Consider the following 55,692-nt stretch of genomic DNA (forward strand, 5'->3'; position numbering starts at 1 on the left):
TTGGAATAAATTGACACCGGCGGGTCATTCTGCTACACAATACGTTGATTTTTCAGCTGTTAAGAGCACTCACGATATCACTGCCGACAGGGAGCTGGCGATGATCATTCAATGCGAACAATGCCGGACCAAATTCAAGCTTGATGACGAGAAGGTGTCGGATCGGGGGGTCAAGGTCCGTTGCGCCAAATGTCGCCATGTCTTTACGGTGCGCAAGGATGTTGCACAGGCCGAGGCACCGGAGGCGATGCTGCCGGACATGGCAGCGGCAGATTCCTTTCCTGCTTCCGACGAAACCGTCCGCATGGCTGCAGCTCCGGCTCCGGAACCAGAGGTTGCCGGCTTTTCCGCAGAGCCTGAGGTCGCCTTTGATTTTGGCGCCGCTCCGGTGGAGGCTGCCACCCCGGAGGCAGCCAGTTTCAGTTTTGACCAGCCTGCAGCAGCAGCTGACAGCAGTTTTGACTTTGGTGATGTCGCTTTCACGACCGAACCCCCTGTTGCCCCGGCTGCCGCTGATTTTGGCGAAATGACCATGGTCATGCCGCCGAAGCAGCAGGTTGCTGAACCGACACCGGAGTTTAGCCTGGATTTCGGTAGCGCAGCTGTGGCGGCTCCGCCTGCAGCAGATGAAGCGGCCTTTGATTTTGGTGATGCCCTGGCCTCATCGTCGATCTCAGACAGCACGGCCCAAAAGATTGAGTTTGATTTTGGCGACCAGGCTTCGTCAGCGGTTACCCAGGCCGGTGAGATCGATCTGGCCGGTTTTGACTTTGGGACGGCCCCAGCAGCGGCAGTCGCCACCCCAACCGGTATTGATACAACGGACTTCAGTGATTTTGGCGCTGCAATGGCCCCGCAAGCAGCTGCTGCTGAAACCGGTTTCAGTTTTGATGATGCCGCCCCGCAGTCTGCAGCAGCCTCTGGTGACGGTCTTGACTTCTCCGGGGTTGACTTCGGCATGGGGCAGCCCCAAACAACCGCTCCTGCCGCCGAGGTCGATACGTTCAGCCTGGGTGAGGTGGATTTCAGCGGTGACACTGCGGCTGTTGCGGTGGAGGCCTCGGCAACAGCGCCGGCCGGCACCCTGTTTGCGCCGGTAGATGAGTCGGTTGTCCGGCAGCAGGATGTTGCAAAGCCGGATATCAGCTTTGATCTGCCGGGCGCCACAGAAGAACCGCCGCCTTCAATCACCTCCCGCCGCCGTCAGAGCTCAACCCTCTCGATCCTGATCGCGGTGATCACGGTGGTGGTGCTCGGCGTATTGGGCTACATGGCCTACAGCTTTATCAGTGGTGGCCCCAAGGAGGTTTCCCTCTTCGGGAAGGCTGGAACGCCGGTTGAGGATGGCAAGATTACGGTACAGAACATCAAGGCCTATTTTGTTCCCAAGGCTGCCGCCGGTGAATTGCTGGTCATTACCGGTGAAGCCCTGAATAACTTCAAGAAGCCCCGTGCGGCACTGCAGGTGAAAGGGATGGTCTTTGGCGCTGCCAATCAGGCTGTTGCCACCAAGACCGCCTATGCCGGCAATCAACTGACGAAAGAGCAGCTGGCCGAGATGCCGGCCGAGAAGATTGAGGCGGCCATGAACAACCAGTTCGGCGATTCTCTGACGAATCTGGAGGTTCAGCCCGGCAAGACCATTCCGTTTACGATTGTGATCGTCAATCCGCCCGCAGACGGTAAGGAGTTCGGAGTTGAACCGGTGGGGTCAACGGTGGCCGCAGCCGGCAAGTAGCCGGGTGAATGAGGCTTAAGCAAAGAAAGGGCTGTCCGGATTACCGGACAGCCCTTTTGTGTCTGCTGCAGCTGCTGTAGTTGATTGGTGGCGGACACGAAGCTTTTGCACCGGGTCCGTCAGGCAGGCAATGCAGCTATCCTAGACGATCTCCACCAGCTTGATCTCAAAGGTCAGGTCCTGACCGGCCAGCGGATGGTTGGCATCCAGGGTCACGGTGGTTTCGGTTACCTCGGTGATCAGTACCGGCATGGATGAGTCATCCTGCAAGACCACCTCAAGCTGCTGTCCCTCGATCGGCTCGATCTCACCGCTCAGCTCTGACCGGTCAACCACGGCAACCATCTGCTCGTGCCGGGGACCATAGGCCTCGGCAGCAGGAATGGTTACCTTGATGCTCTCGCCTACGGAAAGTCCCAGTACCGCCTTTTCAAAGCCGGGGATGACGTTGCCGCCACCGATGGTGAATTCAAGCGGTTCGCAGCCGCAGTCGCTGCCGGTGCCGCAGCCGCCGGAGCTGCTGCAGTCGCAGCCGCAGCTGTCCTGTTCTGCCGCCTCGGAACTGTCGAAAATTGAACCGTCCTGCAGGGTGCCGGTGTAGTGTACCCGGACGGTATCGCCCTGTTGTGCCTGTGCCATTGGAACTATCCTTTCATGCCATAAATAACCTGCCCTTGCAGGGGGCAGGAACTGATCTTATTCGGGGGTGACCAGCTGTTCAATCTGCTGCGTGGTGGCCCCTGCAATCAGGAGCCGTTTGTGCCGCGAGCTGTCCCCGGCGATAAGGGTGACAGCCGATTTGGGAACCTTCAGCTGCTTTGCCAGAAATTCGCGGCAACATTCATTGGCAGCCCCGTCCACGGGGGGGGAGGTCAGACGCAGCTTCAGCTCACCTTCGTGAATGCCGCAAAACTGGTTGCGGGAGGCCCGGGGCTGGACAAAGACCCGCAGCAGCAGTGCATCTCCCTGTTGGGACCAGGGCACTGCCGGGCTACTGTTCACCGTTGCCGATCATCCGGAGATGGTTGTCCAGCAGTGCCTTGAACTCCATTTCAAACTGCAGCTTCTGGCGGCGGACATCCTGTATCCGCGCCTGCAGGTCGGCCACCTTGCGTTCAGCCTCATCCACCAGCCGTCTGGCCTGCAGCTGGGCCTCTGAGACGATCAGCTCTGCCTCTTTCTGGGCATTGGCCTTCATCTCATCGGTAATCCGCTGGGCCGCCAGCATGGTCTCACGCAGGTCTTTTTCGCGCTGGGCATGCTCACTCAGCTCACGGGTCTGGCGATTGGCCTGCTCCTTCAGCTCGGTATTTTCCCGCAGCAGTCCTTCCATCTCAACCGCCACGGCCTGCAGAAAGCTGTCCACATCGTCCGGGTCCAGACCGCCCAGCATCTTGCCCTTAAACTGCTGCTGCCGTATATCCAGGGATGTAATGGTCATCGGGTATTACCTCAGTTTCAGGATCATGCTGTAGTTGAGCAGGTACTGGTACAGGGTGTTCAGCACCACAATCTGCACCACATAGATCAGGGCGAAGGCCACCAGCGGCGAAAGGTCCACTGGTCCCATGGCCGGCATCCTGCGGCGGATGCGGGACAGCAGCGGTTCAGTCACCCGGTACAGGAAGCTCACAATCGGGTTGTAGGGGTCAGGGTTGACCCAGGTGATCAGGGCCGCTGCAATCAGGATATATTTGTAGATCGTCAGCAGCCCGTCAGCCAGCTCAACAATCTTGGCCAGTGCATACAGAATATTGCCGAAAAGGATCATGGTGTCAGTAACCTCCCAAACTTCATGGCCTTGCACTATGCCGCAATCGTTTGGGAAAGTCAAAAGCTCTCTTGGTTTGCAAGGATGCCGATACCCTTGTCAGGGGGGGGCAATTCTGTTAATGCTGTCAGACTATTTCATTGCTAAGGATCTATACGCCATGCCTGCATCCTCTTTTCTGGAATGTGCCATTGAGGCAGCCCTGGCTGCCGGACAGTTGCAACGCTCACGTTTTGATGCCGCCTTTTCAATTGACCTGAAAGGGGCCAAGAACCTGGTGACCGAGCTGGATCTGGCCTCGGAGGCGCTGATTGTCGAGATGATTCACCGGCGTTTTCCAGGGCACGGCATCCTGGCCGAGGAGGGTGATTACCCGGCCGGTGATGGCCAGCATGTCTGGATTATTGACCCGTTGGACGGTACCACCAACTATGCCCACGGCTATCCCTGGTTCTGCGTCTCCATCGCCCTGACCGTGGGGGGCGAGCTGGTGGCGGGGGCGATTTACAACCCGATGACCGATGAGCTGTTCAGCGCAACCACCGGCGGGGGGGCCTTCCGCAACGGCCGCAGACTGTCCGTATCAAACCGACAGCCCCTGGCGTCCGCCCTGCTGGGCACAGGTTTCCCCTATGATTGCGCCACTGACCCGGAAAACAACTTTGGCCATTTCATCCGTTTCCAGAAGGTTGCCCGCGGTATCAGGCGGGCCGGTGCTGCCGCCCTTGACCTGGCCTATCTGGCCGCCGGCCGTCTGGACGGCTTCTGGGAGGTCAAGCTGAAGCCGTGGGACGTGGCAGCCGGTACCCTGCTGGTCCGTGAGGCCGGTGGTCTGGTCAGCGCCTTTGACGGTAGTGACTATGAGGTGACGAACCACCGCATCCTGGCCAGCAACGGTCTGATTCATGACGAAATGATAGCCCTGCTGGCGGAGGAGGAACAGCCATGAAACGTCCGGTTATCGCACTGCTGCTTTCAGGCCTGATCCTGCCCGGCCTGGGCCAACTGTATCTGGGGCGGCGCAACAAGGGGATCGCCCTGATCATGGCAGTCAACCTGCTGCTGCTGGCCGCTCTGTTTTTTGTGATGAAGATAGCCAGCCCGGTGATCGGTGCACATCTGGCCGGTACCCCCTTGACCCCGGCCCTGATCTTGCAGCAACTGCAGCCGTATAACTTCTGGGCCAAGCTGCTGCTGGCAGCTGTTTTCGGTTTGTGGGGCTTTGGGGTGGTGGACCTTTTCAGCGCCTTTAAAGAGCGGGATGATGTTGCCCACAATTGACAAACACTGTTTGTCTGTGCGATAGTGATCAGACTTTAACGAAGGGACGTTCGCAGTTTGATGCGACGGACAGTATAATGATGCAATCATGTATTATTGGCAGCGGTGCCGGCCTGCCGGAACGGGTGGTCGGTAATGATTTTTTCTCCTACCTGGTTGATGATGCCGATGAATGGATCTCCTCCCGTACCGGTATTCGTGAACGGCGTTTTGTCAGCCCTGATGAATCAACCTCGGATCTGGCCACGCGAGCCGCCCAGGCTGCCCTGACCGATGCCGGTATCAGTGCCGATGAGATTGACTGCATTGTGGTCGGCACCTCCACGCCGGACATGATCCTGCCCGCCACTGCCTGCATGGTGCAGAAAGAGATCGGCGCCAAAAACGCCTTTGCCTTTGACATCAACTCGGTCTGCGGCAGCTTTGTCTTTGCCCTTGATACGGCAGACAGCTTCATCCGGGCCGGCAAGGCCCGTACGGCCCTGGTGATCGGGGCCGATACCTATTCCAAGATCCTCAATTTTGATGACAAGACCACCGCCCCGCTCTTCGGAGACGGTGCCGCCGCAGTGATCATACGTGGTGAGGCAGACTCGGAAAAAGGGATCCTTACCTCGTTTATCCGCACCGACGGCAATGGCTGGCCGCTGATTCAGGTCCCTTCTTCCGGCTCGCGCAAGCCGGTTACCGCCGAAACCATCGCCGCCAAAGAGAACACCTTCTACATGGCAGGCAAGCCGGTCTATGTCTTCGCCACCAGTGCCATCCCTGAACTGATCCAGACCGTCTGCAGCAAGGCCGGCATCCAGCCTGCCGATCTTGACTGGCTGATTCCCCACCAGGCCAACCTGCGGATTATTGATGCGGTTGCCAAAAAGCATGATATCCCCAAGGAAAAATTTCTGGTCAACCTGCAGAAATACGGCAACACCTCGGCTGCCTCGGTTGGTCTGGCCCTGAATGAGTTCCGGCAGGATGGCACCATCAAGCCGGGCCAGCTGGTGCTGGTGATGGGTTTTGGCGGCGGTCTTTCCTGGGGCGGGCTTTTGATCAGGTTCTAACCCCTCCTGGGACGTATCTGGGTTTGAAACGCAAGGGACCGGTGATCTGCCGGTCCCTTTTTTTGTCGCACGGTAAATCTGGCACAGCTCCTGCTTTGTATACCGGTATGAAGACAGCTCTCAATGATAGGAGCAGGGCTGCAACGGTGCTGATCTGCTCCCCTGATCCGGTCTTTCAGGATCACCTGATGCGACTGCTTGAGGCGATCGGCGGCTACCGTTCTGCCGTGTCTGTCGGCCCTGCAGCAGCGGTGCAATACGCGCTGGAACAGCCGCCGGATCTGCTGATCTGCAGCCATGATCCGCTCCGCTGCGATGGTGTTGCGTTGGCCGAGGCGCTGCAGGGCAAGGTCTGGGTACCGGTGGTACTGGCAGCACAGCTCTGGACGCAGGAGCTGGTAAAAGCGGCAATTGCTGCCGGTGTTGCTGCTTTTCTGACCAGTTTCCCTGCAGAGGCGGAGCTGAGGCATGCGCTGCTTGAGGCCCGTATCAGATTGGAGCATGAGGATCTGCTGCGGAATAAATTGCGGGATTCTGAACAACGGCTGGCAGACCGCAAGGTGATTGAAAAGGCAAAGGGACTCTTGATGGAACGTGAGCGGATCAGCGAGGATGCCGCCTTCAAGTTGATGCGCAGCCAGTCCATGACCCGCAGGATCAGTATGACCAAGCTGGCCGAAGAACTGCTTACATAAAGCGTCCCGCCGGGCTTGCCATAATCAGTCGGTCGGCATGTTCTTCCAGTTCGCGTACCAGTTTGGCATCCATCTTTTTCAGCCAGCGCCTGGGGATCGACTCCATGCCGTAGTAGGCACCGGCCAGCATACCGCAGATAGCGCCGGTGGTGTCTGCGTCAGCACCCTGATTAACGGTGCCCACCAGACAGTCTTCAAAACTCTTCCCCTTGAAAAACCAGTGAAAAACGGTCTGCATCGTATCCACTACATAGCCGGTGGCCAGGCCGCGGTACGGTTCAAAACAGAACGAGGGGAAACGGGTTACAAAGCCGTCAACCTCGCGGCGCAGGCTGTTTTTCGAGACGCCCTGCAGGATCTGGTGCAGCAGGGTGCCCAGGCAGATGCAGGCAGCATCGGACAGGGCCTGGTGGTGGGTCAGCCGGGCCTGCTCCAGGGCGTACTTTTTCATCAGTTCGATGTCGGGCAGCGAAAGCAGGGCGGCCGGAAGCATCCGCATGGCAGCGCCGTTGCCGCCATCCCACTGATTATACGGCACCTCAAGGGTGCCGTGCAGCATAAAGGCCCGGATACCCTTGCGGCAGGTGTCACCACAGTCAACCGGCCGGGATTTGAGCCAGGCGGCAAATTGCTGGGCAATCGCCTCCCGCGACCAACCCTGGTTCTGGGCAACTGCTCTGGCAATACAGAGCGCCATTTCCGTGTCGTCGGTGACCTGACCCGGTTTCAGGCGCAGCCAGCCACCACCGATAATCTCTTTGAAAACGCCGTATTTGGCAGCAATCTCCGGGGTGGTCATGAACTCGACAGTTGCCCCCAGCGCATCGCCAATCGCCATGCCGATAAAGGCGGCCCGGGCACGTTCTTTCAGTTCGGATGGGTCAATGTTCAGGATCATGAAAAATCTATAAGCAAGGAGTGTTCCCGATGCGTGAGATGCAGGTTGATATCTGGTCGTATCAAGGGCAGGCCATCATTGCTATTACTACCAACGGCTCAATAACCCGTGACGGCAGGGCCATCATGGGCAAAGGGGTCGCCAGGCAGGCTGCGGAACGCTTTCCTGAACTCCGTCATCAATTGGGCCGGTTGCTGCAGATACGCGGCAACCATGTCCATGAGATCATGCTCGGCCTGGTCAGCTTTCCGGTCGAAGAAACCCCGTACTCGCTGCCTGAACTGCGTTTGATCAGGCGTTCTGCAGAGGAATTGCGCCTGTTGGCCGACCAGTGCGGCTGGACACAGGTGCTTGTTCCACGGCCCGGCTGCGGCGGCGGCGGAATGCGCTGGCAGGAGGTGAAACCGCTGCTGGAAGAGTTTTTTGATGATCGTTTCATCGTTGTCTCTGCCCCAGAACATGAAAAATGATTAAAAAAACGGCATGACTGGGATGCTGCTGTTGGTAACATACTCATATTACAGCAAAAACAAAACTGGCACGCTCTATGCCTAACAAAAAACATCTTGGGCAACGGCGCCCGCGGGAGTGATCTCCTGCGGCGCCGTTTCTTTTTGAAAGGAGCGTACACCATGGCAACATCCTGTGAGCAGATGAAGAAGATTCAGGGGCATCCCTGTTTTGAAGGTAACCACCACAAGACCGGTCGGATGCATCTGGCTGTGGCACCGGCCTGTAATATCAAATGCGGCTACTGTACCCGCAAGCATGACTGCGCCAATGAATCCCGGCCCGGCGTGGCCAGCCGTCTGATGACCCCGTCCGAGGCGCTGGACAAGGTGCGGGAGGTGATGGCCTCACCGATCCTGGGGCCGACCATGCGGGTGGTGGGGATTGCCGGACCGGGCGATCCGCTGGCCAATCAGCAGACCTTTGAGACCTTCAAGCTGGTTGGGGAGACCTTCCCGGACCTGATCAAGTGCATGAGCACCAACGGACTGCTGCTGCCTGAGTCGCTTGACCGGCTGCATGCCCTGGGGCTGCACAGCCTGACCGTAACCATCAATGCCATGAACCCGGATACCGCCGCTCAGATCTACCGCCACATCTACTATCACGGCAAGCGCTACAGCGGCAGGGATGCCGCCGAGATCCTGCTGGCCAGTCAGTATGAAGGGGTACAGCGGGCCGTTGAGCTGGGCATGGTGGTCAAGGTCAACACCGTGCTGATCCCCGGCATCAACGAGGCCGAAATCCCGCAGATTGCCGAGCGGATTAAGGGGCTGGGTGCCTTTGTGATGAATGTGATGCCGTTGATCCCCCAGGCAGACCTGGCACACATCCCGGCCCCCAGTGCAGAACAGCTGGCTGAAGTACGCAACAACAACGAGCGGATCATCAGCCAGATGCGGCATTGCAAACAGTGCCGGGCCGATGCGATCGGGCTTTTGTAGGACTTTGCCGATGGGCCATCTACTGCGTTCCGTCCGTTGCTCGCTACTGCGGCAGACTGAAAAGGTCTGTCGCACTCAGCGAAACGGCCGCGCCAGGTAGCTGGCTCCACCGGCTGTGTCCTTATCTGATGGTCAGAATGTGAGAAAGGTTTAGCCATGCAGATCAGCAACTTTACCCCCAACGATATCCACCCCTTCCTGTCCATGGCAAAAGATGAGGGGTGGATCAGTACTCGCCGTGAGCTGGCCTTTTTGCTGGAGCGTTCACCGCAAGGCTGTCTGGTCTGCCATGACGGCGAAAAGCCGGTGGGGTTTGTCACTGCGGTCCAGCACGGTAAATCCGGCTGGATCGGGAATCTGCTGGTTGCAGCAGGTGAGCGTGGGCGCGGTATCGGTACGGCATTGTTCAAGCAGGCCGTGCAGGTCCTGCAGCGTGCAGATGTGCAGACACTCTGGCTGACCGCATCCAGCGTCGGGCGGCCGATCTATGAGCGTCACGGCTTTATGGCCTGTGACCGGATCCGGCGTTGGGAAGGGATGGGTGGTGAACCTGAGGCGCGGGCCGTGGCAAAGAAGATGGATTCGGACTGGGAAGAGATCGACTTTCTGGGATGGGGTGATGACCGGACAGCCCTGTTGGCACATGCTGCCGATGGTGGCTCGGTAAGCGGCAGCGAGGGCGGGTTTATGGTGGTGCAGAGTCTTGGCAACCATCGGCAGATCGGTCCTTACGGTGCCTTGAATCTTTCAACGGCCGAGGCGCTGCTGGACGGCATCCAGCAGCAGGGTGGTGCCACCGTGCTGGACGTACCGGCAGCAAACCGTGCTGCTTCGAAGCTGTTGACCAGCAGGGGGTTTACGGTCTGCAGCGAGGTGGATCTGATGTATGCGGGCCAGCCGCCGGCTTACCACCCTGAATATATCTTCGGGCTGGCCAGCATGGGCAGCATGGGGTGAGGTAATCGGTGAGATGTTCCATGACCCCCAGGATGATGATGGCATCGTATGGTTCCGCAGTTGTATGCTCAAAAAATCCTGGTAGCGCACCTGCAGGGGAGCGGTAAGCGCTGAACCAGCTCTGCAAGAAACTGTTCAAACTGGCGGGTAATTGTAGGTTTTCAGTAAACCACCGGCTCTGCCGGTGAGACTTGAAAAGGCTATGCCGTTCCAGCGACATTTCCTCCTGAGGAAAGCCCCTAGAGGCAATCAACAGGAGGAAATGCCATGCGAGAGTGGCAAAGCTTAGCGCATGTAAAATGGGAGTGCAAATACCATGTGGTGATAGTGCCGAAGTACCGTAAGAAAGTGCTTTATGGTAGGCTTCGAGGAGAAGTTGGCAAAATCATCCGTCAGTTGTGTCGCCAGAAGGAAGTCGAACTTATCGAAGGTCATGCCATGGCAGACCATATCCATCTGGTATTAAGTATTCCGCCGAAGTACAGCGTTGCGATGGTTATCGGTTATCTGAAGGGTAAGTCAGCGATCCATATCCACCGCAAAGCCCAAGGCGTCAAGAAAGGTTTTACCGGTCGGCACTTCTGGTCACGAGGTTACTGTGTCAGCACAGTTGGGCTGGATGAAGAAATGATCCGAGCCTACGTCCGTGATCAGGAACATCTGGACAAACAAGAAGAGTTGGACTTTACCCAAAATACCTAGCCCCTTTTAGGGGCTTTCCTCAAGCCACCCGCTCTGCGGGTGGTCATGACTGTCAGTGAGGTGACCCGCATACCAGCCGTGCCGGCATGTCCGCTGAAGGTTCCCCAGCCACCGCCCACATCCAGGGTCTGATCTCCCGCTCTGGCCATGCATGCTGCAAGGGCATAATCAAGCTTGCGGCGTTGTGCCGCTTCCCGTGTTTCATCATCCCGTTCATACACCGCCTGGGAATAACAGCGGCTGGCATCCATGAGTCGCAGGAAAAAATCCTTGTCATACGTGTAGTGGCCGGCGATCGCCTTCTGGTCCGTCTTGACCTGGCCAATCACAATCCCGCTCAACAGATACTGGAACAGATGCCGGTCATGCAGGTCGCTGGCCAGATAAGGGCCAAATCATGTCGCGGCTGTCTGTTATTTAGGCATAAAGCGGTGGCGGCAGCCGGCGGCAGGAATGGCAGTGTTTGTATCGCACTGATATTGTTTGGATATCTTATTTGGTACGTGAGCTGCAAAGCATCTGGCTGTACTCCATTGAAAGGAGCCTGCCATGATCACAACGAGCAACATTATTATCGATGATACCACCCTGCGGGATGGCGAACAGACCGCCGGTGTGGTCTTTTCCCGCCGGGAAAAACTGGCCATTGCCCGCCTGCTGGACCTGGTCGGTGTGCAGGAGATCGAGTGCGGCATTCCGGCCATGGGAGCAGATGAGCAGGCCAGCATCCGCGCCCTGGTGGAAATGGAACTGGCCGCCCGCCTGATCACCTGGAACCGGGCCCTGATCCCGGAGATCCAGGCCAGTATTGATTGCGGTATTCAGGCCGTTGATATCTCGCTCTCGGTATCGGACCAGATGATCAGCCGCAAGCTGAAAAAAGACCGCAGCGCAGTCAAGGAACAGCTCAAGCTGGCCCTGGGTTTTGCCAAACAGCATGACCTGTATGTCTCGGTGGGCGGTGAAGATGCCAGCCGCGCGGATCTGGGCTTTCTGGTGGAGCTGCTGCAGATCACCCGTGAACTGGGGGGAGACCGCTTCCGCTTCTGCGATACCCTGGGCATCATGGACCCCTTCAGCATGTACGACAAGGTGGCCTGGCTGCGGGCCGCCGTACCGGAGGTGGAGATCGAGGTCCACACCCACAATGATCTGGGCATGGCCACGGCCAATGCCATTGCCGGGATCAGGGCCGGTGCCCGTTTTGTGAATACCACCGTCAACGGCCTGGGTGAGCGGGCCGGTAATGCCGCCCTGGAAGAGGTGGTGATGGGGCTGAAACATGCCTGCGGCATTGAAACCGGCATTGATACCCATCGTTTCCGTGAACTGTCACTGATGGTGGCCAAGGCCTCCCGGCGGGAGCTGCCCTCCTGGAAGGCGGTGGTGGGTGAGCGGGTCTTTGCCCATGAATCCGGGCTGCATGCCGATGGCGTGCTGAAGGACCCTCACAATTATGAAGGGTTTGACCCGGCTGAAGTGGGGCTGGTCCGTCAGATTGTGGTGGGCAAACATTCCGGTGCCAGCGGCCTGATCGATCGCTACCGCAGCCTGGGGATCGTACTGTCCCGGGATGATGCCGGTCTGTTGCTGCCGGTGGTGCGGCTGGAGGCGTTGCGCCGCAAGCGTGACCTGAAAGACCGGGAACTGGTGAATATCTATCTGAACGGGGCAGAGCTGCTCAAGGCAGCCTGAGCCCGATCCCATTTCAAGGCGCAATCTTCGTTGGCTCGTCTTCGGCTCCTCAATGTACTGCGTGTACACCTGCGTCGCCGAATTCCTCGCCGCCTTGATATCATCCTTGAACTGGAATCGGAAAAATGGAGGAATCGTCATGTGTACATCAGGAACGACTGTACCGATTGCCGAGGCAGCCGCTTTGCTGGCTACAACTGAGACACGGGTGCTGATGATGCTGAAGAAAAACGAGCTGCAGGGTAATCAGGTGGATGGTGACTGGTTTGTTGACAAGGCATCGTTGCAGCTCTGCGGCAAACCGCTCCCGTCGGATATCGTCAAGAAGGGCTGTGGCGGCGGGTGTGGCAGCGGTGGTTGCGGCAGTCATTGATTCAAAAAATATTGCCACAGAGAACACAGCGTTCTCAGAGAAAAGCAAACCAACAAAATAATTTTGATTTTAACCCTGCAAAACAGGTTTCAGGTCTTGGTTTTCTCTCAGTGTGCTCTGTGGCTAACAGCTGTGAAGGGGGGGCATATGCTCATCGTCAAGGCATTTGATCTGAAGTTCAAATATCGCAAATATGTCGAAACCCGCGACGAGCCGAAATTCGCCGGTCTGCCTGACCCTGCGCCCTTCAACCGGGATGATCTGTACGAGGTGCTGCCGATGATGGGGGCGGTGATGGATCAGCTTGGTACAGCGGACGGCGAGATCCTGAACAAGCTTGAAGATTTTCTCAACACCATGCCGCGCTTCATCACTAGTCGTGAGGAGACCTTCAACTATCTGGTGGGGTGTGGCAGCCAGCTGATGTAAGGCTATTAGCAGGAGGATACCGTGGCCTGTATTACCTTTTATACAAAAATAGGTTGTTTGACGTCACAGAAGCAGCTGGCGCTGTTGCAGGAGGCGGGGCATCAGGTGGTGCCGCAGGATCTGCTGGCCCATCCCTGGACCGCCGGGGAGCTGCGGTCCTACTTTGGTGATCTGCCGGTGCAGGATTGGTTTAATCCCAATGCCACGCGGATCAAGTCTGGCGAGATTGACCCTGAGGCCTTTGCGGCTGATGAGGCGCTTGCCGTGATGCTGCAGGATCATCTCCTGATCCGGCGGCCTCTGATGGAGTCCGGCGGCAGCAGACGATGCGGATTCGATCCGGCTGTTATCCATGACTGGGTCGGGCTTGCCAAGCAGGGTGATGCCTTTGTGTTCAGGGGCGACCTTTCCAGCTGTTCCAATCCCGGCGCTGTGGCGCCTGCCTGCCCGTGACAACCGCTGCAGGACGTCTGGAATGTAAAAATTAGTAAACCGGCTTGACTGTCGCAGCAACTGCAGTAGGGTTTTGCCGTCAAGATATCTACTCTGACTGGACAACGGCGTCCGGTATGCCTGGAGGGCATCCGTGCGTTTTTCAAAAAAGCTGTACCTGTTGCTGCTGGTCTTCAGCCTCGGTTTTATCCTCTTCGCCCTGTTAGCCAAAACCACCATTGACGTCATCAAGGTCTCGGGACCGGTCTACACCGAGATTGTCCTCGACAAGGACCTTGTTGCCGATATCCTGCCGCCTCCCGAATATATCATTGAGCCGTATCTGGTGGTGTTGCAGGCCCTTGATGCCGGCCAGAGCGACGCTGCCAAGCTCGCCGGAGAACGTCTCAAGGCGTTGAAGGCCGACTACGATGCCAGGCACAGCTACTGGGAGACAACCCTGCCGCCGGGCCCCAAGCGGGATCTGCTGCTGAACGAATCCTACAAACCGGCAATCGAGTTCTTTACCAGGGCAGAACAGGCGTTTCTGCCGGCCCTGGCTGCAGGCGACCATGAAAAGGCCCGGGCACTGGCCTTTGGCGAACTGAAACAGCTCTACGATACGCACCGTGTTGCAATCGACAAGCTGGTCAAGGTGGCCAATGATGATGCGGCTGCCCATGAAAAACGGGCCCTTGCCATCATCTCCAGCCGCAGCTGGCTGATGCTGGGGGTCGGCCTGCTGATCCTGCTCGGAGCAGTAGCGGCCGGTCTGGTCATTGTCCGGCAGGTACTGGCGCGGCTTGGCGGTGAGCCTGATGCGGTGGCAGAGCTGGTTGCCAGGGTCTCCCATGGTGATCTCTCGGTCAGTGTCGAAGCGGCGCCGCCCGGAAGTCTGATGGCCGATATCGGCGTGATGGTTGAGCAGCTGCGTAAGGTGGTCGGAGATATGACCCAGATCGCCTCAGGGGTTGCCTCGGCCTCAATCCAGCTGCAGACCACCTCGCTGGAGATCTCCCGGGCAGCCGAGGGGGCTTCGCAGCAGGTGAACGGCATTGCCACCGCCAGTGAAGAGATGTCGGCCACCAGTCAGGATATTGCCAGAAACTGTGAGGCCGCTGCCGGTGCCTCGCGCAGCAGCGCAGAAACAGCCAGCGACGGCGAGAAGATCGTCCACTCAGCCATCGGCGGTATGGGCGGTCTGGCAACCAGGGTGCAGGAGGTGGCGCACAGCGTCAGTGCCCTGGGTACCCGTTCGGACCAGATTGGCGCCATTGTCGGCACGATTGAGGATATTGCCGATCAGACCAATCTGCTGGCCCTGAATGCGGCCATTGAGGCGGCCCGGGCCGGCGAACAGGGCCGGGGCTTTGCCGTGGTTGCCGATGAGGTGCGGGCACTGGCCGAACGCACCACCCGGGCAACCCGCGAGATCGGTGAGATGATCAAGGCGATCCAGCAGGAGACCCATCAGGCGGTGACCGCCATGGCTGAAAGTGTCACGGATGTGGACGCCTCTGCCGGTGCTGCCGGTTCCTCCGAAAAGGCGTTGCAGGAGATCCTGATGCAGATTGATGCGGTGACGTCCCAGATCAGCATGATCGCCACCGCTGCTGAACAACAGACCACCACCACCAGCGAGGTGTCCAACAGCCTGTTCCAGGTGTCAGATGTGGTGCAGCAGGCAGCGCGGGGGGCCGCTGAAACGGCAACAGCCGCCTCCATGCTGGCCCGTGAGGCCCAGGAACTGCAGCAGCTTGTCAAACAGTTCACGCTGTAAGCGCTGCCGTTGAGTCCAGGATACCAACCGTATTTCAGGCGCTTATTGAATATGAGAGGTTTATGGTCTACTATGACCTGAATGTCCGGCTGCGCAGCGGTGTTGCCCTGCATTCAATCATCAGCAGAGGAGTGTACCTCAATGTCCATCAAATCTCGTATTCTGGCAGTACTCGGCATGTTCAGCCTTCTGACGGCCGGCTGTACGCACACGCTTCCTCCGCATCAGGAGGTGAATCAGGCCTTGCAGAAAACGCTGAACTCCAGCGGCTATAATTACACCTCCAAAAGCAGGCTTACGAATTTGGCAGTGCCGGTCAAGGATCTGAAGACGACTGCCTCCAAACAGCAGTACCTGGAAAAGAACCTGGATATGGCGCGGGGGCTTTCGATCATTGCTGATGGCGCCATTGACATGAAGAACAAAAAATCAGAGGTGCTGTACAATCTGCACTATGATCAGGACAACGTCGAGGTATCAATCAAGGTACCGCTGCTGTTTGATTACACCACCCAGACCCTGTATGTCGGTACGACCCTCTTTAACACCATCTTTCCGATGGCTCCGGGCAACCAGGGTAAGCTGATCAGGATTGATCTGAATGATCTGCTGAAGCTTGCCGGTGAGAAATCTGACAAACTTAAAAACCTGCTTGGCAAGAAATACTTTGATTCGGTTAACGAGGGGTTGAAGCAGGGGGTTTTGAAGGGCTTTGCCGATCTGAAGGATGAGCGTTTCAGCGACCAGCCGCTTACGGGCGACGATGCGGCGGCGGGTCTGGTCAGGCATATTACGGTCAGGCTGGATCATGAGGAGTCGGTTGCGCTGCTGCTTACCATTGCAGACACCCTTGTCCAGCGCCTGTATCAGGATGGTGTGCTGGGCAAGGAAGAGTACGGTACCCTGATGATCCTGACCGACAAGCAGAAAATCGACAGCTATCTGGCTGCCTTCCGTATGGCTGCCACCCTTGATATCGGACTGGGGTCAACAGGGCAGATCAGCCGCATTGAAAGCCGTTTCACTGTGGTGGGCAAGGACAACCGCTACCAGGTCGGCGTGGAGAATATCAGCCGCTTCAGCCGTTATAATGACCCGCTTTTTACGATCAGGCCTGAGCTGACCGGTGCGGTTGACCATAAAGAGATTCTTGACTCGATCCTGGCGGCCCGGGCAGCCCAAAAGGCTGAAGCAGAGGCGAACAAGGCCAAAGAGGCTGAGCCTGAAGCAGCGAAAGAAGAAAAGAAGATTGGCGAATAGGCTTCCCGGACGGAAGGCTGCCGGCCCCAGGGGGGTCAGCAGCTTTCCGCCTCAATCCGGTCCAGCAGTGCCAGGGCCGGCTGATCATCGTAGGTCTCAAACAGTTCTCTGATGTTGTTGATGTAGGCGTGGATCAGGTAGAGCTCATCCTGTTTGAAGCCGCTTGTCTTGTCAGGTTGTTTGATCTTCTCCAGTTTACCTTTGAACAGTTCCCAGAAACGGTTGGTCTTTGCCGGATCATCAATATGGTGACGCAGCAACTCAATCAAGCGGCGCGAGTTGGCATCCCCCTCGATTCCGATAAAACTGACATAGCGGTCCGGTCTGGCTGGCTGGTGCATGACATCTCTCCATTGCGCTGATTTTGATGAACAGTGATCATCGGTATGCAAAGGCCGGGCCGGTATGCCCGGTTCTGTCGTTGTCCAGCCATGATCGGTGCCCTTGGAAATCCAGCCGCATACACCTGAGTCAGGCGGCATAGCGCTGTTTCCGGTGCAATAGGATGGATTTGGTCTTGTCATGCGGGATTAAAACGTGTAGTTCAGGGTGGTATTAATTTTAATGTTGCAAGGTGATGATGAATTATTCTCAGCTGCTTTCCCGCATGGGAATTAAGACCCAGCTCTCGCTGGTAATGGTTGTTACCGGGCTGGTACTGATCGTGACCATTGTCTCCGGGACCCTGGCTGTTCTGTCGCGGGAATATACCCGTACCCTTGGCCGCCAGCAGGAAGCGCTGCTGAACGGTCTGGCCCAGGGGATCGATACTGAACTGAACTCTGCCGGAAAGGCGCTGCAGGCGGTTGCCCGGGTGGTGCCTGAAGAGGTCATGCAGGACAGCCGGCAGGCCCAGCGCTTTCTGGAGAATCGCACCGGCATTCAGAGCATGTTTGACAACGGTCTGGTGCTGCTTACCGTTAACGGGCGCCTGATCGCTGAAACCCCCTACCTTGCCGACCGCACCCTCCGTGATTTTTCCGACCACCCCTCTTTCCGCCAGGCGCTTACGGCAAACAGGCCGATTATTTCAAGGCCGTTTGTCTCAACCAAGCCACCGTACCATGCGGTGATCCAGCTTGCCGCACCGGTGCGGGACCGGAAAGGGCGCTGCATCGGCATGCTCTCCGGCGGGATCTGCCTGCAAAAACCGAACTTTTTGGGATCCCTGGCCCTGCAGAGGATCGGCAAAGGGGGCTATCTCTACCTCTATGCCAAGGACAGAACCATCCTGGTGCATCCAAACAGCTCCAGGATTATGAAGCAGGATGTCCCGCCCGGCAGCAACAGGCTGTTTGACAAGGCGATCGAGGGTTTTGAGGGGACCGGTGTCACCACCACCTCCAGTGGGGTGAAAAGTGTCTCCTCGTTCCGGCATCTGCAGCAGGCCCCCTGGATACTGGCGGTCAACTTCCCCGCCGATGAGGCCTATGCCCCGCTGAGAAAAGGCAGTGCCGTCCTGCTGCTGACGGTGATCCTGGTGGCCGCGGCCTGTATCTATACCTCCTGGCTGCTGCTGAATAAGATGACCGAGCCGCTTTCCGCCTTTACGCAGCACCTGGAGGGGCTGGCGGAAAAAGAAGGCGAGGCGCGGCAGTTCAGTGCTGAAGGCGGCCGTGAAATAACGACACTGGTTGCAACTTTTAACAGCATGATCCGCTCACTTGATAAGCAGCAGGCGGCCATCCGCAGTCATGCTGAAGAACTTGGGCAGCTCTCCCAGCAGCAGCGGGCCACGGCACGGCTGCTGAGGATGGTCTGCGACAATGTGCCGGATATGATCTGGGCAAAGGACAGGAACGGTTTCTATCTGTTTGCCAATCAGGCCATCTGCACGAATCTGCTGGTTGCGCGGGATACGGAGGAGCCGGTCGGCAAAAATGATCTGTTCTTTGCCCTGCGTGAGCGGGAATCCCATCCTGAACGGGCTGACTGGCATACCTTTGGTGAACTCTGCTTTAACTCAGACGAACTGGTGCTGCAGGATATGCAGCCCCGGCGTTTTGACGAATACGGCAATGTCAAAGGGGCGTTTCTCTTTCTTGATGTCTACAAGGCCCCCTTCTTTGATGACTCCGGCACCCTGCTCGGTACAGTCGGCTGCGGGCGGGTTGTGACCCGGGAACGCCAGCTTGAGGCGGAAACGCGCAAACTGAGCCGGCTGCACCAGTTCCGTTCCAGTATCAACCAGCTGATCGGCCGCCGTCCCGGTCCGGAGGTGCTGTTTCAGGAAGTCTGCTCCATCGCCGTGGCTGATGGCGGGTTCAAGCTGGCCTGGATCGGCATTCCGGATGCCCGGGGAGATGTCACGCCCAAGGCAGCTGCCGGTTTTCCTCTGGAGCAGCTGACCGGCTTCGGAGCAGGCGACCGCACGGTCTCAGTCCAGTCGGCCTGCCTGAAGTGCTTTGGAAAAAACAAGCCGGTTGTGATTGATATGGCGGATACCGGACGTGTTGAGCGGCTCTGCCCCACCTGCCGCCAGATCTATGGTCTGATTCCGTTTGCTGCCATGGCCTCGTTCCCTGTCTCCGTTGATGGCCAGGTCTGTGCCGTGTTTACCCTCTATTCCGCAGAGACAGGCTTTTTCGATCAGGCCGAAGAACAGCTGCTGGAGGGGGTTGCCGGTGATATCGGCCATGCCCTGGCCGTGGCGGAACTGGACCGTGCCCAGGCAGAAAGCCGTGAACAGTTGCGGCTTGCAGCAAGCGTCTTTGAAAACAGCCGTGAAGGGGTGTTGATGACGGACCGTGAGGAACGGATCCTGATGGTCAACCAGGCCTTCATCGACCTGACCGGTTACAGTCGGGAGGAGGTGCTGGGACAGACCCCCCGTGTACTTCAATCGAAACGGCACGGCAGGGAGTTTTACAGCGCCATGTGGAGTTCGCTGCAGCTCGCCGGACAATGGCGTGGCGAGGTCTGGAACCGGCGCAAGAATGGCGAGATCTACCCGGAGCTGCTTTCCATCAGTGCCGTAAAGGATACCGGCGGTGAGGTAACGCACTACGTTGCCGTCTTCACCGATATCTCAAAGATCAAGGAGTCTGAGGAGCAGCTTGAATACCTGGCCTGGCATGACCCCCTGACCGGTCTGGGCAACCGCCTGATGCTCTCCAGCCAGCTGGGGCATGCGATCAACCGCTCGCAGCGGGACAGCAAACAGCTGGCCCTGCTGCTGCTGGACCTGGATCGCTTCAAGGATATCAATGACAGCCTCGGCCACCTGGTTGGCGATGAGCTGCTGCAGAAAACAGCGCAACGCTTGACGGAGAAACTGGGACAGACCGATGCGCTCAGCAGGCCTGGTGGCGACGAATTTGCGCTGTTGCTGGAGGATATCAGCGATCCCAAGGATGTGGCCTGGGTTGCTGAGGATATCCTTGAACTGCTGGATACGCCGTTCCAGCTGAGCAACGGGATGGAGCTGCGTATCAATGCCAGCATCGGCATCGCCCTCTACCCCGACCATGGCCGTTCGGAGTACGAGCTGCTGCAACAGGCCGATGCCGCCCTCTATCGCGCCAAGGCGGAAGGCAAGGCCTGCTTCAGGTATTTCAGCGAGGATCTGACCAGAGAGGCACTGGAGCGGATTACCCTTGAGGCGCGGCTCCGGCAGGCCCTTGACTTGCAGGAGTTCCGGGTCCACTACCAGCCCCAGGTGGAGCTGAAGAGCGGCAGGATCGTCGGAGCAGAGGCCCTGGTGCGCTGGCAGAATCCCGAGCTCGGGCTGCTTGCACCACGTCATTTCATCCCGATTGCCGAGGCGACCGGATTGATCTCAGCCATCGGGGGCTGGGTGCTGCGTGAGACCTGTCGTCAGGGCAGGCAGTGGCTCGATCAGGGGCTTGCGCCGCTCAGCCTGGCGGTAAACCTCTCGCCGCTGCAGTTCCGCCAGGGAGATATTGTTGATACGGTCTCGGCTGTGCTTGCCGAGACCGGATTCCCGGCAGAACTTCTTGAGCTTGAAGTGACGGAAACAGCCCTGATGGAACAGGGAGGGGAGGCGATTGCCGTACTGCAGGCGATCAGCAGTCTGGGGGTCCGGCTTGCCCTGGATGACTTCGGCACCGGTTATTCATCCCTGGCCTACCTGAAACACTTTCCCTTGAACCTGATCAAGATTGACAAATGCTTTGTTGATGATGTGCCCCATGGCGAAAAGGATCTGAAGATTGTGGCCACCATCATCAGCATGGGGCATGGCCTGGATGTGCGTGTGCTGGCAGAGGGGGTGGAACGGGAAGATCAGCTGCAGTTCCTGCAGGGCCTGCAGTGCGACCTGTACCAGGGCTACCTGAAAAGCATGCCGCTGCCGCCGGAGGAGTTTGTCAAACTGCTCGCCTCCTGACCATTACGGCTCGTCAATGCTGTCCAGCCGCAGGGCAAAGGTCAGATCCAGACCGGCCAGGGGGTGGTTGCCGTCCAGGGTCACCTCCTGCGGGTTCTGGTCCAGAATCAGCAGAATCCGTTCCCTGCCGCCGCTGAATTCAATCCGCAGCTTTTCACCGATCCTCAACTCCCGTTCAGCCGGAAACATCTCCCGTTTTACCTTGATGATGTTGGCGTCGAGACGTGGCCCGTAGGCCTCTGCCGCAGGGATCAGGATGTTCCTCGTCTCGCCCGCAGCCATGCCGATAATGGCCTGTTCCAGCGCAGAAAAGACCTGATCATTACCGATGGTAAAGGTTAACGGGCCGTTCGCCTCGGTGCTGTCGAAGATCCGTCCGGTATCCAGGGTGCCGATATAACTGACCGTCACCGTACTGCCGTGTTGGGCCTGTTTCATAGAGGTGTCTCCTTGTCTGGTTTTGGGCAGCCGCAGGCTCCGCAACTGCAGATCCTTCGGCCGCAGCTGCTGCAGGCGGGGTTTTTCGGGTCCCGCCCGTCAATCGTCCTGCCGCAGGAGGGGCAGTTGTAGCGGTAAAAGGCAAAGCCGCAGTTGCAGCAGTACCGCATGCCGTCGGCATCCGGTTTGTCTGCGATATGTATTGATTCGCAGATCAGGCAGACCGAGGCCATCTCCGGGCAGTTTCTGATGCCGTCCCGCTGGGAGCGGTACTTCTTGAACAGCCGCTTACCCTCTGCGCGGTCAATGGGTAGTGTCATGGTCCCTCCTCGGGTCAGATGCAGACCTCCATGCAACTTTGCTGCCGTGTCGCGCTTAAGGTTTGGCATGCCTGATGAATACAACACCAATAGCTGCACAAAATATGCGGTAAATAGAGTAGAAGGGTGAAGACAATGCATACAAAAGAGGCAACGGTGCCGCTATCTACATCAGGAACAGCCCTCAAGTATCTTGGGATGCGACGTTATCAGCTGACGCTGGAGGGACGCTTTGATCCGGGCTGGATCTGTGGACTAAGTCATGGCCTGGCACAGCGCAAGGTCAATATCACCAGGCTTGAGGCGGCACGCGGTATCGGCAGGAACTGGCAGTCCTGCCTTGATCTGGACTTCGGTGCTGCCGTACTGGCACCTGATGCAATTGATTATCTGGCGCTCAGCAAGTCGAACGCGACCGTCCAGGCGTTGGCAGAACCGATTGCGCTGGATGATTACCAGCTTGAACGTTCAACCAGATGTGAGGGCAGTCTTTACCTGGAGGCAAACGGCCCTGACCGGCTCGGGGTCCTGTCAGCACTCTTGAACACCTTCAGCCTGTTTTCGCTCTTTCCGGCAGAGATGCTGGCGGAAACCAAAAACAAGCGGATCTTTGACCGCTTCTGGCTAAAGGGGATGGGCGGCAGCGCGCCATCACGGGAGGCCGTAGCGGCCCTGCGGGAACGGATGCAGGAATTTACGCTGTGACGGGGGAGCGATTCTGAGGCGGCAGTCTGATCAACACGGCATCTGTGCTGATCAGACTGCCTGACTGCAGCAGGTACGGGCCGATCAGGCCTTTTTGACAAACTCCGACTTCAACTGCATGGCACCGAACCCGTCAATCCTGCAATCGATGTCATGATCACCATCCACAATCCTGATGTTCTTTACCTTGGTCCCCACCTTGACCGGCGCTGAGGCCCCCTTGACCTTCAGATCCTTGATCACGGTCACGCTATCGCCATCCTTCAGCTCTGTGCCAAAGGCATCCCGCACCACCCGCGCCGTAACCGCCTCCTCTGACGCAGCAACCGGCCATTCATGGGCGCATTCCGGGCAGACATAGTTATCGCCATCTTCATAGGTGTAGGTAGAACTGCAGGACGGACATTTCGGTAATTCGCTCATTGCTGGTTTCCTTTTCTATTTTTTGCTGCGGATACAGATTACATTAAAAGCAGGCTATCCCTGCGGCATGATCCGCACACAGTGGGCGCTGGCCTCGGCCCGGCTGCGGGCCTCGTCCGTGCTGGCACCCTGGGTCAGGGCAACCCCCATGCGACGGCCCGGGCGGGTATCCGGCTTGCCGAACAGGCGCAGCTTGGCGGTGGGAACGCTCAAGGCCTCTGCAACACCTGTAAAGCGCACCGTCTCCTGGCTGTCGGTTGCCAGGATGACATGGCTGGCAGAAGGGGCCAGGTTCAGGATCTCCGGCACCGGCAGCCCCAGGATGGCCCGCACATGCAGCTCAAACTGGCTCAGGTTCTGAGAGATCATGGTCACCATGCCGGTGTCGTGGGGGCGGGGCGAGACCTCGCTGAACAGCACTGTATCCCCCTTGATAAACAGCTCCACCCCGAAGATCCCGTAGCCGCCCAGGGCGGTGGTGACCATTTCCGCCTGACGCCGTGCCTCAGCCAGGGCTGCCGGTGACATGGCCATCGGCTGCCATGATTCGTGGTAATCCCCCTTGATCTGTACATGGCCGATCGGCGGGCAGAAGGAGGTGCCGCCGGCATGGCGCACCGTCAGCTGGGTGATCTCGTAGTCAAAGTCGATAAACCCTTCAATGATGACCGTGTCCGAGGCGCCGCGGGCGCCGTCCATGGCGTACTGCCAGGCCGTGTCCACCTCGGCTGCGGTTTTTACTACGCTCTGCCCCTTGCCGGAGGAACTCATGATCGGCTTGACCACGCAGGGGAGCCCGATGCTGTCGGCAGCAGCCCGCAGCTCTGCCGCACTGGAGGCAAAGGCATAGGGGGCGGTGGGAAGCCCCAGCTCCTCAGCTGCCAGACGCCGGATCCCCTCGCGGTTCATGGTCAGGTTGGCAGCCCGGGCCGTGGGGATCACCCGCTGCCCTGCCTGTTCCAGCTCCAGCAGAAAGACCGTATCAATTGCCTCGATCTCCGGCACGATCAGGTCGGGCTGCTCTGCCTCCACCACCCGGCGCAGCGCCTCCCGGTCCAGCATGCTGATCACATGGCTGCGGTGGGCCACCTGCATGGCCGGGGCATCGGCATAGCGGTCAACCGCGATCACCTCCACCCCCAGGCGTTGCGCCTCCAGGGCGACTTCCTTGCCCAGTTCTCCTGATCCCAACAACAGCAGTTTGGTGGCACCAGCCTTCAGCGGGGTTCCAATACTCATACGGTAACATCCTCCATGGTAGTGTTATGCAGCCAATTTCCCAAGATAGTCATCCAGTGTAACCGCCGTAACTTCCCGGTTCAACGGGCGGGTGGTATCGCTTAGCGTCAGCAGCCGCCGCTCAATATCGCGACGGGTGTCGATCATGGGTGGAAGGATAGCATGGGACGTGCAAACGTTTCGATGCAAATTTAAAGTGGGGTTTTAAATATGCATTAAAGTCGGCTCTGCTTACACCAGTACCACCACGATCAACGGCGTCGGCATTCTGGACAGCAGCTTTACAACCGGCAGCACAAAGGCGGTAGTCAGCAATAGCAGTGATGACAGCAGGCCGCTCCGGTGGAGCGCAGCACAGACCGTGGTCGTTGAGGGCTGTATATTTTCATTTGTTGACTGGACCCTTCTCCAGCAGGAGTCTTGGAGGCGAGTTGTCGTAGCAGTAAATATGGATTCTTTCAGAGCTCTTGGATCGAATTGCTGGCTGTTATTTCAGTGTGTTACAAAAAAACTGTAAAATTTCTTTACACCCTGGAAAAACGAAAAACCCGCCTGAAGGGGCGGGTTTGGGTGCTACGCTAGTGGTTTGGCATGTATGTGTCGGATTCGCATGGGCGATCCTTTGCTTTGTAATGAATAAAAGCCTGTATAAGCCGATAGATGGCGTATGTCCAGAAAAAATCAGCTGGCTACGGCACTACGGCACTGCAAGCCGTATCTGCCGCACCATGTGGAAACGCAGTCAATGCTCAAAGTGGAGTGTTACCCGTTGGTGCTGGTCAGCGGTATCTACCGTAACACGGTCGGCGTACTGGCGGATCAGCAGGGCTGGCAGGCGCATCAGCGCCGCGTCCTCATCAAGGGGCTGTTCTGGCGAAGGGGGCTGAGTCAGCGCCTGAAACGGCAAGCCGGTATAGAGTATTGCCACATCCAGGTTGTATTCGTCAAAGCGGGCCTGGATCTTAATCTCGTCTGATGTCAGTTCCATCAGAATTACGGTCTCCAGCAGTTCATTGACGGCAGCCTCCACCCGTTGCACCACCTGACGCCTGGCACCCCACGCCCCGCCGCGGTTCTCAAAAAAATTCCGTACGTCAGCAATATGGTTCAGCTGGGGTTTGATGCAGACAGCCGCGTTCTGAGCCGTGCCGACACGGAAGAGCAGGTTCAGCATGATGGCGCAGATTGAGGCAACCGCAAAGGGTGATCCGGCAATGCTGGAAAGCCAGTCGGGAAGGCGGCTGATCAGCTCGGAAAACTGCATCACGGAAAGCCCCGCGATGATGGAGCCCCCAACCATGAAGATGCGGCGGTTGTCCATCATGCGGGAGGTGATCAGCCCCATGCCGGAAGTAATCAGAAACACGGCGGCATACACCAGCACCGCCCCGATTACCGGTGTCGGCATCCTGGACAACAGCTTGGCAACCGGCGGCACAAAGGCGGTTGCCAGCAACAGCAGTGATGCCATCAGGCCGATCCTGCGGGCAGTCGCGCCTGTTGCCGATGAAAGCGCGATATGGGCAGAAGAAACCCCGGTGCCAAGGGTCCCCAGCACACCGGCAATAGCGACACCGATGCCGTCTGCCAGAATACCGCCACTCAGGCTCTGCATGTCCGGCCTCACCCATTCTGTCTGATTGATCTTCTGGCAGGTAACAATACCGGCAACCGAATCAAGCGACGACACCAGCGCGGTCATCAGAAACGGGATCAACAGCGCCCACTCAAATTTCCATGCAGGCACGCTTATGGTCGGTAACGATACAAACCCGCTATCCATAATGCTGCGCAGGCTTGCAGGGGCAATAACACCAAGATAGAGCGCCGTGCCATAGCCGCCAACCAGCCCGATCAGCACCGAATACAGCCGGATATGTCCTGTTGGCCAGACACTCAGCGCAATAATCAGCACCAGGGTCACTGTAGCAACAATCGCGCTAGGCGGGTCAATCTGGCCGTCAGCAGTCAGCCCTAGCAGCCGCGGCAGTGCGGACTCAACCATGGAGATGCCAAGCATCAGGATCCCCACCCCGCAGACCTCAGCAGGAAAGAGGTGGCGCAGCGAGGGGAGAACACGTGAAAAAATGACGCTGAAGGCCCCGGCAATCACGGTCATACCGCAGGAAAGCCCAATGCCGCCCATGCTGGCGGCCTGCATGGAAACCGGCAGATACACCGGGTTGTTGATGTGCACCCCCAGAAACCCGCTGCCAATGCCGTTGCGGCGCAGACACTGCAGAAACGTACCTGCAGCCATGGCCAGGATAGATGCTGTCACAATCCCTTCGGCATTGGTGTGTGTTCCTGACGATTCAGTCAGCAGCATCAAAGGGTAGACAATAAAGACAAGCGCCAGACTGGCATGCTGAAACGCCAGCAACAGCGTGGTTCGTAACGGCGGGATCTCGTTGACCCCATAGATTATTCCGGCTGGTTTCTGTTCCACAAAAATCCTTCCCCGTCATCTTCATGCTTACGGGTTCTTGCCCTGTGTGCTGAGTGGCAGGCACCGGCTGGTTGGCGCTTTACCTTAGTATCAGATCGCAATCTTTTAAGGGGCTGTCACAGCCGCGATAACAGTTCAGAAAGGCGTGTTACTTCAGGGAAATAATGATGTATGAGATATCCGGTAAGAGTTGCTAATGCAAGTGTTACCATAAATGGAATACTGGTCGTCTTGAAAACGCTCCCCATCCAGTCGGCGCTATCGATTCGCTTCGTTCCACGTACAAGGCTAGCTGCTAGAATAAATTCAAAGGCTGCCTCTGACAGGATGAAGGGGGCCTCGTAGACCAAATAAACACCTGCACCGACAACCGCGGCCATAATCGCAGCCAAGGCCGCGAATACCACCACGGCCACAACTCCTCCCTCATCGCCAAGTCCTTCGGCAACGCCACCGACCACATCACCCACTGCGTCGTCTATGCCGCCGCTCGTATCTATAGTTCCTGAAAGTATATCTGAACTGCTGTCTGCAAACTCATTGCTTGCTGCGTCAAAGCTCTCGGTTGCTCCTCCGCCGTCAAACCCGCCTCCGCCTCCACGAAACACTTCGCCGGCGCTGGTATAGCCATCGTATGGACATGAAATCGGCATGTCAGGCAGGATGTCACATGAATCTGGCGAATTGTTATTTGCCTTTTGTGTCACGGGGGAGGTGGCAATATATTTTAGCCAGAGCTTAACTGATATGAAGAAAATGAGATATGCGAAGATGACCGCAAGAGGGTAGCGCAACATTACGTTTTCAAGATGTAAGGCCAGCAATATTTTAGTGGCCAACACCCCAGAACAAACTGTTGCCATTAGGATTAACGACATATGAAATCGCAAGGAATGTCGCTTCTTGAATCGCTCCGTAAAATTGATTTTATGTTGAAATAGATTTGTCATTTTCTCTCTGCGACCAACGGTGCTGAGGATGACCGGGCCGGTTCTTGTGACGGTCGAGAAGTTTACGGGCCAGGTCTTGAAATATCATTTTTTACACAAGAACTAGCTTTTCGAGACCTGACCCCATAGGTGTTCCTTATTTGCCTTCTTTGCCAACGCTGACTGCTGTTGCATCGATGGTTGCGATGGCATGTAAGGCTTCTGCTTGATTGCTTCCATGATTTTTGTGAAGCGAAAAAATTGAATGGCGTAAAGCGATCCGAAGAGAACGAGCAAAAACGGAATAACGAAGCCAAGCTCCGATTTTGCTGGGGAGTTGGTAATAAATGAAGCAGGGAAAATGAAAGCGAAAAGCAAGGCAAACCAGTTAGCATAACCAGTCACACTAATTTCACGACGTTTATAATCAACGCGAATCAAACCATGCATCACAGGCGTATAGTGGAAAAATCTGAAGCTGATCATTTTTTCTCTGAAAGCTATTAAGCCTTCGCCTACAGGGAAAAATATTATTGGTGTGGTTATACCTTGGCTGAACTGATTCGTAAGATCATCGGGAGATAAACTAGGTGCTTCAATAATTGAGACGGTTTTTTTGAAAAGGGGTATCCCTTTCAAAAAATAGAATGGTACCCATCGACTGTTCAACACGGTCTCAGCAATAGCCACAACCACCAAGATTATTATCGATACTTCCATTTAAACTTTTCCTCACATAGCGGGGTGCCCCCATGACCCGCCCGCCCAGGTTTTCTGGCGGTCGGCGTCCATGGGGCTGTTGGACATTCACTTTTCATAAATTATGGTTTTGATACAGGCTCAACTCGTGTAAGGCGAGTTATCTCTCCAGGCCACAGACTCATGTGACCACGTGGCCCTCGGAGAAAAACTCCATCTACTCGGAGCCAAGCATTGTTTTTATCCTTGATAGCCGACTTTTCTGCAAAAGTTGAAGGTTCAGACCGCCAGATACTTCGTTTGAGGTCGTTCGATTTGGAAGCCTTTTCATCCACTGACAAGCTGCTTCCTTCAAATTCTCCATGGTAATAACCAATAACCGAAACTCGTTTTCCGTGATACTTGTCTAGATTTTCTAGAATTTCTGTTAGCTGGACTTGCCGAGCCGGTTGTAAATCTCCTTCTGTAACTGTAGTTGCTTTTGCCCTATCTAATGGTTGGTCAACTTTTGTTTTCTTGGTGAATTTGAGCATAATGTCATGAATGGCTTTTCTGGTAGGTGACTTAGGTGGAGTGTTGAAAAAATACCGACATTCTCGATCGTTTATCCTTACATTCAAATCTGTAAAATACTCCTTAGATTCCGATTTTGGATCACTCTTAAGGTGGAATATGTTTGCTTCAAGCAGCTTAAGGATCAGATCTTTCTTCTCTTTTTCAGTAGCTTTGCGTTTATATGAATTTTGAAAATATATTGCTGTAACTACTGGTGTTGTGGATCCATAAACATCTTCACGATAGTAATAATTGATATCATCTCCGGGAAGAAGTGATATTTGCGTAATAGATTCTCGATGGTCAGAAGCTGTACGTCGAGTCTCGATGACGTCGTAGCTTATGTATGTTTCTTTAGCGCTTGCTGATGTTGTTACGATCACTGCCAGGAGAATTAAAAGTAAAGTTTGCATCATATTCTCTCTCGTCCAACGGGTGCCCGGTTGACGCGCACCGGGGCGTTTTCAGCCCTGGTCGGTGTCTAACCGGCTGTTAGGCTAGCCTCTTTATGACTTTTTGCTGTCATTGTTCCGGTTTGCCTCTCGATACCTGAAATATGCTACCCCGGCAGTTAGTAAAGGAATTAAGATATACCCTGACCACATGCCTTTCATTCTCTTTTCATAGTATTCGGCGGCTTCTTTTTTTGTGATTTCACGTGCTTCTGAGCCTCTTCCTCTCATTACGGATTCATCTCGAATGCACTCATAATGCATGTACCCAAAAAAAGATAATCCTACGATATTGATGACAAGCCAAATTGTAATCGCTGTCGATTTTTTCATTTTTGTTCGCCTAACTCGTTCTTGAGCGGTTAACGTGCGCGCGTGAACCGCTCATCCCCCCAAATGGAATGTTTATCCTGCGATCATTCTTAGCCCATCTCTTGCATTTGGTTTGAATTTTAGCTTGTTATTTCGGCACGTTACAAAAAACTGTAAAATTTCTTTACACCCTGAAAAAACGAAAAACCCGCCTGAAGGGGCGGGTTTGGGGGCTACGCTAGTGGTTTGGCATGTAGTTGTCGGATTCGCATGGGCGATCCTTTGTTTTGTGATGGATGAAGGTCTGTATAAGCCGATAGATGGCGTATGTCCAGAAAAAATCAGCTGGCTGTGAAGCCGGGACAGACCGCAGTGCTCCCACGCAGAGGCTGCGCTAAAACATTCCCACCCCTGTTTAGATTAGCAAAGCTGCAGCATCAGATTTTCTGTTTGCCTTTGCTGCGTGTACTATCAGCCATAAGTTCGCTGAGCGACACGCTCCCGTCACGATTATTGTCCATCTTTTGCAGGGTGATCGTTGCGTCAGCAATCTCATCTGCATCAAGCTCACCGTTACGGTCCTGATCAAATACCTGGATGAGCGGATGGCTTTTTTGAGGACTGAGCGCGGCTCCGGCATACAGGGTAAAGAGCGATATGACAAGCCCGGCAGTTATGGCCATCAAGGATGCACGCTGTCGCACATATGAGGCAAAGGTTCTCCAGTTTACAGCCAGATGCAGAATACCGGCTGCCATAAATGCATAGCCGATCCATTCATGCAGGGCCTTGATGCCGCTAATCTTGACGTGAAATGCCAGTAAAACACCGGATATCCCTACAACCAGAAATGTTGTTAAAACGAGTGGACTGAGCATTGTGCGATGTTCTGTGCTGCTTATCATGGTAACTATTCTCCTTTGGGTTGGTGTTAAATCTGCCTGAGTGCATCAAGCCAGAGCCAGATGAATATGTTGTGAACGAATTGTGAAAAAATATGCACATAGCTCTTGCCGGTTTGCGCCGGTTCATTCCGGCTGAAACCGGCAGTTTTGGTTCTGACTGGACCTCCTGCAACCAGGTGTATCCTGCCTGATTAGTTCACGGGCGTCCTGCTCATATTTGCCAAAAATTGCAGCAGGTATTTTGCTGCCGTCTACATGCTGAAACTAAAACAGCTTGAAACTATTAGGTGTTTATTGCTATATGACTTTGGCATGCGTTATGTAGTTTGGTATATAGCGAGTCTGAAGAAGAGGGGGATCTTTATGCAGATTGACGCCAAAAAATTCGACCTGATTGCCCGTAACGTCTTTGCCCCGGCCTATTCGCTGCTGGCGGAACAGATCATGGAGCGCACCGGTATCATGAGTGGCCTCTGCCTGGACCTGGGCAGCGGCGGTGGCTATCTGGGGCTGGCCCTGGCCTGGAACAGCAAGCTGCGGGTCTGTCTGCTGGATGAGTCGGAAGAGATGCAGGCGATTGCCGAGCAGAATATTTATGACAAGCGGCTGGACAACCGGGTGGTGGCGCTGTGCGGGGATGTCCATTACCTGCCGCTCAAGAACAACAGTGTCGATCTGGTGGTCAGCCGCGGTTCGGTCTATTTCTGGGATGACCTGGCCCAGGTGTTGCGGGAGATCTGGCGGGTGCTGGCGCCGGGCGGTCAGGTCTGCATCGGCGGCGGTTTCGGTTCAAAGGCGCTGAAGGATGAGATCGTCGCCAAGATGCGCCAGACAGAGCCGGACTGGCAACCCAGGTGCGGAAAGTTTGATGACGCACGCTTCCATGATGCCGTCAAGCTGGCCGGTATACCCGACGCAGAGCTGCTGAAAGACGAAAGCGGTACCTGGCTGATTTTTAAGAAGCCGTTTGAGTATCTGTTGGAGCGGATGGCAGACAATTACGTCACTGCCTGTGACTACAAATGAGGAAGATCGTATGACGATTCAGGATGGCATACGCAGCTTGCTGTGCAGTGTGACGGCCTTGGCCCTGCTCGCCCTGCCGTTGATTAGTGAGGCCCGCACCATTACCGATATGATCGGCAGGAAGGTGCAGGTGCCGGATCGGATCACCAGGGTCTATGCCAGCTCGCCTCCTGCCACCTATCTGTTGTACGCCCTGGACCCGGCGCTGATTGTCGGCCTGAATTCACCGCTGAACGAGACCGAAGAGCGTTTTCTAAAACTTGCGGACAGCAGATTTCGCACGGTTGTCCGCAGGAGTGCTGCATTTATGATCACAACAAAGCAATGCGTGTTGCCAGAACAGGGCATGCAGCTGGTTAGTGTTTGAAATTACAGGCTGTTATGTCTGGTTTGCTTTTGGCTTGTGTTATGCACCATTACCGTGTGTGCAGGAACATTCAGAAACAGCCAGGCAGATGAACTGTCCGAGTCTGGCATGCCGGTCTAAGCACTCATATTCAGGCTGTAAGAGTCTTTCAGTGAAGAGGGAGTACCCCCATGATTGGTGACGGATTGCATCTGCTGGCCCTGCTGCCCTGTCCGGTCAAGGTGCCGATTGAACAGGCCTTTGACGAGCATCTGTCCAGCCTGCCTCCCGGACGTGCAAACGCACTGCGCTGCCAGCTGGAGGGGAATGCCAACATTGAGTCGGATTATTACAACACGGTGGAGCAGCTGACAGAGCTGGACCAGTTTCCGGACATCATCATCTCCCCCGGTTTTAACAGTCTCTTTGAACGTCCCTTTGTGGAGCGGTTCATCGAGACCAACCGGTTTGTCAGTGTCAACGACTATGCCGGTGACCGGCATCTTTCAGTACTGGGGGTCTGTGATCCCACCGGGCATTACACCATGCTGGCCATGAACCTGCTGGTGCCGGTGGTGGATCACCGCCGCCTGGGGGATCGTCCGGTGCCCCGCTGCTGGGCCGATCTGCTCAAGCCGGAGTACGAGAACAGCCTGGCCATCCGTGGCCATAAGGACGGCACCTTTTGTGAGACCCTGCTGCTGACCATCTACAAGGATACCGGCGTGGAAGGGCTGCGCAAGATGGGCAGGAATGTCCGCTATGGCTGGCATCCCTCCCAGATGGTCAAGGCTGCCCTGGGCAGCAGCGCTGATGCACCGGCCATCAGCGTCATGCCGCTTTTCTTTGCCCAGACCCTGGTTGGCAAGGAACAGTACCGTATCATCTGGCCCGACGACGGTGCCCTGATCAGTCCGGTGACCATGCTGGTCAAGACGGAGAAACGGGCTGAACTGGATGACCTGCTGACCTTCTGGGCCGGTCCGCAGGTGGCGTCCATCTTCAGCGGGGCCTTTTTCCCGGCGGTCCACCCGGGGGTGGATAATCAGCTGCCCGAGGCCGCAACCTTCAAGTGGATTGGCTGGGATTACATCATCAACAATGATATCAAAAAGCTGATCAGCGGCGTGAATGCTGCCTTCCGGCAGGGCCGCGGGGGGAATATCAGATGCGCCTGATAACCGTGGCAGGGCCCCCCTCTTCGGGCAAGACCGCCATCATCTGCAAGACCGCCGAGGCGCTGCAGGCCGATGGTGTCTCCGTTGGCGTGATCAAGTTTGACTGCCTCTCGTCAGGGGATCAGGCGCTGTACGAACGGCGCGGCATCCCGGCCCGCACCGGGCTGTCCGGCAACCTCTGCCCGGATCATTTCTATGTCAGCAACATTGAGGAGTGTCTGGACTGGGGCCTGCAGAGCGGCTTTGATCTGCTGATCAGCGAGAGCGCCGGCCTGTGCAACCGTTGCGCCCCCCATATCAAGGATGTCTGTGCGGTCTGCGTGGTCGATAACCTAAGCGGTGTGGAAACCCCGCGCAAGATCGGTCCGATGCTGAAGATGGCTGATATCGTGGTGATCACCAAGGGCGATATCGTCTCCCAGGCAGAACGGGAGGTCTTTGTCCACCGCATCCGTCAGGTCAACAGCAGTGCCGTGATCATCCATGTCAACGGCCTGACCGGCCAGGGAGGCCATGAGCTGGGGCGGCTGTTGCGGGATGCCGCTGCGGTTGATTCGTTGCAGGGCAAACTGCTGCGCTTTTCCATGCCGGCGGCACTCTGCTCCTACTGCCTGGGGCAGCGCCGGATCGGTGCTGATTTTCAGATGGGTAACGTCAAGAAAATGGAGTTGGGGTAGCCGCTGAAACAGTTGATGTAACCCCCCTCAGTCCCCCCTTGTCAGGGGGGATGTTCAATAATCCTCCGCATACTCCCTCCCTGATAAGGGAGGGTTGGGGTGGGTTTAAAGAGGAGATACAGAGTTGCTGTAACCATACAGCAACAGAGGTTCATTATGATCAATCAATACAGTGATATGACGCTCGATCAGTTGTTTTGCGAACATCCCCATGCGCGGGAGTTTTTTTCTGCTCTCGGTCTGTCGGCACTGCCTGCAGGCCAGACACTTGCCTCGACCGTGGCGGCCCTGGATGAAGAACTTTTGCTGGATGTGGGGATTGAGCGTCAGGAGCTGTTGGGACAGTTCTGCGACTACATGGCGGGGGTTGAGCGGCTGCGCAGTCAGCAGCAGGCGTTGGTCGCCTCGGTCACGGTACTGGGGGGGCACGACAAGAGCGGCAACCCGGAAAACTTCAGGCTTGAACTGCGGCCCGGCGAGGTGACCTGCATTGTCGGTCCCACCGGATCGGGCAAGAGCCGTTTCCTGGCTGATATTGAGTGGCTGGCCCAGGGGGACAGCCCCACCGGACGGACTGTCCTGATTAACGGCGCGGCCCCTGATCTGGCCCGCCGCTATGCCGTGGAGCAGAAACTGGTGGCCCAGCTCTCGCAGAACATGAACTTTGTGATGGACCTCTCGGCGGAAGAGTTTATCCAGCTGCATGCCGAAAGCCGGATGGTGGCTGATCCGGCTGCCATAACCGCTACCATCCTCGAGCTGGCCAACTCCCTGGCCGGTGAGCAGTTTACCCCGGCCACGCCGGTTACGGCCCTGTCCGGCGGCCAGTCCCGTGCCCTGATGATCGCCGATGTGGCCTGTCTCAGCAGCTCGCCGATCGTCCTGATTGACGAGATTGAAAACGCCGGGATCGATCGCAAGCGGGCGCTGTCATTGCTGGCGGATCAGGATAAGATTGTGCTGATGGCCACCCATGACCCGATCCTGGCGCTGATGGGACAGCAGCGGCTGATCTTTAAAAATGGCGGTGTATCCAGTATCCGCAGCACCAGCCCGGCAGAGCGGGCCAATCTGACCCTGTTTGAGGCGATGGATGCCCGTCTGACCGCTGTGCGCCATGCCTTGCGCAACGGGGAGGAGATCGCCGGAAACTTCTGAACCGTGGATCTGCGCAGCATGGTGGCAGGCAATATTCATAACGGGATCGTCGGCGCGTCTGCAGATTCTCAATGCAGATGACACGGCAGGTTGTTTGGCCCAGCCGTTGCATATACAAGATGCGGATCTGCCCGGGTTTTTAGGATTGATAGGGGCGGGACGTGCATGGACCTGCTGTACAGTCATCTCAAGCGTTATTTAGGCCTGTACATAACGTCATTTTGAGTATAGTTTTCTCACTATGAACAGCCGCCAGGCAGGACATCTCATTTATGGAGCGTCAGCATGAACAGTGCGGGGACCGTAGAACTGAACGGGAATCTCTGGTTTACCAGGGAAACGAGTAAATTTCTGGGGAGCGACCGGATCGCCCTGTTGGAAAAGATCGACGAACTCGGTTCCATCACCAGGGCTGCCAAGGCGGTTGGTATCAGTTATAAGACCGCCTGGGAGATTGTAAACCAGATCAACAATCTTGCGGCGGTGCCGTTGGTTGACCGTGCCACCGGAGGGAAAGGGGGGGGCGGCGCCAGCCTGACTGTCACAGGTCGCGAGGTGCTGGAACAGTTTCGTGTCGTGCAGGAGGAACACGGCAAATTTTTGAAAAACCTGGATATGCGTCTTGGGGACACCAACAATCTGTACCAATTCTTACGGAGGATTTCTATGAAAGTAAGCGCACGTAACGTATTCAGCGGTACCGTCACATCCATTGCCAAAGGGGCCGTGAACGCCGAGGTTACCCTTGGTCTGAAAGGTGCCACTGCCATTACCGCCGTGGTAACCAACGGGGCAATCACTAACCTTGGCCTGCAGGAGGGCATGTCTGCCTATGCGATTGTCAAGGCCAGCTCCGTGGTAATCGGCACAGATCTGGCAGAGGCAAAGCTTAGCACCCGGAACCAGCTGACCGGTACGATTGCCAAGCTGGTTGAGGGACCGGTCAGTTGTGAGGTTGATCTGGAGCTGCCCGGCGGCACTACCATCAGCGCCGTGATTACCGATGGCAGCGCCAAACGGCTGGGCTTGAAGGTTGGTGGCACGGCAACGGCGCTGTTTAAGGCTTCCAGCGTTATCCTGGGGGTCAGTTGATGTAGGCAAGGGCAACTCTCCACAATCTCCCCTGACAAGAGGAGCGGGGAGGGGTTGCAAGGCTGGGGCGGGCTACGTACACAAGGGGCATCAATGTTGCTGTCCCTTTTTTTGGCACTGTCGTTATATTTTGAGCACCATAACGGTGAGCGGGGTCTTGGCATGATTAACTGTCTGGCGGATAGTGAGATAGAGCGGTTTCTGGAAGAGGATCTCCCCTATGGCGATCTGACCACCCACCTGCTGGGGATCGGGCAGCAGACGGGTGAGATCCGCTTCAGTACCCGCCACCACACCACGCTCTGCTGTACTGAAGAGGCGGGCCGGGTGCTGGAAAAGTCCGGCTGCCGGGTGGTGCAGCAGAGTGCCAGTGGGACCAGGCTGGCGCCGGACGAGACCTTTTTACGGGCCACCGGCCCTGCCCAGGCCCTGCACGCCGGTTGGAAGGTGGCCTTGAACCTGCTGGAATACGGTTCCGGTATTGCCACCCGTACTGCCGGGATTGTGGCAGCAGCCCGGGGGGTGAACCCCAACATTGCGGTGTTGACCACCCGCAAGAACTTTCCCGGCACCAAAAAGGTCGCCATCAAGGCGATCTGCGCCGGTGGAGCCCTGCCGCACCGCCTGGGGCTGTCGGAGACGGTGCTGGTGTTCAAGCAGCATACGGTGTTTCTGGGAGGGCTTGAGCCGTTCCTGCAGCAGATTGCGGCACTCAAGCGCCAGGCCCTGGAGACAAAGATCATTGTGGAGGCAGATACGCCGGAGGAGGCAAAACGGATCGCCCTGACCGGGGTGGATGTGATTCAGGTGGATAAGCTGGCACCGGCGCGGCTTAAGGAACTGGTGAGCGAGATCAGGCAGGTCAATCCCGGCGTCAAGCTTTCCGCTGCCGGGGGGATCAATGAGCAGAACGCGGCAGAATACGCTGCCAGCGGTGTTGATATCCTGGTGCTGTCATCGGTCTATTTCGGCAAGCCTGCCGATATCGGGGCGGTGATCATGGCTGCCGAGGCCTGTAATGAGAGCAGATAACAAGCGGAACAGTGGTGCTGCCTTTGTTGTCGTTGCTGTTACTGCTGTCGTCAGTCAAAATTTGGCGGCACAGTTGAGGTGAAACAAATCATCCGTTCCTACGGTTGTGATATCTAACGCGTGAAAGGAGTCTGAACCATGAAACTGTCCAAATGTCTATTTTTGATCTGTGCCTGTATCCTGGCCATTGTCCCTGCTGCCTCTGCCGAAGAGGTGAGTGTTGCTGTTGCTGCCAACTTTACCGCACCTATGAAACAGATCGCAGCGGATTTTGAAAAGGCCAGCGGTAACAAGGTGGTGCTTGCCTTTGGTGCATCCGGTAAATTTTACGCACAAATCAAGAACGGCGCGCCATTTCAGCTGTTCCTGTCTGCCGATGATGAGAAGCCGGCCAAACTGGAAAAAGAAGGTTTGACGGTTCCCGGCAGCCGTTTTACCTATGCGATCGGCACCCTGGTGCTCTGGTCTGCCAAGCCAGGCCTGGTTGATGCCAATGGCGATATCCTGGCCAAGGGCACTTTCAACAAAATCGCCATTGCCAATCCGCAGCTGGCCCCCTATGGCGCTGCAGCCATGGAGGTGCTGGCCAAGCGGGGACTGACAGCGGCAATCAAACCCAAGATGGTACAGGGGGAGAATATCTCCCAGACCTTCCAGTTTGTTGGTACCGGTAATGCTGATCTGGGTTTTGTGGCCTTGTCACAGGTCATGAAGGACGGTAAAGTATCCGGCGGCTCCTCCTGGATTGTTCCGGGCAAACTGCATGAGCCGATCCGTCAGGATGCGGTACTGCTCATCAAGGGAAAAGGCAGCCCTGCTGCTGAAGCGCTTGTACGCTACTTGAAGACAGATAAGGCAAAGGCAATCATCCGTTCCTATGGCTATGGCATCTAAAAGGTATCACCATGTTTCTTGCACCTGATGACCTAGAAACCATCTGGCTTACCATACGGCTGGCCACCACGGTAACCGGCATCCTGCTCCTGCTGGGCACGCCGCTTGCCTGGTGGCTGGCCCGTAGCCGCTCCTGGCTGAAAGGGCCGCTGGGGGCGGTAGTGGCGCTGCCGCTGGTGTTGCCGCCATCGGTGCTCGGCTTTTACCTGCTGCTGGCCATGGGGCCCAACGGCCCGGTGGGCTGGCTGACCACCAGCCTGGGTGTCGGCCCCCTGCCGTTTACCTTCTGGGGCCTGGTGCTGGCCTCGGTCTTCTATTCACTGCCGTTCATGGTGCAGCCGTTGCAGAACTCGTTTGAGTCTGTCGGGGACCGCCCGCTGGAGGTGGCGGCCACCCTGGGGGCTTCACGGCTGGATGCCTTTTTTACGGTCGCCCTGCCGCTGGCAAAGCCCGGCTTCTTAACCGCTTCAATCATGACCTTTGCCCACACCGTCGGGGAGTTCGGGGTGGTGTTGATGATCGGCGGCAACATCCCCGGTGCGACCCGGGTCGCCTCGGTGCAGATCTACGACCATGTTGAGGCCCTGGAATATGGGCAGGCGCACCGGCTGGCAGCCGTGATGCTGATCTTCTCATTTCTGGTGCTGCTGGGGCTGTATGCCTGGCGTCCCACGCCGAAAAAAGGGTAAGGCGCCATGGAACTGCAACTGAGCGTACGTAAACAACAGGGCGATTTTGTGCTGGAGCTTGACCTGAAGGTCAGCGGTGAGCGGATCGGCATCTTTGGCCCCTCCGGCAGCGGCAAGTCAACCCTGGTCAGTTGTCTGGCAGGACTGGCCAAGCCGGATGCCGGTCAGATCCTGCTGGATGGCCAGCCGCTCTTCAACAGTCGCAGCAGGGTTAACCTTGCTGCCCATCAGCGCAGGATCGCCCTGGTGTTTCAGCAGCACGGCCTGTTTCCCCATCTGGATGTGCGCAAGAACCTGCTCTATGGCTATCAGCGCTGCCCGTCTGCTGAGCGCCGGATTGAGCTTGCCGAGGTGGTTGAGGTGCTGGAGCTGGCGGATCTGATGGATCAGATGCCTCAGACGCTGTCCGGCGGTCAGAGCCAGCGGGTGGCCCTGGGACGGGCGATCCTCGCGTCCCCACGACTGCTGTTGATGGATGAGCCGCTCTCTGCCCTGGATGATGACCTGCGTTACCGGATTATTCCGTATCTGAATCTGGTGTCGGGACGGTTCGGGATTCCGTTTGTCTTCATCTCCCACTCGCTGGTGGAGATGCGGCTGATGGCCGATCAGGTGGCGGTGCTGGAAAAGGGAGGGCTGGCCGGTGTGGTCTCGCCGGAGCAGTTAGCCCGGCAGCGGATGGGACAAAGTCCTGCAGGCTATACCAATCTGCTGGAACTGGGAGTGCCGCAGGAGCGCCAGGGGTTGCTGGCCTACCCCTGGGCCGGTCTGGAGTTGCTGCTGTCCGGCACCAAACAGCCGGAAGCCGGCATGTTTGAACTGTCGTCCAAGGATATCATCCTTTGCAAACGCCACCCCGACGCCATCAGCGCCCGCAACCTGCTGCCCTGTACGGTCCGCTCACTCTTTGAGGCCGGCAGCAAGATCGGCGTTGAGCTGGATTGCAAGGGGGGGATACTGGTGGCCGAGGTGGTGCCTGATGCGGTGCGGGAACTGGAGGTCACCACCGGCAGTATCATCTGGGCCGCCATTAAGGCGTCGGCCTTCAGAAGGTTGTAAAAAAGTCAGTTGCCGTGCGATGTGTAGCCGTACCTTCTGATAACGTTTTACTTACCTGGGGCGGATACTAGACTACGTCCAGCCGTGATGGCCCGATAGTCACCAGGCGGCAGCCTGCCGTCACCTGTTCTGCTCCGGGCGGGTTCATCCTGACCTTGCCGTCTGTGCAGCTGATTCCCAGGGCCAGATGCCCCTGCTGGCGGCAGCGGGCTGCCAGGCCTTCAAAACTCCCGGTATCCGAGACCGGCACCAGATAGATCTGCTGACCCTGGCCGTTGCTGAGCAGGTCTCCCAATACCTCCTGTACCCCCGGATTCAGCAGCTCCTGACTCAGGAAGTGCGCATCAAAGCGGCTGGTGCAGACAATCCGGTCGCAGCCGGCCTTGCGCAGCAGCTCTTCCGAGGCCGGGTCAATACATTCCACCACGGTGTTGACCTGTTTGCAGCGCCCCTCGATCGCCAGGGCGATGGTCACATTCAGGTTGTCCGAGGCCGGGTCGGTGGGATCGCGGGTCAGGATGACGGCATGCAGGGCCTGATCAATGGCGGCCCGTTGCAAGGTCTCATCACGGGTGGGATTGCCGCGCACGTACCGGACACCCCGCTTCTGCAGCTCAGCCGGCAGCTCATCAAGCTGCTCATCCACCAGGACAACCGGCATGCTGTTTCCCACCGCCCTGTCCAGCGCCAGCTCCTGCAGAATCCGCTCCACCTTGGCCAGCCCTGCAAAATTGAATATCACCAGATGATCAGACAGTTTGAAGGTTGACATCCCCTTGATCTCCTTTGTTTTGGATGTGACCAGTGCCGCAGCCACCATGGAAAGGGCATAGCCCAACAGGCCGATACCAAAGACCATGATCGGCCAGCCCACCAGGAAGCGGCCACCAAAGCTCTTGGGAAAGAAATCACCATACCCGACCGTGGCAATGGTGACGATGGTGTACCAGAGCCCGTCCCCCCAGCCCAGATCAGGGTTGCCCGGCAACTCGAAATAGAGAAATCCGGTGGTGCCGTAGAGCAGCACCGCCAGCATCAGGACCAGTACCCGCAGGTACTCAGGCGGATTGCGCAGCATGGTTTTCATGAAATAGTGCAGAACCTGATACATATCTTACCCCCGTGTCAGGGTTTAAAAACGTAACGAGGAAGGCCGGATGCAAGGTGCAGGGAACGCCGCAGAGGGCCTTCACGGCAGGTGTTTCATTGGTTCTGGTTGCGCCACTCCCGGATCATGGCCAGCGCCCGCTCGCTCGCTGTTGCGTTTGACCAGAGCCCGCGCCGTCCGGCCCGGGCCTGTTCCTGCTCCTGCAGATAGCTCTGCATGGCCGGAAAGGGGTAGACCGTGTAGACCAGCGCCAGCCCCTGCCGCACCAGCCGGATGGCGATATCCTCGTCATCGACATACAGGGTGGCCAGATAGCGGCCATACTTGTCTTTGGGGGTGCTGCCCAGCAGAACCCGGACCGGGCGATCAAGCATGCTGCGCTGGATGGTCTCCATGGCGGCCTGGGCAAAGGGGGTGACCACATCTTTTTCCACCTTGGCGTCAAAGGATTTGATCCCCACGATCCTGATGGTGACCGGCGGCTGCCCTTCCCGCGCTGCAACCAGGCTGTCGCCGTCGATCACCTTGACCAGCCGGACCAGGTCGCCGCTTTCTATCTTGCCACCGGCACTCTGGACGCTGCGGCGCTGTTTTTCGGCATTGATGCCGTAAAAGGCGGAAGCGCCGACCAGGAAGATGATCACGGCCCAAAAGGCAAGAGTCGGTCGATCCATGCGCATTTGCCTCCCCATAAAGATGTGCTATAACAGAGTTCTGATCAGGTCTGCACCATCCTTTATACCAATAAAAGTCTGCTTGTACAGAGGAGCCGGGTTGTTCCATGCGTTTTTCCCTGAATGAACATGTCAAGGCGGTCCATCCTCCGCCGATCAGCGAGGTGAAGGAGTGGGCCGCCCAGCGCCCTGCCGATGCGGCAGCGCTGATCGATCTCTGTCAGGCGGTACCCGACTACGCCCCGCCGCTGGAACTGATCAGCCATATCCAGCAGGTGGCGCTGGATCCGCTGACCAGTCGCTACAGCCCGGATGAAGGGCTGGCGGAGGTGCGGGAGTCTGTCTGTCATCGCTACCGGCGCCGCTATGCCGCCAAGATCAACCCTGATCAGGTCTGTCTGACCGTCGGGGCCAGTGCCGCCTTCTGGCTGGCCATACTGACCCTCTGCCATGCCGGTGATGAGGTGATTGTTCAGCTGCCGTGCTATTTTGATCACCCGATGGCCCTTGGCAGCCTGGGGATCAGGCCGGTCTATGCCCCCTACAAGGAAAGCGAGAAGGGGCTGCCCAATCCGGATACCATTGCCAGGCTGATCACTCCCCGTACCAGGGCGATCCTGCTGGTCTCCCCCAGCAATCCCACCGGCACCGTCATCCCGCCCGATCTGCTGCGCCGGCTGTATTTTCTGGCCCAGCAGCACCGGATCGCCCTGATTCTTGATGAGACCTACAGTGATTTTATTGAAGGGATGCCCCATGACCTGTTTACCATGGAAGAGTGGGGCAGCACCCTGCTGCAGATCATGTCCTTTGGCAAGAGCTACGCCCTGACCGGCTACCGGGCCGGCATGCTGGCTGCGGCACCGGAGGTGATCAGGCAGGCCTTGAAGATTCAGGATACCATGACGGTCTGCCAGCCCCGCATTACCCAGCTGGCGCTGCAGTACGGCCTGGATTACCTGGATCAGTGGGTGGAGGTGAACCGGCGGATGATGACCTTCCGTCATAATCTGTTTACCGAGGAGTTCTCCCTGCCCGGTAACCGCTTCCGGCTGGCAGCCAGCGGCAGTTTCTTCGCCTGGGTCAGACATCCCTTTCCCGGCAGGAGCGGCCGCGAGGTGGCCAAACGGCTGGCGGTCGAGGCCGGTATCCTGACCCTGCCGGGCGAGGTCTTCGGCCCCGGTCTGGAAGAGTACCTGCGTCTGGCATTCGGCAACATCAAGGAAAAGGCGATCCCGGAGGCGATCCACCGCTTCCGGCGTTTTGCCTGATTATCCGCTTGCCCCGTAGCGGGACAGCACCTATACTGCGTAAACTATGCATATTCATCAGACAACCTTCATCAAAAGCGCCGTTAAACCGGCAGACTATCCACCGGTTGACCTGCCTGAGATCGCCTTTGCCGGGCGCTCGAATGTGGGTAAATCTTCCCTGATCAACGTCATTGTTGAGCGCAAGGCACTGGTTCGCACCAGCTCCACCCCCGGCCGGACCCAGCTGATCAATTTTTTCCAGGTGACCGGCGTTCCGTTCTCGCTCAACCTGGTTGACCTGCCCGGCTACGGCTATGCCAAGGTGCCACTGGATGTGAAACGCCAGTGGGGGCCGATGATGGAGCGTTATCTTTCGGGCCGGGAGTCGTTGCGCGGGGTGGTGCTGATCCTGGATATCCGCCGGATTCCCTCTGAGGAAGACCTGCAGATGCTGAACTGGCTGCGCTCCTACAAGCGCCGTCCGATCATCGTACTGACCAAGTGTGACAAGGTAACCAAAAACGAGCGGGCCAAACAGACCGCTGCCATTGCCGCCAAGCTGGAGATGGACAAGTCACTGCTGATTCATTTTTCCGCCCTCTCAAAGGATGGACGCGATGCGGTCTGGCAGGCGATCCAGGATGCTGTGGAGGAGGAGACTCCATGACCAGAACCATGCCTGACCTGCAGCAGAGCCGTGACCACCGCAAGATCCCGATCCGCAAGGTGGGGGTCAAGAATATCTCCTACCCGATTGTGGTGCAGGACAAGCATCGCTCCCTGCAGCATACCGTGGCCACGGTGGATATGTATGTGGACCTGCCGCACCAGTTCAAGGGCACCCATATGAGCCGCTTTGTGGAGATCCTGAACCGGCACCGGGAACAGATTGCTCTGGACCGGCTGGAGGAGATCCTGCAGGAGATGCGTCAGAAGCTGGGGGCCGAGACGGCCCACCTGCGGGTGGAGTTCCCCTACTTTATCGACAAGGCGGCGCCGGTCTCCAAGGCCCGTTCCCTGATGGAGTACACCTGCGAGTTTGACGCCTGCCTCAGTGGCGACCAGCTGGATTTTGTGCTGGGGGTCAAGGTGCCGGTCACCTCGCTCTGCCCCTGCAGCAAGGAGCTGTCCCGCTTTGGCGCCCATAACCAGCGCAGCATCATGACGGTCAAGGTCCGTTACCAGGACTTTATCTGGATTGAAGACCTGGTGGAGTTGATCGAACAGTGCGGCAGCAGTCCGCTCTATGCCCTGCTGAAACGGGCTGATGAAAAGCATGTCACTGAACAGGCCTACCAGAACCCCCGTTTTGTGGAGGATATGGTGCGGGAGGCCTACCTGCGGCTGGCCGCCTCGGAGAACATCACCTGGTTCTCGGTTGAGGCGGAGAACTTTGAATCGATCCACAACCACTCGGCCTATGCCGCGGTGGAGCTGGACCGGCGGGATGCAACGCAGCCATGAGACCGATCCTGATCCTTTCTGCCGTGCCCTGTGAGATTGAGCTGCTGGTCGCTGCACTGGACGAGCCGTACTGTGACCCCAACGCCGTCTTTTCCGCAACTGAAGGGAACCTCGGCGCCACCCGGCTGGTCTGTTGCGCCGGCGGGATCGGCAAGGCCAATGCCGCATCGGCAGCCACCTCGCTGATTGAGCGCTATCATCCGGAGCTGATCATTAATATCGGCTGTGGCGGTGCCTACCCCGGCAGCGGGCTTTCGGTGGGTGATCTGGCCGTGGCAAGCGATGAGATCTTTGGTGATGAAGGGGTGTTGGCTCCGGCCGGCTGGATGGATATGAAACAGGTGGGGCTGCCGCTCTTTTCCGAGGCGGAGCGCGCCTGGTATAACAGCATCCCGCTGGCCCGGCATGAGGCACAAAAGGCGATGCAGCTGGCAGACAGCCATGGTCTGCAGCTGGTGCGGGGGCGCTTTGTAACGGTGTCAAGTTGTAGCGGTACCAAGGCCCGCGGCCTGGAGCTGGCCCGGCGCCACCAGGCGGTCTGTGAAAATATGGAGGGGGCAGCCATTGCCTTGACGGCACTGCGCTACGGCGGGATCCCCTGCCTCGAGATCCGCGGGATCAGTAATCTGGTGGAAGACCGCGACATGTCACGCTGGGATATCGGCCGGGCCGTGGAGGCAGCGCAACGTTTTGTGATCAAGGTGATTGAAGAGTACACCAAATAGCAACCGCTACTGGCTGAACTCCGGTGGCAACCCGGCCTTGTTGGCCTGCTCCACCAGTTGATTGAAGCGCAGCCGTGTCGCCTCATACTCCTGATTAAGCTGCTTGGTGCGGGCATTGTGATCTGCGACTTGTTGATTTGACAGCATTCGCTTGCCTTCCCCGGTTTCCTGCCTCAATGTTTCCCGGTCCTGCTCAATCCGTTTCAGTTCAGCACGCAGCTGTTGAAATTCGGTCTGCCATGCAGCAGCGCTGCGATCACCGAATCTGGTGGCCGGTGTTGCTGTTGCACCGCCGTTGGCGTCTGCTGCGGGTGGGCCGGCTTTGGCTGCCGGTGCTGCGTCAGGCCTGGAGGCTGGTACGTTAGCGGTGGGCCGGGTGTCACTGCCCGTCTCCTCACCGGCTGCCTGGCGCAGTGCCTTGGTCCGGTATTTGGGGGGCACGGCGCCGATATCATCGGTAAAGTGGATTGTCCCGGCAGGATCGGTCCAGGAATAGGTGGCTGCCTCTGATGATACCGGCAGCAGCAGTAGGAGTGCCAACAGCGCCAGACGTGTCATTGAAACCTTCCTTTCCAACAGACTCCTAACGTTCGCCAAAAATAGCCGTGCCGACCCGTACCAGGGTGGCACCTTCCTCAATTGCCACTTCAAAATCGCCGGACATCCCCATGGAAAGCTCAGTCATCTCAACGCCAGGGATCTCCGCGCTTCTGATCTGGTCGGCCAGCAGCCTCAGTTCCTTAAAATAGGGCCGGGCCGACTCCGGGTCATCAAAAAAAGGTGGCATGGTCATCAAGCCCCGGATTCTGACGTTGGGCAGCGGGGCGATCGCCTGCACCAGTGCCAGGGCCTCAGCTCTAGTGGTACCTGATTTCGTGCTTTCACCGGAGACATTGACCTGTACCAGAATATCGCAGGGAGCGGCCAGCTTTGTGCGCCACTGCCGGTCAATCTCCTGGGCCAGTGACAGCCGGTCAACGGTATGGATCATGCTGACAATACCGGGGAGATACTTGACCTTGTTGCTCTGCAGGTGGCCGATCATATGCCACTCAACGGGACAGGTCAGTTGAGCGGCCTTGTCGACCAGCTCCTGGACATAGTTTTCGCCAAAAACAGTCTGCCCGCTTGCCGCGGCCTCAGCGACCAGCGCTGCCGGGTGCAGCTTGGAGACCGCCACCAGTCGCACCGCAGTCGGGGCTCTGCCTGAGATCGCGCAGGCCCGCTGTATCCGGGCCTGCACCGCTGCAAGGGTATCGGCGACAGGCATCAGCTAGACCCTGAACCGGCCGACCTGGCTGGCCAGGCTGCCGGACATGTTTGCCAGTTCAGTCGCCTCCTGGCCGGTGGCATGGGCCTGGGCAGTGCTTTTGTCCACTGCCGAGACAATCCGCTGCATGTTGCCGCTGATGTCGTTGGTGGTGGCGGTCTGCTCTTCGGCGGCAGTGGCGATCTGGTTGATCTGGCTGGTCACCTCGGAGATTTGAGCCAGGATCTCCTCCAGGGCCTGCCCTGATTTTGCCGCCTCGACGGTGCCCTGCTCTACCGCCTGCACCCCGGCACCCATGCTGGCGACCGCTGTGGCGGTCTCCTGCTGGATGACCTTGATCATTTCGCCGATCTCCCGGGTGGCCCGGGTGGTCCGCTCTGCCAGGGCCCGTACCTCATCGGCCACCACGGCAAACCCCCGTCCCATCTCACCGGCCCGGGCCGCTTCAATGGCGGCATTCAGGGCCAGCAGGTTGGTCTGGTCGGCAATATCTTCGATGGTGCCGATAATCTGCCCGATCTGATCGGAACGGGCCCCCAGCGTTTCCACGGTATGGGAGCTTTCCTCTACCCGGTCGGCAATGGCCCGGATACTGGCCACAGCCTGGCTGACCACGGCAGAACCGTCCTGCGCCGTCAGGCAGGCCCGGTTGGCGTTTTCATAGGCCTGGGCGCAGCTCTGGGCAATGCTCTGGGACGTGGCTGCCATCTCTTCAACAGCGGTTGCCACCGAGACAGACTGGGATGACATCTCAAGTGAGCTGTCGGCAATATGTTCTGCGGTTGTATGCAGGCGATCGGCGGCAGCGTTGAGCCCTTGGGTTCCCTGTGCCACGTCGCGGATGATGGTGTGCAGGTTTTCCAGGAAGCGGTTAAAGGTACGGGCCAGCACCCCGGTCTCGTCCTCACGCTGGATCGGCAGGCGCCGGGTCAGATCCCCTTCGCCGCTGGCCATCTGTTCCAGGGCCTGCTGCATGCTGTTCAGCGGGCGTACTACGCCGCGGCCGATCGCAACGGCAATGGCGATGCCGCAGGCGGCAATCAGCAGGGTGCCGGTCAGTAAGATCCACATTACCCTGGCTGCCTGTTTGTTGACATCATCCACATAGATACCGCTCCCCATCACCCAGCCCCATGGTTCGAATTTTTTGACATAGGAAAGTTTGGGGTACAGCTCCTCGGTTGTGCCGCCACCCTGCTTGGGTTTGGGCCACTGGTACATCACAAAGCCGTGCCCGGCACGGTCAGCCACCTCAACAACGGCTGAAAACAGGTTCATGTCGCTCAGCTTTTTGGTCGGCCCATCCGCAGCATCCTGCATCAGCGTGGCCTTGTTGAACTTGGTGTCATCCAGGACCTTGCCGTTCAGGGCCGGCACCGTGGGATGCATGATCATCCTGGGGACAGGCTTGCCAAGGTCGTTGATCCAGAGGTACTCCTTGCCTTCGTAGCGCAATCTGGCCACCTGCGCAGCTGCCTCCTGCTGGGCCTGTTCAAGGGGCAGTTTGCCGGATTTGGCCGCGGCATCATACTGTTCCAGGACCCCCATGGCCAGTTCAACGATGTGGCGGGTGGCCAGTTCTTTCTCCGTCATCAGGTTGTCTTTGAACATCGGCAGGATGTAGCCGAAGAGCGCTGAAATCAGTAACAGCATGGTCAGCAGGGTGATGCTGACAATCTTGCATTGGATACACCAGTCACGGTAACGTTTCATTATGGTTGCTCCTCTTGAGGCCATGCGCCGATGGTATGCAGGGTTTCCACCAGTTCACAGGTGGGCAGTCCCACCACATTGGTGTAGGAACCGTGGATTTCCCGCACGAAATGTGCTGCACCGCCCTGAATGGCATAGGCACCGGCCTTGTCCATCGGGCAGCCGGTCTTGACGTAGTCTGCAATCTCCTGCTGTGATAACGGCTTGAAAACAACCTCTGTCCGTACCGCACGCTTGATGCAGACGTTGCTCTGCTTGTCCAGCACCGCGTAGGCGGTGACCACTTCGTGCTCTTTACCGGACAGCTCGGTCAGCATCCGCACTGCATCGTTTTCATCCACAGGCTTGCCCATGATCCGGCCATTCAGAACTACGATCGTATCAGCACCGATAAAGTATCGGCCGTCTGTTTCGCGCTCAGCAGCAGCACGGGCCTTTTCCTCGGCCAGGCGCAGGGCGTGTGCAACCGCCTCTTCGCCCGGTAACGGTTCTTCCGGGATATCTGCCGCTGCAACCCGGAACCGGACCGCTGCCAGTTCCAGCAGCTCGGAGCGGCGGGGTGAGGCAGAAGCCAGTACGATGGATGATTCAGTTGCCGCCACGTCTGCGCTCCTCTTCCCGTGCCTGTTCACGCCGTTTCTGCTCCTCAAGCTCGGCCCAGTGGGCCTTCCAGTCCTTTTTCTTGACCTTGTGCAGCACAAACACCCCCGGGATAATCAGGATGCCGAAGAAGATGTTTGATTCAACACCGTTGATCAGCCCATAGGCCAGCGAGGCCACGCCCATCAGGAACAGGGCCACTTCCAGCGAAAAAATCCGGCCGACCAGTGAGCTCTCCTGCCGCTCTTTTGCCTCATCATGCTGCATCTGAAAACTCCTTCCACGGAAAGATCTTTCCGGGGTTCAGAATGTTATTGGGGTCCAGCGCCAGTTTAATCCCCTGCATCACCTTGATCTGGGCCGGGGTCAGCTCCATCTCGATAAAGGGCTGCTTGGCCAGTCCCACGCCATGCTCGCCGGACATGGTGCCGTTCAGGTCCAGGGCCGCCTGGAAGATCTCCTTGATCGCGCCATGGGCCTTTTCCTCCTGGCCGGGAATCTCTTTGTTGATCATCACATTGACATGGATATTGCCGTCGCCGGCATGGCCGAAGTTGACGATCGGGATGTCGTACTTCTGCTGGATCTTTTCAATCTCGCGGATTACCACCGGTACCTTGCTGCGAGGCACCACGATATCCTCGTTGAACTTGTGGGGATTGACATCCCGCAGTGAAGGGGACACCAGCCGCCGTACCTTCCAGAGCGCCTCAGATTCGGCGTTGTCCTTGGCAGCCCTGAACTGGACCAGCCCCAGCGGTTTGATCAGGTCATGGATGCGGGCAGCCTGCTTTTCGGTCAGCTCCCTGTCTCCATCCACCTCAATCAACAGCACGGCACGGCCTTCCGGAGGTATGCCCAGGTTAAAGCGTTTTTCAACGCACTGCAGGGTGGCATAGTCCATGAACTCCAGCGTGGTGGGGATGATCTTGGCGCCGATGATGGTGGAAACCGCCCGGGCTGCGCCATCGATTGAATCAAAAATGGTCAGCATGGTTTTCTTCGCTTCAGGCAGCGGCAGCAGTTTGAAGATGATCTTGGTGATGACCCCCAGAGTGCCTTCGCTGCCGCACAACAGGCGGGTCAAGTCATAGCCCACCACCGCCTTGTAGGTCTCGGTGCCGGTACGGATGATCTCGCCAGTGGGCAGTACCAGCTCCAGCCCCATCACAAAATCCTTGGTGACGCCATACTTGACGCAGCGGGGGCCGCCGGCGTTCTCCGCCACGTTGCCACCCAGGGTGGAAAACTTCAGCGAGGCCGGGTCCGGGGGGTAGAACAGCCCCAGCTTCTCCACCGCCTTCTGGAAATCCTCGGTTACCACGCCCGGCTCCACTTCGGCAATCAGGTTTTCGGTGTCGATCCTCAGTATCCGGTTCATCCGGGTGGTTACCAGCACCACACCACCGGCCTTGGGCAGGGCGCCGCCGGTAAAACCGCTGCCGGCACCGCGGGGAAAGACCGGAAACTTGCGTTGATTGGCAAGTTTTAAAACCGCTGCCGTCTCTTCCGCATTGGCCGGATGCACCACCGCAGACGGAAGGAACTCCATCTGGGTGGCATCATAGCCGTAGCAGATCAGGTCCTGCTTTTCGGTGGCAAGATTGTCAGGGCCGACAATGGCACGGAGTTCTTGAATAATAGTCGCGTCTAACATACGGCTCCTCTGCTCACGTAGGGGGTTAACTTTAGAATCTTACTCGATGCACTGATTCAATAGCAAGTGAAACGGGCAGCCTCCTTCGCTCTCCCCATCACACTGCGTAAACAATATGTGTCAAAAGTTGCACACATTGTTGTGATTCTAGTGTATAGTAGCCTAAACTTCTGCCGGGGGCTTAATCCATGCAACCGATTATTACCTACAAAGAGCGCTGCCGTACCTGCTACTCCTGTGTCCGGACCTGTCCGGTCAAGGCGATCAAGGTGGATGAGGGCTATGCCGAAATCATCTATGAGCGCTGCATCGGCTGCGGTAACTGTCTGAATTGTCCCCAGAAGGCCAAGGTTGTCGTGGATCGGATGGTGAAGACCCAGGAACTGCTGGCGTCGGGTGATCCGGTTGTGGCGGTACTGGGCTGTTCATTTCCTGCCTTCTTTCATTCCTATACGCCAGGCCAGCTGGTTGCGGGCCTGAAAAGCCTTGGTTTTCATGAGGTGCATGAGGGGGCGTATGGCGCCCGGATGATTGCCCCCCATTACGCGCAGGAGATTGCCGGAACAGACCGCCCCTTGATCTCTACCCACTGCCCTGCGGTGGTTGATCTGATTGAACGGCATTACCCCAAGCTGCTACCCAATCTGATGCCGGTGGTTTCACCCATGGTGGCAATGGGACGCTTTATCAAAGAGGCGTTGGGGCCGCAGGCCAGGGTGGTCTATCTCAGTACCTGCATTGCGGCAAAGTTTGAAATTCAGTCCCCTGAGGTGGCCAGTCTGGTGGATGTGGTGCTGACCTACAGTGAGATCGAGCTTTTTTTCCGTCGTCGCGGCATCACGCCGGCAAATCTGTCAGAGGCGGCCTTTGATGGCATTGATCCGCAGCAGGGGCGGATGTTTACCCTCTCCGGCGGACCGTTGCGGGCACTGGACATCGCCACTGATTTTCTTGATACGGAGACCGTTGCTGCTGAGGGGGAAAGCCACACCCTGGAGATTGTCCGGGATCTGGCGGCCGGCCGGATCAGCCCGCGCTATGTTGACCTGCGTTTCTGTGATGGCGGCTGTGTTGACGGACCCGGAAAAAATCGTGATCTGACAAACCTTTTCAAGCGCAATCTGATTATCCGCTATAACAGCAGCAATATCCCCTACCGTACCGCTGCCCATTACCGCTCGGCGGTCTCACCTGCCCAGCTTTCCCAGAGCTTTCAGGATAAATCGATCAAACTGCCTGCGCCGAAAAGTGACGATGTGCGCAGAATACTGCATGCCACCGCAAAATTCAGCCAGGGAGACGAGTTGAACTGCCGGGCCTGCGGCTATGCCACCTGTCGGGAACATGCGGTTGCCGTGTTCCAGGGGCTGGCCGATATCGGCATGTGCCTGCCCTATAACCTGCGCAAGATGGAGGAAGACCGCGGCCTTCTGATGCAGAAGTATGAACTGATGTCGCGTGAGCTGGACAAGCAGCTGGGTGAGGATATGATCATTGGTGATGATCGGGAAAATGCCGCTGTTGTTGATCTGATCCGGCAGGTCGGGCCGACCCCCACAACGGTCTTGATCCGTGGTGAAACCGGTACCGGCAAGGAGCTGACGGCACGGGCCATTCACCGCCTGAGTACACGGGCCGATAAGCCGCTGGTTACGGTCAACTGTACGACGCTGGCGGATTCCCTGCTGGAAAGTGAACTGTTCGGCCATAAGAAGGGGGCGTTTACCGGTGCCATTGCTGATCGCAAAGGTCTGTTTGAGGCAGCGGATGGCGGCACCATTTTCCTGGATGAGATCGGTGACATTACCCCCAAGCTGCAGGCCGAGCTGTTGCGCCTGCTGGATCAGGGCGAGGTGCGGCCGGTGGGGGGGACTGCCGTCAAAAGGGTGAATGTGCGTCTGATTGCAGCCACCAATAAGGACCTGGAGCAAGGGGTCCGGGACGGATGGTTCCGGGAGGATCTCTACTACCGCCTGAATGTCTTTTCTATTGACCTGCCACCGTTGCGGGAGCGTCCGGAGTCGATCCCGATCCTGTCCCGCCACTTCCTTGAGAAGGCGCGCAAAAAACTGAATAAACGCCTGACCGGGATTGAAGAGCGGGCAGTAACCGCTATGCGGAATTACCGCTGGCCCGGTAATATTCGCGAGATGCAGAATATTATTGAACGGGCCGCGGTCCTTTCGCAAGACGGGGTGGTGCGTCTGGAAAATCTGCCTTCGATTTTCCGGGAAATCTTTGAAGAGCGGGCCGGTGTCCTGCCTGGTGTGCGTCGGACCTCGTTTAAGGCTGAGCGGGAGACCCATGTGGTGCGTCTGGAACGTAACCTGATTCTGCGTTATCTGGAGGAGGCCGGTGGGAATGTTTCAAAGGCCGCCCGCCTGGCCGATGTGCCGCGCCGTACTTTTTACCGCCTGCTGGAAAAGAACGGGATTGCGGTACAGCGCAAACTGGAGCGGGGCTTGGAGGTTGTCTAATGAGCCACGGTAACTCGTTCTAGAATAGTGTATACTTTTGTCTTTTGTGTGTCGATTGTGGCACATAAAAGAGGCTGTGCACAATAAGATGAGAATGGTCTAATTTGGTAACAGCCTAAAATTATTGTATTTAATGCGTTTGTTTCTGTTTTGGCATGGTGTTGGCATATATGGAGTCATAACGTAAACACCACCACCATTTCCATACCAAGGAGAACAGACAACATGGGCAGAATGAGAGAAAATCCTCGTTATAATGTGATTTCAATGCGGGTTAGTGACGAAGAGCGTGAGCAGCTTGAGTCTTTGGTGCGGCGTACCCATAAGTCGGTATCCGACATCATGCGCGAAGCCATGGTTGCCCTGACCATGCAGCTTGATCATCGCGATCTCCGCAAGGCAGCCTAAGCTTATCAGTACAGGCTGAGAGAAATAAAAGCGGCGCAGGAAAAATCCTGCGTCGCTTTTGCGTTGTACGATCAAATAGTGCTGCTAGCCGGGGTGATTAGCTGATAACCACCTCGAACTGTTCTTGATGGAAGCCCGGCTTGGCCCTGACTGTGACCCGCTTCTTAAACTTCTTTTCAAGCTCTTCCAGCCCGCGTCGCTCTTCATCATAGAGCAGGTCAGCCACCTGGGGGTGGACACTGAGCAGGACCTTTGTGCCGCGGATATCCAGCATCTCGCGCCGCAACTCCCTGAAGATCTCATGGCAGATCGTGGTCTTGGACTTGACGTAGCCGCGCCCCTCACAGTAGGGGCAGGGTTCACACATCATTCTGCCGATGCTTTCCCGTACCCGCTTGCGGGTCATCTCCACCAGTCCCAGCTCGGATATCTTCAGGATATTGGTCTTGGATTTATCACTCTTGAGGGCATCTTCAAGGGCTGCATAGACCTTCTCGCGGTTGACCTCTTTCTCCATGTCGATAAAGTCGATGATGATAATGCCGCCAATATTGCGCAGGCGCAGCTGGTAGGCGATCTCCTTGACCGCTTCAAGGTTGGTCTTGAGGATGGTGTCTTCCAGATTGTGCTTGCCCACAAAGCGGCCGGTGTTGACGTCAATGGCGGTCAGCGCTTCGGTCTGCTCGATAATGATATAGCCGCCTGATTTCAGCCAGACCTTGCGTCCAAGGGCGCGGCTGATTTCAACCTCCAGGCCGTACTGGTCAAAAATCGGCTCCTCCTCATCATACAGTTCGATGGAGGATTTCATCTTGGGCATAAAGGTGGAGATAAACTGCACAATCCGGTCATGGTCGGCCTTGGAGTCGATCACAATACGATTGACGTCATCGGTCACGATATCCCGGACCACCTTCTGCACCACATCAAGGTCGGCGTGGATCAGGCAGGGGGCCGTTGCCTTCTCCTTCTTGTTGACGATCTCGGCCCAGATCTTGGCCAGGTATTCCATGTCAGCCCGCAGGTCTTCTTCGGTCTTGCCTTCCGATGCGGTGCGGACAATGAAGCCGCAGCCGGGTTGGCGCAGGCGGTCAACGATTTCGCGCAGCCGTTCCCGCTCCTCTTCCTCTTCAATCCTGCGGGAGATGCCGACATGATCAACGGTGGGCATGTAGACGACATGACGGCCCGGCAGCGAGATGTGTGAGGTGATGCGGGCCCCTTTGGTGCCGATCGGTTCCTTTGAAACCTGTACCAGCAGTTCCTGGCCCTCCTGCAGCAGGTCTTCGATCGGATGCAGCACCTTGAATTCCTGGTCGCTGCTGTCATCGTGATGGTCTTCCTTCTTGCCGCCATCCATCAGGTTTTCATACTCTTCAATGGCGTCGAACACATCGGCCACATACAGAAAGGCCGCCTTTTCAAGGCCGATGTCAACAAAGGCCGCCTGCATGCCGGGCAGTACCCGGACTACCCGGCCCTTGTAGATGTTGCCGACGATCCCTTTTTCCCGCGTGCGTTCGATATACAGCTCTGCAATGGTCCCCTTTTCAATCAAGGAGATGCGCGTCTCATGGGCGGTGACGTTAATAACAAGTTCTGATGCCATGGTGATACCTCTATAAAAAAGTTGGATGAAATTTTACTTAGTATGCCACAAAAACAACTGATGTCTTTTCAATATGTACAGTTTTTAAGGCATCAGGTGTCAGGCCGGTGATGGCGGCAGTCAGTTCAATCGCCTTGCCCCGGCCGATGGTGAGCTCAAGGCTGTGCCCGTTTGCGCTCAGCTCTCGGGTTTCCCTGCGTAGATCGATGGTCTGCTGCTGACCTTTTTTGGCGCGTACCAGTACCCAGGATTCCTGTGCCATAAATTGCACACATTGGTTCCGGAGCGTTTCCGGGTCATAGCCGGGCAGGGTGACCCGGTAACGGGTGGCCTCAATCAAGGGAGAAAGCGAGGGGGCCTTCAGGTCAACCTCGTGTGATTCCAGTATGGCGATGCCTGCCGGCAGCACTTGGTTAAGGCGCCGGAGTGCCTCATCAGCCCCGATGTCACCCACAAACAGGTCCAGGTACTCGGCCTGTGATTCAACGCCGACCGACGTGGCTGTGGCAAAGGAAAAGCGTGGATGGGGGTGGAACCCCTGGCTGTACAGGATCGGTACACCGGCCCGTTGTACGGCACGGGTAAAGAGGTTGATCAGGTCAAGGTGGCTCAGATAGCGGATCGGGCCGGTCTTGGAGAAACGCATCCGCAGGCGGCGTTGGGTAATTGCATCAGGAGTCGCCGGTAATCCGCTGGCGGTAAGCGCGGGTTGCTGCTCCGGTACAACACGGTTGGCCACCGTTTTAAAATCGCAGACCCCGCAGTTGGAGCAGGCGCCAAAACGGCAGTCCGGGGTTGCCGCCTCGCTGTGGGCCCGGTTAAGCTCTTTCAGCAGAAAAGCCTTGTCAATGCCGGCATCCAGGTGATCCCAGGGCAGCAGTTCGTTCTGGTCCCGTTCCCGTAGATACCAGTTGGGATCAATGCCGCACTCGCTAAAGGCCTGCAGCCAGCGCTGCAGAGAAAAATGTTCGTTCCAGCCGTCAAAACAGGCACCCAGTTCAACGGCACGTTCAAGCACGTCGGCCAGACGGCGGTCTCCCCGTGCAATAACCCCCTCCATGAAGGATAGTTCTGCATCCTGATACTTGAAGTTCAGTTTGCGCCGCCGCATCTCATCCTTCAGAAAACGCTGGCGATCACGGGTCTCGTCAAGGGAAAGCTGGCGTTGCCACTGGAAAGGGGTGTGGGGCTTGGGCACAAAGGTGCTGACCGCCACGTTGACTTCACCCTGTCCACCGGAACGGCGGGCCTGGTTTTTGACCTGGCGGGCAAGTTCGGGGATC

60 protein-coding genes and 1 pseudogene (1 of these 61 only partly in view) are annotated in these 55,692 nt (G+C 57.3%); 33 read left to right on the forward strand and 28 right to left on the reverse strand.

The genetic code is table 11. From position 1 onward, the window contains the following. The first annotated feature begins 100 nt into the window (after positions 1–100). Positions 101–1,738, forward strand: a complete 1,638-nt coding sequence (locus tag FY034_RS01355) for a DUF3426 domain-containing protein (RefSeq protein ID WP_265553182.1) — start codon at positions 101–103, stop codon at positions 1,736–1,738. A 141-nt stretch (positions 1,739–1,879) separates the two neighbouring features. On the opposite strand, the gene FY034_RS01360 is transcribed toward FY034_RS01355, so the two are convergent. From FY034_RS01360 to FY034_RS01375, 4 genes are read right to left on the reverse strand one after another with little or no spacing between them, the layout of a single operon-like run. After that, positions 1,880–2,377: an FKBP-type peptidyl-prolyl cis-trans isomerase gene (locus FY034_RS01360; RefSeq protein ID WP_265553183.1), complete on the reverse strand. Its 498-nt coding sequence runs from the start codon at positions 2,375–2,377 to the stop codon at positions 1,880–1,882. 57 nt (positions 2,378–2,434) lie between these two features. After that, positions 2,435–2,722, reverse strand: coding sequence for a DUF167 domain-containing protein (locus tag FY034_RS01365; protein ID WP_265553184.1), 288 nt, complete (start codon positions 2,720–2,722; stop codon positions 2,435–2,437). A 7-nt stretch (positions 2,723–2,729) separates the two neighbouring features. After that, positions 2,730–3,179 (reverse strand): DivIVA domain-containing protein, encoded by a 450-nt coding sequence (locus FY034_RS01370; RefSeq protein WP_265553185.1) that lies wholly within the window; start codon positions 3,177–3,179, stop codon positions 2,730–2,732. Between the two features lie 6 nt (positions 3,180–3,185). Beyond that, positions 3,186–3,509 (reverse strand): YggT family protein, encoded by a 324-nt coding sequence (locus FY034_RS01375; protein ID WP_265553186.1) that lies wholly within the window; start codon positions 3,507–3,509, stop codon positions 3,186–3,188. 160 nt (positions 3,510–3,669) lie between these two features. Here FY034_RS01375 and FY034_RS01380 point away from each other — a divergent pair, with 160 nt between their 5' ends. From FY034_RS01380 to FY034_RS01395, 4 genes are all read left to right on the forward strand, one after another. Beyond that, positions 3,670–4,458, forward strand: coding sequence for an inositol monophosphatase family protein (locus tag FY034_RS01380; protein WP_265553187.1), 789 nt, complete (start codon positions 3,670–3,672; stop codon positions 4,456–4,458). Beyond that, a complete protein-coding gene (locus tag FY034_RS01385) occupies positions 4,455–4,790 on the forward strand; it encodes a hypothetical protein (RefSeq protein WP_265553188.1) in 336 nt (111 codons plus the stop codon). The genes FY034_RS01380 and FY034_RS01385 overlap by 4 nt, the downstream gene beginning before the upstream one ends. Before the next feature lie 77 nt (positions 4,791–4,867). Then, positions 4,868–5,851 carry a beta-ketoacyl-ACP synthase III gene (locus FY034_RS01390; protein ID WP_265553189.1) on the forward strand — a complete coding sequence of 328 codons (984 nt, stop codon included), beginning with the start codon at positions 4,868–4,870 and terminating at the stop codon, positions 5,849–5,851. A 107-nt stretch (positions 5,852–5,958) separates the two neighbouring features. Then, positions 5,959–6,546 carry an ANTAR domain-containing response regulator gene (locus FY034_RS01395; protein WP_265553190.1) on the forward strand — a complete coding sequence of 196 codons (588 nt, stop codon included), beginning with the start codon at positions 5,959–5,961 and terminating at the stop codon, positions 6,544–6,546. Here FY034_RS01395 and draG read toward each other — a convergent pair. Continuing rightward, positions 6,539–7,444, reverse strand: coding sequence for an ADP-ribosyl-[dinitrogen reductase] hydrolase (gene draG, locus FY034_RS01400; protein ID WP_265553191.1), 906 nt, complete (start codon positions 7,442–7,444; stop codon positions 6,539–6,541). The two genes, FY034_RS01395 and draG, sit on opposite strands and share 8 nt — an antisense overlap. A gap of 29 nt (positions 7,445–7,473) precedes the next feature. Between draG and FY034_RS01405 the strand changes: the two genes are divergently transcribed. From FY034_RS01405 to tnpA, 4 genes and pseudogenes are all read left to right on the forward strand, one after another. Then, positions 7,474–7,914 (forward strand): ADP-ribose-binding protein, encoded by a 441-nt coding sequence (locus FY034_RS01405; RefSeq protein ID WP_265553192.1) that lies wholly within the window; start codon positions 7,474–7,476, stop codon positions 7,912–7,914. Between the two features lie 162 nt (positions 7,915–8,076). Continuing rightward, complete coding sequence (locus tag FY034_RS01410) at positions 8,077–8,898, forward strand: radical SAM protein (RefSeq protein ID WP_265553193.1); 822 nt, start codon at positions 8,077–8,079, stop codon at positions 8,896–8,898. A 156-nt stretch (positions 8,899–9,054) separates the two neighbouring features. Beyond that, positions 9,055–9,855: a GNAT family N-acetyltransferase gene (locus tag FY034_RS01415; protein WP_265553194.1), complete on the forward strand. Its 801-nt coding sequence runs from the start codon at positions 9,055–9,057 to the stop codon at positions 9,853–9,855. A gap of 267 nt (positions 9,856–10,122) precedes the next feature. Further along, positions 10,123–10,616: pseudogene (tnpA, locus tag FY034_RS01420) on the forward strand (IS200/IS605 family transposase). On the opposite strand, the gene FY034_RS01425 reads toward tnpA, so the two are convergent. After that, positions 10,554–10,886 (reverse strand): SAM-dependent methyltransferase, encoded by a 333-nt coding sequence (locus tag FY034_RS01425; protein ID WP_265553195.1) that lies wholly within the window; start codon positions 10,884–10,886, stop codon positions 10,554–10,556. The pseudogene tnpA and the gene FY034_RS01425 sit on opposite strands and share 63 nt — an antisense overlap. 220 nt (positions 10,887–11,106) lie before the next feature. Here FY034_RS01425 and nifV point away from each other — a divergent pair, with 220 nt between their 5' ends. The 6 genes from nifV (at position 11,107) to FY034_RS01455 (ending at position 16,526) form a co-directional block, all read left to right on the forward strand. Beyond that, a complete protein-coding gene (nifV, locus tag FY034_RS01430) occupies positions 11,107–12,252 on the forward strand; it encodes a homocitrate synthase (protein WP_265553196.1) in 1,146 nt (381 codons plus the stop codon). Between the two features lie 139 nt (positions 12,253–12,391). Further along, the gene (locus FY034_RS01435) at positions 12,392–12,625 is read left to right on the forward strand and encodes a hypothetical protein (RefSeq protein WP_012468510.1); all 234 of its coding nucleotides are present in this window, start codon (positions 12,392–12,394) and stop codon (positions 12,623–12,625) included. A gap of 147 nt (positions 12,626–12,772) precedes the next feature. After that, positions 12,773–13,054, forward strand: coding sequence for a hypothetical protein (locus FY034_RS01440; RefSeq protein WP_265553197.1), 282 nt, complete (start codon positions 12,773–12,775; stop codon positions 13,052–13,054). Positions 13,055–13,075: 21 nt separating this feature from the next. Continuing rightward, a complete protein-coding gene (locus tag FY034_RS01445; protein ID WP_265553198.1) occupies positions 13,076–13,507 on the forward strand; it encodes an ArsC/Spx/MgsR family protein in 432 nt (143 codons plus the stop codon). A gap of 133 nt (positions 13,508–13,640) precedes the next feature. Further along, positions 13,641–15,266 carry a methyl-accepting chemotaxis protein gene (locus FY034_RS01450; RefSeq protein WP_265553199.1) on the forward strand — a complete coding sequence of 542 codons (1,626 nt, stop codon included), beginning with the start codon at positions 13,641–13,643 and terminating at the stop codon, positions 15,264–15,266. A 141-nt stretch (positions 15,267–15,407) separates the two neighbouring features. Then, positions 15,408–16,526 (forward strand): hypothetical protein, encoded by a 1,119-nt coding sequence (locus FY034_RS01455; protein ID WP_265553200.1) that lies wholly within the window; start codon positions 15,408–15,410, stop codon positions 16,524–16,526. Positions 16,527–16,561: 35 nt separating this feature from the next. Here FY034_RS01455 and cowN read toward each other — a convergent pair whose 3' ends face one another. Further along, on the reverse strand, positions 16,562–16,867 hold the full coding sequence (gene cowN, locus FY034_RS01460; RefSeq protein WP_265553201.1) for a N(2)-fixation sustaining protein CowN: 306 nt from the start codon (positions 16,865–16,867) through the stop codon (positions 16,562–16,564). Positions 16,868–17,133: 266 nt separating this feature from the next. Between cowN and FY034_RS01465 the strand changes: the two genes are divergently transcribed. Further along, the gene (locus FY034_RS01465; protein WP_265553202.1) at positions 17,134–20,874 is read left to right on the forward strand and encodes an EAL domain-containing protein; all 3,741 of its coding nucleotides are present in this window, start codon (positions 17,134–17,136) and stop codon (positions 20,872–20,874) included. A gap of 3 nt (positions 20,875–20,877) precedes the next feature. On the opposite strand, the gene FY034_RS01470 is transcribed toward FY034_RS01465, so the two are convergent. After that, positions 20,878–21,312, reverse strand: a complete 435-nt coding sequence (locus tag FY034_RS01470; protein WP_265553203.1) for an FKBP-type peptidyl-prolyl cis-trans isomerase — start codon at positions 21,310–21,312, stop codon at positions 20,878–20,880. Continuing rightward, positions 21,309–21,632 (reverse strand): hypothetical protein, encoded by a 324-nt coding sequence (locus tag FY034_RS01475; RefSeq protein WP_265553204.1) that lies wholly within the window; start codon positions 21,630–21,632, stop codon positions 21,309–21,311. Before FY034_RS01475 ends, FY034_RS01470 begins: the two co-directional genes overlap by 4 nt. A 135-nt stretch (positions 21,633–21,767) precedes the next feature. On the opposite strand from FY034_RS01475, the gene FY034_RS01480 reads away from it, so the two are divergent. Continuing rightward, entirely contained in the window at positions 21,768–22,337 is a 570-nt protein-coding gene (locus FY034_RS01480) for a hypothetical protein (RefSeq protein WP_265553205.1), read from the forward strand. Positions 22,338–22,421: 84 nt separating this feature from the next. Here FY034_RS01480 and FY034_RS01485 read toward each other — a convergent pair whose 3' ends face one another. The 9 genes from FY034_RS01485 to FY034_RS01525 form a co-directional block, all read right to left on the reverse strand. Then, a complete protein-coding gene (locus FY034_RS01485) occupies positions 22,422–22,760 on the reverse strand; it encodes a zinc ribbon domain-containing protein YjdM (RefSeq protein ID WP_265553206.1) in 339 nt (112 codons plus the stop codon). A gap of 54 nt (positions 22,761–22,814) precedes the next feature. Next, entirely contained in the window at positions 22,815–23,999 is a 1,185-nt protein-coding gene (gene purT, locus FY034_RS01490) for a formate-dependent phosphoribosylglycinamide formyltransferase (protein WP_265553207.1), read from the reverse strand. 24 nt (positions 24,000–24,023) lie between these two features. Next, a complete protein-coding gene (locus FY034_RS01495; RefSeq protein ID WP_265553208.1) occupies positions 24,024–24,146 on the reverse strand; it encodes a hypothetical protein in 123 nt (40 codons plus the stop codon). Positions 24,147–24,741: 595 nt separating this feature from the next. Further along, on the reverse strand, positions 24,742–26,448 hold the full coding sequence (locus FY034_RS01500) for a solute carrier family 23 protein (protein ID WP_265553209.1): 1,707 nt from the start codon (positions 26,446–26,448) through the stop codon (positions 24,742–24,744). Between the two features lie 116 nt (positions 26,449–26,564). Beyond that, a complete protein-coding gene (locus FY034_RS01505; RefSeq protein WP_265553210.1) occupies positions 26,565–27,398 on the reverse strand; it encodes a hypothetical protein in 834 nt (277 codons plus the stop codon). A 102-nt stretch (positions 27,399–27,500) separates the two neighbouring features. Further along, positions 27,501–28,097, reverse strand: coding sequence for a hypothetical protein (locus FY034_RS01510; protein WP_265553211.1), 597 nt, complete (start codon positions 28,095–28,097; stop codon positions 27,501–27,503). 101 nt (positions 28,098–28,198) lie between these two features. After that, positions 28,199–29,047, reverse strand: a complete 849-nt coding sequence (locus FY034_RS01515; protein WP_265553212.1) for a hypothetical protein — start codon at positions 29,045–29,047, stop codon at positions 28,199–28,201. Between the two features lie 90 nt (positions 29,048–29,137). Continuing rightward, positions 29,138–29,416 (reverse strand): hypothetical protein, encoded by a 279-nt coding sequence (locus FY034_RS01520; RefSeq protein ID WP_265553213.1) that lies wholly within the window; start codon positions 29,414–29,416, stop codon positions 29,138–29,140. Positions 29,417–29,832: 416 nt separating this feature from the next. Continuing rightward, positions 29,833–30,300: a DUF4405 domain-containing protein gene (locus FY034_RS01525; protein ID WP_265553214.1), complete on the reverse strand. Its 468-nt coding sequence runs from the start codon at positions 30,298–30,300 to the stop codon at positions 29,833–29,835. Positions 30,301–30,663: 363 nt separating this feature from the next. Between FY034_RS01525 and FY034_RS01530 the strand changes: the two genes are divergently transcribed. From FY034_RS01530 to modC, 10 genes are all read left to right on the forward strand, one after another. Further along, positions 30,664–31,326, forward strand: a complete 663-nt coding sequence (locus tag FY034_RS01530; RefSeq protein ID WP_265553215.1) for a class I SAM-dependent methyltransferase — start codon at positions 30,664–30,666, stop codon at positions 31,324–31,326. Positions 31,327–31,336: 10 nt separating this feature from the next. Beyond that, positions 31,337–31,693 (forward strand): hypothetical protein, encoded by a 357-nt coding sequence (locus FY034_RS01535; protein WP_265553216.1) that lies wholly within the window; start codon positions 31,337–31,339, stop codon positions 31,691–31,693. Between the two features lie 170 nt (positions 31,694–31,863). Then, positions 31,864–32,850, forward strand: coding sequence for an ABC transporter substrate-binding protein (locus FY034_RS01540; protein WP_265553217.1), 987 nt, complete (start codon positions 31,864–31,866; stop codon positions 32,848–32,850). Then, positions 32,841–33,527, forward strand: a complete 687-nt coding sequence (locus FY034_RS01545) for a GTP-binding protein (RefSeq protein ID WP_265553218.1) — start codon at positions 32,841–32,843, stop codon at positions 33,525–33,527. Before FY034_RS01540 ends, FY034_RS01545 begins: the two co-directional genes overlap by 10 nt. A 156-nt stretch (positions 33,528–33,683) precedes the next feature. Then, positions 33,684–34,685 carry an ATP-binding cassette domain-containing protein gene (locus tag FY034_RS01550; RefSeq protein ID WP_265553219.1) on the forward strand — a complete coding sequence of 334 codons (1,002 nt, stop codon included), beginning with the start codon at positions 33,684–33,686 and terminating at the stop codon, positions 34,683–34,685. Positions 34,686–34,970: 285 nt separating this feature from the next. Beyond that, complete coding sequence (locus tag FY034_RS01555) at positions 34,971–35,777, forward strand: TOBE domain-containing protein (protein WP_265553221.1); 807 nt, start codon at positions 34,971–34,973, stop codon at positions 35,775–35,777. Positions 35,778–35,870: 93 nt separating this feature from the next. Beyond that, positions 35,871–36,809, forward strand: a complete 939-nt coding sequence (modD, locus tag FY034_RS01560; protein WP_265553223.1) for a ModD protein — start codon at positions 35,871–35,873, stop codon at positions 36,807–36,809. 138 nt (positions 36,810–36,947) lie between these two features. Beyond that, positions 36,948–37,703 (forward strand): molybdate ABC transporter substrate-binding protein, encoded by a 756-nt coding sequence (gene modA, locus FY034_RS01565; protein WP_265553225.1) that lies wholly within the window; start codon positions 36,948–36,950, stop codon positions 37,701–37,703. Between the two features lie 11 nt (positions 37,704–37,714). Then, a complete protein-coding gene (gene modB, locus FY034_RS01570; RefSeq protein WP_265553227.1) occupies positions 37,715–38,392 on the forward strand; it encodes a molybdate ABC transporter permease subunit in 678 nt (225 codons plus the stop codon). Between the two features lie 6 nt (positions 38,393–38,398). Continuing rightward, complete coding sequence (gene modC, locus FY034_RS01575; protein WP_265553229.1) at positions 38,399–39,451, forward strand: molybdenum ABC transporter ATP-binding protein; 1,053 nt, start codon at positions 38,399–38,401, stop codon at positions 39,449–39,451. A 67-nt stretch (positions 39,452–39,518) separates the two neighbouring features. Here the strand turns inward: modC and FY034_RS01580 are convergent, their stop codons facing one another. After that, a complete protein-coding gene (locus tag FY034_RS01580) occupies positions 39,519–40,562 on the reverse strand; it encodes a potassium channel family protein (protein WP_265553231.1) in 1,044 nt (347 codons plus the stop codon). A gap of 92 nt (positions 40,563–40,654) precedes the next feature. Further along, on the reverse strand, positions 40,655–41,233 hold the full coding sequence (locus FY034_RS01585; RefSeq protein ID WP_265553233.1) for a thermonuclease family protein: 579 nt from the start codon (positions 41,231–41,233) through the stop codon (positions 40,655–40,657). A gap of 107 nt (positions 41,234–41,340) precedes the next feature. Here FY034_RS01585 and FY034_RS01590 point away from each other — a divergent pair, with 107 nt between their 5' ends. The 4 genes from FY034_RS01590 to mqnB are packed head-to-tail and all read left to right on the forward strand — an operon-like array spanning position 41,341 to position 44,675. Continuing rightward, a complete protein-coding gene (locus FY034_RS01590) occupies positions 41,341–42,504 on the forward strand; it encodes an aminotransferase (protein ID WP_265553235.1) in 1,164 nt (387 codons plus the stop codon). Positions 42,505–42,550: 46 nt separating this feature from the next. After that, entirely contained in the window at positions 42,551–43,153 is a 603-nt protein-coding gene (yihA, locus tag FY034_RS01595) for a ribosome biogenesis GTP-binding protein YihA/YsxC (RefSeq protein WP_265553237.1), read from the forward strand. 8 nt (positions 43,154–43,161) lie between these two features. Then, a complete protein-coding gene (folE2, locus tag FY034_RS01600; RefSeq protein WP_416222775.1) occupies positions 43,162–43,950 on the forward strand; it encodes a GTP cyclohydrolase FolE2 in 789 nt (262 codons plus the stop codon). Continuing rightward, positions 43,947–44,675, forward strand: coding sequence for a futalosine hydrolase (mqnB, locus tag FY034_RS01605; RefSeq protein WP_265553240.1), 729 nt, complete (start codon positions 43,947–43,949; stop codon positions 44,673–44,675). The genes folE2 and mqnB overlap by 4 nt, the downstream gene beginning before the upstream one ends. A 6-nt stretch (positions 44,676–44,681) precedes the next feature. On the opposite strand, the gene FY034_RS01610 is transcribed toward mqnB, so the two are convergent. The 6 genes from FY034_RS01610 to FY034_RS01635 are packed head-to-tail and all read right to left on the reverse strand — an operon-like array spanning position 44,682 to position 49,915. After that, entirely contained in the window at positions 44,682–45,233 is a 552-nt protein-coding gene (locus FY034_RS01610; protein ID WP_265553242.1) for a DUF4124 domain-containing protein, read from the reverse strand. A 25-nt stretch (positions 45,234–45,258) separates the two neighbouring features. Then, positions 45,259–45,945 (reverse strand): YggS family pyridoxal phosphate-dependent enzyme, encoded by a 687-nt coding sequence (locus tag FY034_RS01615; RefSeq protein ID WP_265553244.1) that lies wholly within the window; start codon positions 45,943–45,945, stop codon positions 45,259–45,261. Between the two features lie 3 nt (positions 45,946–45,948). Then, positions 45,949–47,658, reverse strand: coding sequence for a methyl-accepting chemotaxis protein (locus tag FY034_RS01620; protein WP_265553247.1), 1,710 nt, complete (start codon positions 47,656–47,658; stop codon positions 45,949–45,951). Then, positions 47,658–48,260: a Maf family nucleotide pyrophosphatase gene (locus FY034_RS01625; protein WP_265553248.1), complete on the reverse strand. Its 603-nt coding sequence runs from the start codon at positions 48,258–48,260 to the stop codon at positions 47,658–47,660. The genes FY034_RS01620 and FY034_RS01625 overlap by 1 nt, the downstream gene beginning before the upstream one ends. Then, complete coding sequence (locus tag FY034_RS01630; protein WP_265553250.1) at positions 48,247–48,525, reverse strand: hypothetical protein; 279 nt, start codon at positions 48,523–48,525, stop codon at positions 48,247–48,249. Before FY034_RS01630 ends, FY034_RS01625 begins: the two co-directional genes overlap by 14 nt. Next, on the reverse strand, positions 48,515–49,915 hold the full coding sequence (locus FY034_RS01635) for an FAD-binding oxidoreductase (RefSeq protein WP_265553252.1): 1,401 nt from the start codon (positions 49,913–49,915) through the stop codon (positions 48,515–48,517). The genes FY034_RS01630 and FY034_RS01635 overlap by 11 nt, the downstream gene beginning before the upstream one ends. A 188-nt stretch (positions 49,916–50,103) precedes the next feature. Here FY034_RS01635 and FY034_RS01640 point away from each other — a divergent pair, with 188 nt between their 5' ends. Both FY034_RS01640 and FY034_RS01645 read left to right on the forward strand, forming a co-directional pair. Beyond that, a complete protein-coding gene (locus FY034_RS01640; protein ID WP_265553254.1) occupies positions 50,104–52,392 on the forward strand; it encodes a sigma 54-interacting transcriptional regulator in 2,289 nt (762 codons plus the stop codon). A 225-nt stretch (positions 52,393–52,617) separates the two neighbouring features. Next, the gene (locus FY034_RS01645) at positions 52,618–52,800 is read left to right on the forward strand and encodes a ribbon-helix-helix protein, CopG family (protein ID WP_012468552.1); all 183 of its coding nucleotides are present in this window, start codon (positions 52,618–52,620) and stop codon (positions 52,798–52,800) included. A gap of 97 nt (positions 52,801–52,897) precedes the next feature. Here the strand turns inward: FY034_RS01645 and rng are convergent, their stop codons facing one another. Next, on the reverse strand, positions 52,898–54,409 hold the full coding sequence (rng, locus tag FY034_RS01650; RefSeq protein ID WP_012468553.1) for a ribonuclease G: 1,512 nt from the start codon (positions 54,407–54,409) through the stop codon (positions 52,898–52,900). 37 nt (positions 54,410–54,446) lie between these two features. Beyond that, positions 54,447–55,692, reverse strand: the 3' portion of a protein-coding gene (locus FY034_RS01655) for a TIGR03960 family B12-binding radical SAM protein (protein ID WP_265553256.1). 1,244 nt of this gene lie beyond the right edge of the window; the window shows 1,246 of its 2,490 coding nt (coding positions 1,245–2,490); its start codon lies beyond the right edge, outside the window; the stop codon is at positions 54,447–54,449.

The organism is Trichlorobacter lovleyi (assembly GCF_015239775.1).
Classification (GTDB): domain Bacteria; phylum Desulfobacterota; class Desulfuromonadia; order Geobacterales; family Pseudopelobacteraceae; genus Trichlorobacter; species Trichlorobacter lovleyi_B.

Bases quoted from the DNA above. Each gene is read 5' to 3' on its own strand.
- FY034_RS01580 (WP_265553231.1), bottom strand. From the start codon at position 40,562: ATGTATCAGGTTCTGCACTATTTCATGAAAACCATGCTGCGCAATCCG.
- FY034_RS01465 (WP_265553202.1), top strand. From the start codon at position 17,134: ATGGGAATTAAGACCCAGCTCTCGCTGGTAATGGTTGTTACCGGGCTG.
- modB (WP_265553227.1), top strand. From the start codon at position 37,715: ATGTTTCTTGCACCTGATGACCTAGAAACCATCTGGCTTACCATACGG.
- FY034_RS01645 (WP_012468552.1), top strand. From the start codon at position 52,618: ATGGGCAGAATGAGAGAAAATCCTCGTTATAATGTGATTTCAATGCGG.
- yihA (WP_265553237.1), top strand. From the start codon at position 42,551: ATGCATATTCATCAGACAACCTTCATCAAAAGCGCCGTTAAACCGGCA.
- FY034_RS01510 (WP_265553211.1), bottom strand. From the start codon at position 28,097: ATGGAAGTATCGATAATAATCTTGGTGGTTGTGGCTATTGCTGAGACC.
- FY034_RS01540 (WP_265553217.1), top strand. From the start codon at position 31,864: ATGATTGGTGACGGATTGCATCTGCTGGCCCTGCTGCCCTGTCCGGTC.
- FY034_RS01525 (WP_265553214.1), bottom strand. From the start codon at position 30,300: ATGATAAGCAGCACAGAACATCGCACAATGCTCAGTCCACTCGTTTTA.
- FY034_RS01435 (WP_012468510.1), top strand. From the start codon at position 12,392: ATGTGTACATCAGGAACGACTGTACCGATTGCCGAGGCAGCCGCTTTG.
- FY034_RS01385 (WP_265553188.1), top strand. From the start codon at position 4,455: ATGAAACGTCCGGTTATCGCACTGCTGCTTTCAGGCCTGATCCTGCCC.
- FY034_RS01535 (WP_265553216.1), top strand. From the start codon at position 31,337: ATGACGATTCAGGATGGCATACGCAGCTTGCTGTGCAGTGTGACGGCC.
- FY034_RS01545 (WP_265553218.1), top strand. From the start codon at position 32,841: ATGCGCCTGATAACCGTGGCAGGGCCCCCCTCTTCGGGCAAGACCGCC.
- FY034_RS01405 (WP_265553192.1), top strand. From the start codon at position 7,474: ATGCGTGAGATGCAGGTTGATATCTGGTCGTATCAAGGGCAGGCCATC.
- FY034_RS01355 (WP_265553182.1), top strand. From the start codon at position 101: ATGATCATTCAATGCGAACAATGCCGGACCAAATTCAAGCTTGATGAC.
- FY034_RS01375 (WP_265553186.1), bottom strand. From the start codon at position 3,509: ATGATCCTTTTCGGCAATATTCTGTATGCACTGGCCAAGATTGTTGAG.
- FY034_RS01475 (WP_265553204.1), bottom strand. From the start codon at position 21,632: ATGACACTACCCATTGACCGCGCAGAGGGTAAGCGGCTGTTCAAGAAG.
- FY034_RS01360 (WP_265553183.1), bottom strand. From the start codon at position 2,377: ATGGCACAGGCACAACAGGGCGATACCGTCCGGGTACACTACACCGGC.
- FY034_RS01620 (WP_265553247.1), bottom strand. From the start codon at position 47,658: ATGAAACGTTACCGTGACTGGTGTATCCAATGCAAGATTGTCAGCATC.
- FY034_RS01615 (WP_265553244.1), bottom strand. From the start codon at position 45,945: ATGCCTGTCGCCGATACCCTTGCAGCGGTGCAGGCCCGGATACAGCGG.
- purT (WP_265553207.1), bottom strand. From the start codon at position 23,999: ATGAGTATTGGAACCCCGCTGAAGGCTGGTGCCACCAAACTGCTGTTG.
- FY034_RS01515 (WP_265553212.1), bottom strand. From the start codon at position 29,047: ATGATGCAAACTTTACTTTTAATTCTCCTGGCAGTGATCGTAACAACA.
- FY034_RS01480 (WP_265553205.1), top strand. From the start codon at position 21,768: ATGCATACAAAAGAGGCAACGGTGCCGCTATCTACATCAGGAACAGCC.
- FY034_RS01520 (WP_265553213.1), bottom strand. From the start codon at position 29,416: ATGAAAAAATCGACAGCGATTACAATTTGGCTTGTCATCAATATCGTA.
- nifV (WP_265553196.1), top strand. From the start codon at position 11,107: ATGATCACAACGAGCAACATTATTATCGATGATACCACCCTGCGGGAT.
- FY034_RS01455 (WP_265553200.1), top strand. From the start codon at position 15,408: ATGTCCATCAAATCTCGTATTCTGGCAGTACTCGGCATGTTCAGCCTT.
- FY034_RS01640 (WP_265553254.1), top strand. From the start codon at position 50,104: ATGCAACCGATTATTACCTACAAAGAGCGCTGCCGTACCTGCTACTCC.
- FY034_RS01395 (WP_265553190.1), top strand. From the start codon at position 5,959: ATGAAGACAGCTCTCAATGATAGGAGCAGGGCTGCAACGGTGCTGATC.
- modD (WP_265553223.1), top strand. From the start codon at position 35,871: ATGTTGCTGTCCCTTTTTTTGGCACTGTCGTTATATTTTGAGCACCAT.
- FY034_RS01585 (WP_265553233.1), bottom strand. From the start codon at position 41,233: ATGGATCGACCGACTCTTGCCTTTTGGGCCGTGATCATCTTCCTGGTC.
- modC (WP_265553229.1), top strand. From the start codon at position 38,399: ATGGAACTGCAACTGAGCGTACGTAAACAACAGGGCGATTTTGTGCTG.
- FY034_RS01505 (WP_265553210.1), bottom strand. From the start codon at position 27,398: ATGACAAATCTATTTCAACATAAAATCAATTTTACGGAGCGATTCAAG.
- FY034_RS01550 (WP_265553219.1), top strand. From the start codon at position 33,684: ATGATCAATCAATACAGTGATATGACGCTCGATCAGTTGTTTTGCGAA.
- modA (WP_265553225.1), top strand. From the start codon at position 36,948: ATGAAACTGTCCAAATGTCTATTTTTGATCTGTGCCTGTATCCTGGCC.
- folE2 (WP_416222775.1), top strand. From the start codon at position 43,162: ATGCCTGACCTGCAGCAGAGCCGTGACCACCGCAAGATCCCGATCCGC.
- FY034_RS01555 (WP_265553221.1), top strand. From the start codon at position 34,971: ATGAACAGTGCGGGGACCGTAGAACTGAACGGGAATCTCTGGTTTACC.
- rng (WP_012468553.1), bottom strand. From the start codon at position 54,409: ATGGCATCAGAACTTGTTATTAACGTCACCGCCCATGAGACGCGCATC.
- FY034_RS01470 (WP_265553203.1), bottom strand. From the start codon at position 21,312: ATGAAACAGGCCCAACACGGCAGTACGGTGACGGTCAGTTATATCGGC.
- FY034_RS01495 (WP_265553208.1), bottom strand. From the start codon at position 24,146: ATGATCGACACCCGTCGCGATATTGAGCGGCGGCTGCTGACGCTAAGC.
- FY034_RS01440 (WP_265553197.1), top strand. From the start codon at position 12,773: ATGCTCATCGTCAAGGCATTTGATCTGAAGTTCAAATATCGCAAATAT.
- FY034_RS01590 (WP_265553235.1), top strand. From the start codon at position 41,341: ATGCGTTTTTCCCTGAATGAACATGTCAAGGCGGTCCATCCTCCGCCG.
- FY034_RS01415 (WP_265553194.1), top strand. From the start codon at position 9,055: ATGCAGATCAGCAACTTTACCCCCAACGATATCCACCCCTTCCTGTCC.
- FY034_RS01370 (WP_265553185.1), bottom strand. From the start codon at position 3,179: ATGACCATTACATCCCTGGATATACGGCAGCAGCAGTTTAAGGGCAAG.
- mqnB (WP_265553240.1), top strand. From the start codon at position 43,947: ATGAGACCGATCCTGATCCTTTCTGCCGTGCCCTGTGAGATTGAGCTG.
- draG (WP_265553191.1), bottom strand. From the start codon at position 7,444: ATGATCCTGAACATTGACCCATCCGAACTGAAAGAACGTGCCCGGGCC.
- FY034_RS01635 (WP_265553252.1), bottom strand. From the start codon at position 49,915: ATGTTAGACGCGACTATTATTCAAGAACTCCGTGCCATTGTCGGCCCT.
- FY034_RS01610 (WP_265553242.1), bottom strand. From the start codon at position 45,233: ATGACACGTCTGGCGCTGTTGGCACTCCTACTGCTGCTGCCGGTATCA.
- FY034_RS01530 (WP_265553215.1), top strand. From the start codon at position 30,664: ATGCAGATTGACGCCAAAAAATTCGACCTGATTGCCCGTAACGTCTTT.
- FY034_RS01485 (WP_265553206.1), bottom strand. From the start codon at position 22,760: ATGAGCGAATTACCGAAATGTCCGTCCTGCAGTTCTACCTACACCTAT.
- FY034_RS01380 (WP_265553187.1), top strand. From the start codon at position 3,670: ATGCCTGCATCCTCTTTTCTGGAATGTGCCATTGAGGCAGCCCTGGCT.
- FY034_RS01410 (WP_265553193.1), top strand. From the start codon at position 8,077: ATGGCAACATCCTGTGAGCAGATGAAGAAGATTCAGGGGCATCCCTGT.
- FY034_RS01390 (WP_265553189.1), top strand. From the start codon at position 4,868: ATGATGCAATCATGTATTATTGGCAGCGGTGCCGGCCTGCCGGAACGG.
- cowN (WP_265553201.1), bottom strand. From the start codon at position 16,867: ATGCACCAGCCAGCCAGACCGGACCGCTATGTCAGTTTTATCGGAATC.
- FY034_RS01630 (WP_265553250.1), bottom strand. From the start codon at position 48,525: ATGCAGCATGATGAGGCAAAAGAGCGGCAGGAGAGCTCACTGGTCGGC.